General features: G+C 64.6%; 50 protein-coding genes and 1 tRNA gene (2 of these 51 only partly in view). 23 read left to right on the plus strand and 28 right to left on the minus strand.

Going from position 1 to position 57,671, the window contains the following annotated elements; translation table 11 throughout:
* From P4U43_RS05040 to P4U43_RS05050, 3 genes are all read right to left on the minus strand, one after another.
* Window positions 1-821: the 5' portion of a 3-deoxy-7-phosphoheptulonate synthase gene (locus P4U43_RS05040; protein WP_277357738.1), read on the minus strand. Its footprint begins 259 nt before the window's first position; the window shows 821 of its 1,080 coding nt (coding positions 1-821); it begins with the start codon at window positions 819-821; the stop codon falls past the left edge of the window.
* Window positions 822-1,107: 286 nt separating this feature from the next.
* Window positions 1,108-1,557 carry an ArsR/SmtB family transcription factor gene (locus P4U43_RS05045; RefSeq protein WP_277357739.1) on the minus strand — a complete coding sequence of 150 codons (450 nt, stop codon included), beginning with the start codon at window positions 1,555-1,557 and terminating at the stop codon, window positions 1,108-1,110.
* Between the two features lie 111 nt (window positions 1,558-1,668).
* On the minus strand, window positions 1,669-2,817 hold the full coding sequence (locus P4U43_RS05050) for an acetoin utilization protein AcuC (protein WP_277357787.1): 1,149 nt from the start codon (window positions 2,815-2,817) through the stop codon (window positions 1,669-1,671).
* Window positions 2,818-2,975: 158 nt separating this feature from the next.
* On the opposite strand from P4U43_RS05050, the gene P4U43_RS05055 reads away from it, so the two are divergent.
* Window positions 2,976-4,388, plus strand: a complete 1,413-nt coding sequence (locus P4U43_RS05055; RefSeq protein ID WP_277357740.1) for a TrkH family potassium uptake protein — start codon at window positions 2,976-2,978, stop codon at window positions 4,386-4,388.
* A complete protein-coding gene (locus tag P4U43_RS05060; RefSeq protein WP_056543507.1) occupies window positions 4,381-5,049 on the plus strand; it encodes a potassium channel family protein in 669 nt (222 codons plus the stop codon). The genes P4U43_RS05055 and P4U43_RS05060 overlap by 8 nt, the downstream gene beginning before the upstream one ends.
* Before the next feature lie 37 nt (window positions 5,050-5,086).
* Here P4U43_RS05060 and proC read toward each other — a convergent pair whose 3' ends face one another.
* From proC to P4U43_RS05080, 4 genes are all read right to left on the minus strand, one after another.
* Entirely contained in the window at window positions 5,087-5,920 is an 834-nt protein-coding gene (gene proC / locus P4U43_RS05065; protein ID WP_277357788.1) for a pyrroline-5-carboxylate reductase, read from the minus strand.
* Window positions 5,921-6,168: 248 nt separating this feature from the next.
* Complete coding sequence (locus tag P4U43_RS05070; protein ID WP_277357741.1) at window positions 6,169-7,155, minus strand: Ppx/GppA phosphatase family protein; 987 nt, start codon at window positions 7,153-7,155, stop codon at window positions 6,169-6,171.
* A 68-nt stretch (window positions 7,156-7,223) separates the two neighbouring features.
* Window positions 7,224-9,983: a type I DNA topoisomerase gene (gene topA, locus P4U43_RS05075; RefSeq protein WP_277357742.1), complete on the minus strand. Its 2,760-nt coding sequence runs from the start codon at window positions 9,981-9,983 to the stop codon at window positions 7,224-7,226.
* A 113-nt stretch (window positions 9,984-10,096) separates the two neighbouring features.
* Window positions 10,097-11,725, minus strand: a complete 1,629-nt coding sequence (locus tag P4U43_RS05080) for a DUF7059 domain-containing protein (RefSeq protein ID WP_277357743.1) — start codon at window positions 11,723-11,725, stop codon at window positions 10,097-10,099.
* Window positions 11,726-11,772: 47 nt separating this feature from the next.
* On the opposite strand from P4U43_RS05080, the gene P4U43_RS05085 reads away from it, so the two are divergent.
* Window positions 11,773-12,228: a hypothetical protein gene (locus tag P4U43_RS05085; RefSeq protein WP_277357744.1), complete on the plus strand. Its 456-nt coding sequence runs from the start codon at window positions 11,773-11,775 to the stop codon at window positions 12,226-12,228.
* Between the two features lie 187 nt (window positions 12,229-12,415).
* Window positions 12,416-13,531 carry a PheS-related mystery ligase SrmL gene (srmL, locus tag P4U43_RS05090; protein WP_277357745.1) on the plus strand — a complete coding sequence of 372 codons (1,116 nt, stop codon included), beginning with the start codon at window positions 12,416-12,418 and terminating at the stop codon, window positions 13,529-13,531.
* Window positions 13,532-13,554: 23 nt separating this feature from the next.
* On the opposite strand, the gene trhO is transcribed toward srmL, so the two are convergent.
* The gene (trhO, locus tag P4U43_RS05095; RefSeq protein WP_449658166.1) at window positions 13,555-14,472 is read right to left on the minus strand and encodes an oxygen-dependent tRNA uridine(34) hydroxylase TrhO; all 918 of its coding nucleotides are present in this window, start codon (window positions 14,470-14,472) and stop codon (window positions 13,555-13,557) included.
* A gap of 98 nt (window positions 14,473-14,570) precedes the next feature.
* Here trhO and P4U43_RS05100 point away from each other — a divergent pair, with 98 nt between their 5' ends.
* Both P4U43_RS05100 and P4U43_RS05105 read left to right on the plus strand, forming a co-directional pair.
* Complete coding sequence (locus P4U43_RS05100; RefSeq protein ID WP_277357746.1) at window positions 14,571-15,221, plus strand: GNAT family N-acetyltransferase; 651 nt, start codon at window positions 14,571-14,573, stop codon at window positions 15,219-15,221.
* Window positions 15,222-15,248: 27 nt separating this feature from the next.
* Window positions 15,249-17,618 carry a DEAD/DEAH box helicase gene (locus P4U43_RS05105; RefSeq protein ID WP_277357747.1) on the plus strand — a complete coding sequence of 790 codons (2,370 nt, stop codon included), beginning with the start codon at window positions 15,249-15,251 and terminating at the stop codon, window positions 17,616-17,618.
* Here the strand turns inward: P4U43_RS05105 and P4U43_RS05110 are convergent.
* From P4U43_RS05110 to ssd, 7 genes are all read right to left on the minus strand, one after another.
* On the minus strand, window positions 17,615-17,986 hold the full coding sequence (locus P4U43_RS05110) for an Rv3654c family TadE-like protein (RefSeq protein ID WP_277357748.1): 372 nt from the start codon (window positions 17,984-17,986) through the stop codon (window positions 17,615-17,617). The genes P4U43_RS05105 and P4U43_RS05110 overlap by 4 nt on opposite strands.
* Window positions 17,983-18,351 carry a TadE family type IV pilus minor pilin gene (locus tag P4U43_RS05115; RefSeq protein ID WP_277357749.1) on the minus strand — a complete coding sequence of 123 codons (369 nt, stop codon included), beginning with the start codon at window positions 18,349-18,351 and terminating at the stop codon, window positions 17,983-17,985. The genes P4U43_RS05110 and P4U43_RS05115 overlap by 4 nt, the downstream gene beginning before the upstream one ends.
* Window positions 18,352-18,356: 5 nt before the next feature.
* Window positions 18,357-18,719 carry a DUF4244 domain-containing protein gene (locus tag P4U43_RS05120; RefSeq protein ID WP_277357750.1) on the minus strand — a complete coding sequence of 121 codons (363 nt, stop codon included), beginning with the start codon at window positions 18,717-18,719 and terminating at the stop codon, window positions 18,357-18,359.
* Window positions 18,720-19,000: 281 nt separating this feature from the next.
* Window positions 19,001-19,564, minus strand: coding sequence for a type II secretion system F family protein (locus tag P4U43_RS05125; RefSeq protein WP_277357751.1), 564 nt, complete (start codon window positions 19,562-19,564; stop codon window positions 19,001-19,003).
* Window positions 19,561-20,286: a type II secretion system F family protein gene (locus P4U43_RS05130; protein ID WP_277357752.1), complete on the minus strand. Its 726-nt coding sequence runs from the start codon at window positions 20,284-20,286 to the stop codon at window positions 19,561-19,563. Before P4U43_RS05130 ends, P4U43_RS05125 begins: the two co-directional genes overlap by 4 nt.
* Before the next feature lie 2 nt (window positions 20,287-20,288).
* Complete coding sequence (locus tag P4U43_RS05135) at window positions 20,289-21,479, minus strand: TadA family conjugal transfer-associated ATPase (RefSeq protein ID WP_277357753.1); 1,191 nt, start codon at window positions 21,477-21,479, stop codon at window positions 20,289-20,291.
* Window positions 21,476-22,543 (minus strand): septum site-determining protein Ssd, encoded by a 1,068-nt coding sequence (gene ssd / locus P4U43_RS05140; RefSeq protein ID WP_277357754.1) that lies wholly within the window; start codon window positions 22,541-22,543, stop codon window positions 21,476-21,478. Before ssd ends, P4U43_RS05135 begins: the two co-directional genes overlap by 4 nt.
* A gap of 154 nt (window positions 22,544-22,697) precedes the next feature.
* Here ssd and P4U43_RS05145 point away from each other — a divergent pair, with 154 nt between their 5' ends.
* On the plus strand, window positions 22,698-24,404 hold the full coding sequence (locus P4U43_RS05145; RefSeq protein ID WP_277357755.1) for a bifunctional 3'-5' exonuclease/DNA polymerase: 1,707 nt from the start codon (window positions 22,698-22,700) through the stop codon (window positions 24,402-24,404).
* Window positions 24,405-24,446: 42 nt separating this feature from the next.
* On the opposite strand, the gene P4U43_RS05150 is transcribed toward P4U43_RS05145, so the two are convergent.
* Genes P4U43_RS05150 through P4U43_RS05160 form a run of 3 tightly spaced genes read right to left on the minus strand, consistent with a single transcriptional unit; the run spans window position 24,447 to window position 27,361 of the window.
* Entirely contained in the window at window positions 24,447-25,130 is a 684-nt protein-coding gene (locus P4U43_RS05150) for an NUDIX hydrolase (RefSeq protein ID WP_277357756.1), read from the minus strand.
* Window positions 25,127-25,906 carry an endonuclease III gene (gene nth / locus P4U43_RS05155; RefSeq protein ID WP_277357757.1) on the minus strand — a complete coding sequence of 260 codons (780 nt, stop codon included), beginning with the start codon at window positions 25,904-25,906 and terminating at the stop codon, window positions 25,127-25,129. The genes P4U43_RS05150 and nth overlap by 4 nt, the downstream gene beginning before the upstream one ends.
* Before the next feature lie 39 nt (window positions 25,907-25,945).
* Complete coding sequence (locus P4U43_RS05160; RefSeq protein WP_277357758.1) at window positions 25,946-27,361, minus strand: hypothetical protein; 1,416 nt, start codon at window positions 27,359-27,361, stop codon at window positions 25,946-25,948.
* Window positions 27,362-27,665: 304 nt separating this feature from the next.
* Here P4U43_RS05160 and acs point away from each other — a divergent pair, with 304 nt between their 5' ends.
* From acs to P4U43_RS05180, 4 genes are all read left to right on the plus strand, one after another.
* Window positions 27,666-29,648, plus strand: a complete 1,983-nt coding sequence (gene acs / locus P4U43_RS05165) for an acetate--CoA ligase (RefSeq protein ID WP_277357759.1) — start codon at window positions 27,666-27,668, stop codon at window positions 29,646-29,648.
* Window positions 29,649-29,809: 161 nt separating this feature from the next.
* Window positions 29,810-31,108, plus strand: coding sequence for an MFS transporter (locus tag P4U43_RS05170; protein ID WP_277357760.1), 1,299 nt, complete (start codon window positions 29,810-29,812; stop codon window positions 31,106-31,108).
* Between the two features lie 50 nt (window positions 31,109-31,158).
* A complete protein-coding gene (gene aroQ, locus P4U43_RS05175; protein ID WP_277357761.1) occupies window positions 31,159-31,635 on the plus strand; it encodes a type II 3-dehydroquinate dehydratase in 477 nt (158 codons plus the stop codon).
* A 4-nt stretch (window positions 31,636-31,639) separates the two neighbouring features.
* Window positions 31,640-33,373 (plus strand): ABC transporter ATP-binding protein, encoded by a 1,734-nt coding sequence (locus tag P4U43_RS05180; protein WP_277357762.1) that lies wholly within the window; start codon window positions 31,640-31,642, stop codon window positions 33,371-33,373.
* 164 nt (window positions 33,374-33,537) lie between these two features.
* Here the strand turns inward: P4U43_RS05180 and P4U43_RS05185 are convergent, their stop codons facing one another.
* The 4 genes from P4U43_RS05185 to P4U43_RS05200 all read right to left on the minus strand — a co-directional run bounded on the left by P4U43_RS05185 (window position 33,538) and on the right by P4U43_RS05200 (window position 38,610).
* On the minus strand, window positions 33,538-34,482 hold the full coding sequence (locus P4U43_RS05185) for an ABC transporter permease (protein WP_277357763.1): 945 nt from the start codon (window positions 34,480-34,482) through the stop codon (window positions 33,538-33,540).
* Entirely contained in the window at window positions 34,479-35,483 is a 1,005-nt protein-coding gene (locus P4U43_RS05190; protein ID WP_056543435.1) for an ABC transporter permease, read from the minus strand. Before P4U43_RS05190 ends, P4U43_RS05185 begins: the two co-directional genes overlap by 4 nt.
* A gap of 85 nt (window positions 35,484-35,568) precedes the next feature.
* Window positions 35,569-37,263, minus strand: a complete 1,695-nt coding sequence (locus tag P4U43_RS05195; protein ID WP_277357764.1) for an ABC transporter substrate-binding protein — start codon at window positions 37,261-37,263, stop codon at window positions 35,569-35,571.
* A 162-nt stretch (window positions 37,264-37,425) separates the two neighbouring features.
* Entirely contained in the window at window positions 37,426-38,610 is a 1,185-nt protein-coding gene (locus P4U43_RS05200) for a MarP family serine protease (protein WP_277357765.1), read from the minus strand.
* A gap of 207 nt (window positions 38,611-38,817) precedes the next feature.
* Between P4U43_RS05200 and P4U43_RS05205 the strand changes: the two genes are divergently transcribed.
* The gene (locus tag P4U43_RS05205) at window positions 38,818-39,495 is read left to right on the plus strand and encodes a Crp/Fnr family transcriptional regulator (RefSeq protein ID WP_026544229.1); all 678 of its coding nucleotides are present in this window, start codon (window positions 38,818-38,820) and stop codon (window positions 39,493-39,495) included.
* A 26-nt stretch (window positions 39,496-39,521) separates the two neighbouring features.
* On the opposite strand, the gene P4U43_RS05210 is transcribed toward P4U43_RS05205, so the two are convergent.
* From P4U43_RS05210 to P4U43_RS05225, 4 genes are all read right to left on the minus strand, one after another.
* The gene (locus P4U43_RS05210; protein ID WP_277357766.1) at window positions 39,522-40,505 is read right to left on the minus strand and encodes a hypothetical protein; all 984 of its coding nucleotides are present in this window, start codon (window positions 40,503-40,505) and stop codon (window positions 39,522-39,524) included.
* Between the two features lie 138 nt (window positions 40,506-40,643).
* Entirely contained in the window at window positions 40,644-41,555 is a 912-nt protein-coding gene (locus tag P4U43_RS05215) for an NUDIX hydrolase (protein ID WP_277357767.1), read from the minus strand.
* Between the two features lie 5 nt (window positions 41,556-41,560).
* Entirely contained in the window at window positions 41,561-42,043 is a 483-nt protein-coding gene (locus P4U43_RS05220) for a RidA family protein (RefSeq protein WP_277357768.1), read from the minus strand.
* Complete coding sequence (locus P4U43_RS05225) at window positions 42,040-42,201, minus strand: DUF4177 domain-containing protein (protein WP_157358939.1); 162 nt, start codon at window positions 42,199-42,201, stop codon at window positions 42,040-42,042. The genes P4U43_RS05220 and P4U43_RS05225 overlap by 4 nt, the downstream gene beginning before the upstream one ends.
* Before the next feature lie 37 nt (window positions 42,202-42,238).
* Here P4U43_RS05225 and P4U43_RS05230 point away from each other — a divergent pair, with 37 nt between their 5' ends.
* The 5 genes from P4U43_RS05230 (at window position 42,239) to P4U43_RS05250 (ending at window position 49,517) form a co-directional block, all read left to right on the plus strand.
* Entirely contained in the window at window positions 42,239-44,584 is a 2,346-nt protein-coding gene (locus P4U43_RS05230; protein WP_277357769.1) for a transglycosylase domain-containing protein, read from the plus strand.
* Between the two features lie 2 nt (window positions 44,585-44,586).
* Entirely contained in the window at window positions 44,587-45,522 is a 936-nt protein-coding gene (locus P4U43_RS05235) for a metallophosphoesterase (RefSeq protein WP_277357770.1), read from the plus strand.
* Between the two features lie 120 nt (window positions 45,523-45,642).
* Window positions 45,643-47,463: an ABC transporter ATP-binding protein gene (locus P4U43_RS05240; RefSeq protein ID WP_277357771.1), complete on the plus strand. Its 1,821-nt coding sequence runs from the start codon at window positions 45,643-45,645 to the stop codon at window positions 47,461-47,463.
* Between the two features lie 104 nt (window positions 47,464-47,567).
* Complete coding sequence (locus P4U43_RS05245) at window positions 47,568-49,337, plus strand: ABC transporter ATP-binding protein (protein ID WP_277357790.1); 1,770 nt, start codon at window positions 47,568-47,570, stop codon at window positions 49,335-49,337.
* Window positions 49,338-49,440: 103 nt separating this feature from the next.
* A tRNA-Pro gene (locus tag P4U43_RS05250) sits at window positions 49,441-49,517 on the plus strand.
* An 84-nt stretch (window positions 49,518-49,601) separates the two neighbouring features.
* On the opposite strand, the gene P4U43_RS05255 is transcribed toward P4U43_RS05250, so the two are convergent.
* Both P4U43_RS05255 and purD read right to left on the minus strand, forming a co-directional pair.
* The gene (locus P4U43_RS05255; protein WP_277357772.1) at window positions 49,602-50,468 is read right to left on the minus strand and encodes a phosphoribosylaminoimidazolesuccinocarboxamide synthase; all 867 of its coding nucleotides are present in this window, start codon (window positions 50,466-50,468) and stop codon (window positions 49,602-49,604) included.
* 2 nt (window positions 50,469-50,470) lie between these two features.
* Window positions 50,471-51,796, minus strand: coding sequence for a phosphoribosylamine--glycine ligase (purD, locus tag P4U43_RS05260; protein ID WP_277357773.1), 1,326 nt, complete (start codon window positions 51,794-51,796; stop codon window positions 50,471-50,473).
* 114 nt (window positions 51,797-51,910) lie between these two features.
* Between purD and P4U43_RS05265 the strand changes: the two genes are divergently transcribed.
* From P4U43_RS05265 to purF, 6 genes are all read left to right on the plus strand, one after another.
* Complete coding sequence (locus tag P4U43_RS05265; RefSeq protein ID WP_277357774.1) at window positions 51,911-53,524, plus strand: molybdopterin-dependent oxidoreductase; 1,614 nt, start codon at window positions 51,911-51,913, stop codon at window positions 53,522-53,524.
* Between the two features lie 91 nt (window positions 53,525-53,615).
* Window positions 53,616-54,620, plus strand: coding sequence for an asparaginase (locus P4U43_RS05270; protein ID WP_277357775.1), 1,005 nt, complete (start codon window positions 53,616-53,618; stop codon window positions 54,618-54,620).
* Window positions 54,621-54,622: 2 nt separating this feature from the next.
* Window positions 54,623-55,012 (plus strand): sterol carrier family protein, encoded by a 390-nt coding sequence (locus P4U43_RS05275; RefSeq protein WP_277357776.1) that lies wholly within the window; start codon window positions 54,623-54,625, stop codon window positions 55,010-55,012.
* Window positions 55,009-56,457, plus strand: coding sequence for a DUF2079 domain-containing protein (locus tag P4U43_RS05280; RefSeq protein ID WP_277357777.1), 1,449 nt, complete (start codon window positions 55,009-55,011; stop codon window positions 56,455-56,457). Before P4U43_RS05275 ends, P4U43_RS05280 begins: the two co-directional genes overlap by 4 nt.
* 18 nt (window positions 56,458-56,475) lie before the next feature.
* The gene (locus P4U43_RS05285; RefSeq protein WP_277357778.1) at window positions 56,476-56,763 is read left to right on the plus strand and encodes a hypothetical protein; all 288 of its coding nucleotides are present in this window, start codon (window positions 56,476-56,478) and stop codon (window positions 56,761-56,763) included.
* A 41-nt stretch (window positions 56,764-56,804) separates the two neighbouring features.
* Window positions 56,805-57,671: the 5' portion of an amidophosphoribosyltransferase gene (purF, locus tag P4U43_RS05290; protein ID WP_277357779.1), read on the plus strand. The gene runs 693 nt beyond the window's last position; 867 of the gene's 1,560 nt are visible here — the first part of the coding sequence; it begins with the start codon at window positions 56,805-56,807; its stop codon lies beyond the right edge, outside the window.

Below are 57,671 nucleotides of genomic sequence, written 5' to 3' on the forward strand. Positions count from 1 at the left end.
TTCGCATGGCTGGCATCCACGATGAGGCGCTGGTTCTGACCTGCCGCAGCAAGCGCGGCAGAGGCGTGCGCAATGTGGGCGGGGCTGTAGTTCGGGCCGTCGGATCCGCCGCGAAGGATCAAATGGGTGTCCGGGTTTCCGGTGGTCGAGACGAGGGCTGCGCGTCCGCCCTCATCGACCCCCAGGAAGGTCTGCGGTGCACCTGCGGCAGCGCAGGCGTCGAGTGCCACCCTGACGCCACCGTCGGTTCCGTTCTTGAACCCCACGGGCATGGACAGGCCGGAGGACAGCTGGCGGTGGATCTGGCTCTCGGTGGTCCGGGCGCCGATTGCACCCCAGCTGATCAGGTCCGCAATGTATTGCGGGCTGATCGGCTCGAGGAACTCGGTGCCAAGTGGAAGTCCCAGGGCGGCAACCTCTTGAAGGAACCTACGGGCCGTTCGCAGGCCGGCGGCAATATCATGGCTCCCATCCAGGTGCGGGTCATTGATCAACCCTTTCCAACCCACCGTGGTGCGGGGCTTTTCGAAGTATGCCCGCATAACCACCAGCAAATCTTCGCGGTGCATCTGCGCGGCGTCAGCCAGCATGCGCGCGTACTCGATACCGGCGTCGGGGTCATGGATTGAGCAGGGACCGACGATGACGAGCAGGCGATCATCCACGCCATTGAGGACTGCCCGGATTTCTTCGCGCGAGCGGCGGATTGATGCTGCAACCTCGGAACTGACAGGAAGTTCAGCGAGAACTGCGGCGGGCGTGGGCAGCGGATCAATGCTGCGGACGTTGAGATTGGAAGAGGCTGAAGTAAGGGTTTTCATGGTCCCGGCTTTCGAAGGTGGTTCTCCGGCGGGGCTGTCCTACAGAACCCGCCGTGGAAACGACGAAGGGCAGGAAACGTGTCCTGCCCTGTTGGCTCTGAAGGTGTTGGTCAGCGTGTCAGGCCGCAGGCTCCTCCAGAGCCAACGCAAAATACGCATACCAACGGGTTGTCATGAAACGAGGTTAGACGGCGCCATCTGAATTGTGAACTTTGGTGTCGGTATGTGACGGCGGTGGGCTAAGCGCTCTCCCACCCAGCCGGTGGGCACGGAGCGCCCACGTCAGCTAGTCCTTACGGCGGCGCAGCTTCGGAAACTGGGACAGAAGGTCGGCAGCGCGTTCGGCAGCTCTGCCGACGGTCCGCCCGAACGGTTGAGCGCCATCGATGGGAGTAACGCCCGGCCCTACTGAGACCAGCGCATCGAGTTCCGGTTCCAGGACGGCTGGCGGGAGCGAGGAGTTGACCTTTTGAGCGGGCAACTGGAACTCGGCAAGCCAGGAGGCAACGGTGAGCAATGGCTCCGGCTCGAGTGAATAAAAGCGCTTCTGGCCCTGCGCCCGCATGGTGACAAGCCCTGCTTCCCGCAGAACTTTGAGGTGCTTCGAAACTGTGGGCTGGCTCACTTCAAGCTCTAGCACCAACTCACCCACCGCTTTGTCCCCGTCCCGCAATGAGCCCAGAATCTGGCGGCGGGTGGCTTCGGCGATGACCCCGAACACATCATCCATGACCATCCCATTACCATATCCGTATATGTCGAAAGCGGCATCCCTCGGTTTCCCACAGGGGTTGCTGGCAGCAGCCGTGCGTCAGCCAACACCATCCAGAGGGTCAATCGAACCAGGTCAATCGAACCAGGGATCCAGCCCGTGAAGCGGAAATACGGCTTTGCGTGTTGCCATGATCGACCGGTCCAAATTCTCGTTTGGGTCAAACCCGGCTTCCCACGACTGCCACCAGGTGTCAGAGCCATCACCCATTAAGGAAGGTGCTTCGCGACCAAAGCGCTCGGCGACATACGTCCGCCACGGGGCGGGTACCGGCGTCGTCAGTGTGATGTCGGCACCGGCTGCCACCGCCGTAAGGAGGGTCCACGAGCGCGGCACAACCGAAGTGATGTTGTACCCGCCGCCACCGGTCGCGATCCAACGGCCGTCACAGTGCTGCCAGGCGAGATCGCGAACCGCTACCGCTGCGGCATGCTGGGCATCGACGGTGATGCGCAGGTTGGTGAGGGGATCGTCCACGTGACCGTCGCAACCGTGCTGACTGACGATCACCTCAGGCGCGAATGCGGCGGCCAGCTGCGGCACAACGGCATGGAACGCCCGCAGGAATCCGGAATCCCCGGTGGTAGTGGGCAGCGCGACATTGACCGCGTACCCGGAAGCCGACGCACCGCCGATCTCGTTTGGGAATCCCGTTCCCGGAAAAAGGCTCATGCCGGTCTCGTGAAGCGAGATGGTCATGACGCGTTTGTCATCCCAGAAAATCTCCTGGGTCCCATCTCCATGATGAGCATCGACGTCGATATAGAGCACGCGTTTCACACCGGCATCCAGCAGCCGTTGGACCGCTGCAGCGGCATCGTTGTAAATGCAGAACCCGCTTGCCCGGGCCCGGCCGGCATGATGCATTCCCCCGCCGAAATTCACGGCATGCTGAACGGTGCCGGACAGGACTGCATCAGCTGCAGCAAGAGAACCGCCAACCAATCGGGCACTGGCGGAATGCATTCCGGCGAAGGCAGGAGTGTCGTCAGTTCCAAACCCCGATGTGCCATCGCAGGCCTCGGGATCCTCGTCCGCCGCCTTGACGGCTTGCACATACGAGGCGTCATGGACCGTCCGTAGACTGGCTTCATCGGCCACATCCGGAACCTCCACGGAAACCTGCGGAAGGTCGAACAAACCCAGCTCGCGAATGAGTCGGGCAGTCAGCTCAAGCCGCTGCGGATTCATGGGGTGATGGGCACCGAAGTTGTACGCGAGCATGGATTCGTCCCACACCACTCTCGTTGCAACGGCGGGAACGGAGCTACTGGCCACTCAAGCAGGCTACGCGATCCGGACCCGTCCTGCCCACGGCGCAGGAGTGGAAGTGATTTACTACTCGAAGGACTCAGCAGGAGAAACGGAGCGGATCAGCAAGCATGGCACGAACACACCCCTCCTGGTTAGGAGGGGAAGACCAGGTTCATCTGCAGCTGCTTGGCCGGGCACGCGACTTCATCGACAGCGTAGTAAACAGTTCACCGGCACGCGTTGCGCTGTTGGTCTTTGCCCTGGTTGTCCTCATTTTCACCGGATTACTCAGCCTCCCGTTCGCCAGCAGCACCGGCGAAGTCACTCCCCTGCACGACGCCATGTTTACAGCGGTCTCCGCAGTGTGCGTAGTGGGACTGACTGTGGTGTCCACGGCAGCCCACTGGTCGTTCTTCGGTCAGTTGATCATCCTCATCGGCATCTTCGTCGGCGGGCTCGGAACCCTCACCCTCGCCTCGCTCCTGGCACTGGTGGTCAGCAAGCGGCTCGGCGTCCGCGGCAAGTTACTCGCGCAATCCGCATTGAACAACGCCAGCCGCCTCGGTGAAGTGGGCACACTGCTGCGAATCGTCATCACCACCTCCGTCGTGGTGGAACTGGTGCTTGCGCTGGCCCTGATCCCGCGCTTCATAATCCTCGGCGAACCGTTCTGGCTAGCAGTCTGGCACGGATTCTTCTACGCCATCTCGGCTTTCAACAACGCCGGATTCACTCCGCACTCGGACGGCCTGGTGCCCTACGAAACCGATCTCTGGATCCTCATTCCGCTGATGATCGGTGTGTTCGTCGGAAGCCTCGGATTCCCGGTCATCCTCATCCTCGTCCAGTTCCGCCACCACGTCCGGAAGTGGAGCCTGCACACCAAGCTCACCATCAACGTGTCCCTCATCCTCGTGTTCGCCGGGATGGTGCTGTGGGGGCTGATGGAATGGTCCAATAGCCGAACCATCGGCGACCTGAGCGGCAGCGACAAGGTGATCAACGCGCTCTTTGCCTCGATTATGACCCGCTCCGGCGGCTTCAACCTGGTCGATCAGGGACAGATGGAGCCGACAACGATGCTCCTGACTGACGCCCTCATGTTTGCCGGAGGCGGGTCGGCCTCCACGGCTGGCGGCATCAAGGTCACAACCATCGCCGTCATGTTCCTCGCGATCCTCGCCGAAGCCCGCGGCGACTCGGACGTCAGCGCTTACGGACGGAAGATTCCGCAGGGCGCCATGAGGGTGGCCATCTCTGTCATCTTCACCGGCGCAACGATCGTGCTCATCGGCACGGGCCTGATCCTGTGGATCTCCGGAGAGGAGCTGAACCGGGTCCTCTTCGAGGTCATTTCTGCTTTCGCAACCTGCGGGCTCAGCACCAACCTCAGCGCCGAACTTCCACCGGAAGGAAAGTACGTGCTCTCGGCCCTCATGTTCGCCGGACGCCTCGGAACGATTACCGTTGCTTCTGCGCTTGCCCTGCGGCAGCGCAGCACGCTCTACCACTACCCCGAAGAGAGGCCGATCATTGGCTGACAGACCAGCACACAATGCGCCCGTACTCGTGATCGGGCTGGGACGATTCGGCTCAGCCACGGCGGAACAGTTGGTGAAGCAGGGCCGTGAGGTCCTTGCGATCGAGAAGGACCAGCAACTGGTTCAGAAGTGGTCGGGCACACTAACCCACGTGGTGGAGGCCGACGCCACCAATATCGACGCGCTTCGCCAGCTCGGCGCACAGGAGTTTCCCGCCGCCGTCGTCGGTGTGGGAACCTCCATTGAGGCAAGCGTCCTCATCACCGCCAATCTGGTGGACCTCAATATTGACAACCTATGGGTCAAGGCCATCACACCCTCACACGGCAAGATACTGAAGCGCATCGGCGCCAATCACGTGATCTACCCCGAAGCCGACGCCGGGCAGCGGGCCGCTCACCTCGTGGGCGGGCGGATGCTCGACTTCATCGAGTTCGACGACGGCTTTGCCATCGTGAAGATGTACCCGCCGAAAGAAACGCAGGGCTTCACCCTTGGCGAATCGGCGGTGCGCTCAAAGTACGGGATCACTGTGGTCGGTGTGAAGTCACCCGGTGAGGACTTCACCTACGCCCGGCCGGAAACTAAAGTGACCAGCCGCGACATGCTGATCGTCTCGGGACACGTGGACCTCCTCGAGCGCTTCGCCGCCCGCCCCTGAGTGCCTGCCTACCGCCCGTCCGGCTACCGCTGAACGATCAACCGCCGAGTTCACGGGTGATGGCAGCGGCACGCTCAGCTGCCGCCCGGGCGCCCGCAGCCACGATATCCGGCAGGCCCTGCTCATCGAAGGTGGCAATCGCGCGCTCCGTTGTTCCGTTCGGGCTGGTCACTGCCGTGCGTAGTGCCGTTGCGTCAGCACCCTCCTCCGCAAGCATGAATCCGGCACCGGCCACGGTCTCGGTAGCGAGCAGCTTCGCGAGTTCCTCATCGAGGCCGAGCTTGACCCCGGCGGCCGCCATTGCCTCGGCAAGGTAGAACGCGTACGCCGGCCCGGAGCCGCTCACCGCAGAAAGGGCATCGACCTGCTCTTCCGGGATCTCGACGACGGTGCCCGCGGCTCCCAGGACGGTGCGCGCCTGCTCCATGAGCTCGGGCGTCGCGCTGGTGCCGGCGGAAATGGACAGCACGCCGCGACCAAGACTCGACGGCGTGTTGGGCATGCTCCTGATGACCGGCTGGCCCTCCGGCAAAGCCGCCTCAAGCATGGCGAGGGAGATAGCAGCGGCAACACTGATCACCACCGTGCCCGGCTTCAGTGCCGGTGAGATTTCCCGTGCCAGGTCAAGGATGCCAACTGGCTTCACCCCCAGCAGTACGACGTCGGCCTTGGCCGCCGCTGTGCGGTTGGCATCCGGGTCCTTCACTGATGACAGAACGGACACGCCGTTCCTTCGGGAGAGATCGGCCGCCTTCTCAGGATTTCGTACAGTGGCGGTCACCTGCGCCGGAGAAAGCCCGGCGGCAAGCAAGCCCGCCAGAATTGCGCCATTCATGGAGCCGCAGCCTAGAAAGGAAATGTGCTGTGGGATGTTGATAGCCATCGGCCCATCGTGTCATGAGGAAGTGATTCCCAGCATCCTCACAGCCTGCATGGGGCTGAATATCCAGAAATAGCAGTACAGTCGTTATTACCTCATAAAGGTGCGAGTGATGAGACCGGGCTCTCCCTGGCTCGGTCTGTGCCGGTGAGCCGCAGCAGTGTTTCCCCCAATCACGCTGCGGCTCACCGGCACACTTTTTTGCTCACTCGACCGGCCCCGCGTTAATGTACTTGCGCTCAATGGGTCCCCAAACGCACATGGCCAACCCCAACAGAGGGCATGGGTTCATCCGCTTCAAACATGAGAGTGTCGAAGCGGCGGAGGATCAGGCCTTCCCTCAGCGCCCAGGGGCAGATATCCATCTCGGACACATTGAAGATTTCAAACGCTGCCTCAGCCACAAGCGCACCGGCAAGAACCTGTCGGGCCCGCAGCTCGGACACCCCGTCCAGGTTTGTCCGGTCCGCCGCTGACATTGCTTCCAGACGCTTCGCCCACAGTGCAAGATCCTGCAGACGCAGGGTACGGCGAACAAAGGGTCCGGCCGCCGACGGCGCAGCCCCGGCGATGCGGGCCAGGGATCGAAAGGTTTTCGACGTCCCGGCAACCAGATGCGGTGTACCGAGACGGGCGAAGCTGGCCGCCGGTTCCTTGAGGGTCTGCCGGATGTGCCTGCGCAGATTTTTGACGTCGAGGGGCGCAGGCGGGTCACCGGGCAGCCACTCACGTGTAAGGCGCCCCGCACCAAGTGGGACCGAGCGGGCAACTTCAGGAAGTTCGTCGCGGCCCATCGCCATTTCAAATGAACCCCCGCCGATGTCCAGGTTGAGGAGCGACCCAGTACTCCAGCCATACCAGCGCCGCACCGCCTGGAAGGTCATGGCCGCTTCCTGGTCACCGGAAAGCTCCTGCAGGACCACGGAGGTCTCCGCCTCAACGCGACGAAGCACGTCCTCGCCGTTCCCCGACTCGCGGATGGCCGAGGTGCAGAACGCGAGAAAATCCTCTGCGCGATGATCGGTTGCAAACGCACGAGCCTCGCGAATGAAACCGACCAGTTCCGCTTGCCCTTCGTCGCTGATCAGTCCCTCTGCGTCGAGGTAGCTCACCAACTGGAGCGGACGTTTGTGGGATGCATAGGGCACGGGCCGCGCCCCCGGATGAGCATCCACGAGAAGTAGATGCACTGTATTGGACCCGATATCGAGGACGCCTAGCCGCATACCCCCATTATGTCGCGCGCCGGTTCCGCCGGCTCAACCGTCAGCCGAGCCGGCGTCGGAGATTGGAACTACTTGCGTGCGGTGGCCTTGCGCTTCGCGGGTGCGCGGCCGCCGGACTTGCGCGGCGCCGGTCCCTTTGCCCGCTTCTCTGCCAGCAACGCCACAGCAGTTTCCCGGGTCAGCTCCTCGATGGCAGTGGACCTCGGCACGGTGATGTTCGTGACGCCGTCCGTAATGTACGGGCCGAACCGGCCTTCCTTGACGACAATGGGCTTCTCCGACACGGGATCATCGCCGAATTCGGCCAGCGGCGGCGTCGCAGTGCGCCCGCCGCGCTGCTTCGGCTGGGAGTAGATTTCAAGCGCCTGCTCCAGCGTGATCGTGAAGATTTCCTCTTCCGAACCGATCGACCGGGAGTCCGAACCCTTTTTCAGATAGGGCCCGAAGCGTCCGTTCTGGACTGTGACCTCATGACCTTCAGCATCCTTACCGAGGACGCGGGGAAGATTCATCAGCTTCAGCGCTTCCTCAAGAGTGACCGTCTCAACGGTCATCGACTTGAAGAGCGATCCGGTGCGCGGCTTCACCTTGACGGGCTTCTTGGGTGGCTTGGGCTTGCCGTTCTTGTAGTATTCCACCGGCTGGTTGGCCAGGTCCTCGGCAGTGGGCTCGGGAATGAGCTCGATTACGTAGGGGCCGTAGCGACCGTCACGCGCCACGATGGTGCGCCCGGTTTCGGGGTCCGTGCCAAGGACGCGTTCCTCGGACGCTGGAGTGTTCATCAGCTCAACGGCCTTCTCCGCCGTCAGCTCATCCGGAGCGAGGTCCTCGGGCACGTTGGCCCGCTGCGGCTCGGTGCCCTCGGGCGCATCAGCGGGCAGTGGCTTCTCCAGGTACGGGCCGAACTTGCCCACGCGCAGGATGATGCCCTCGGCAATTTCGACCGAGTTGATGCGGCGTGCATCGATTTCCCCGAGGTCGTTCACGATCGTGCTTAGCCCGGTGTCCTTGCGGTCCCCGTAGTAAAAGGAGTTGAGCCACTGGACGCGGCTCTCCTCGCCACGCGCGATGCGGTCGAGGTCTTCCTCCAGTGCAGCAGTGAAGTCATAATCCACATAGTCGTGGAAGTGCTCCTCGAGCAGGCGGACCACGGAGAACGCGATCCAGCTCGGCACCAACGCCTGTCCGCGCGTTCGGACGTATCCGCGGTCCATGATGGTGGAAATTGTTGCCGCATAGGTGGAGGGTCTGCCAATACCGCGTTCCTCCATCAATTTCACCAGCGACGCTTCTGTGTAGCGCGGCGGCGGGGAGGTTTCGTGACCGATGGGCTGGATAGCTTCGGCGCCGAGGGCATCGCCCGTGGTGAGGTTCGGCAACCGGCCGCCCTGTCCGGACTGATCGGTCCCGCCTGTTGCGTCATCCTCGTCCCGAGAAGCGTCCCTGCCCTCCTCATAGGCGGCCATGAAGCCGCGGAAGGTGATGACGGTACCGGAGGCCGAGAATTCCGCGTCCTTGCCATCGGGCGTATGGGCCCCCAGGCGTACCGACGCCGTCGAACCCTTTGCATCCGCCATCTGGGAAGCGACGGTGCGCTTCCAGATCAGCTCATAGAGTTTGAACTCGTCACCGTGCAGTTCCTTGGCCACCTGGGCGGGTGTGCGGAAGGAGTCACCGGCCGGACGGATGGCCTCGTGGGCTTCCTGCGCACTCTTGGACTTTCCCTTGTAGACGCGGCGAGCATCAGGCACGAACTCGGGACCGTAAAGCTCCGAGGCCTGCCGTCGCGCGGCGTTGATCGCCTGATCGCTCAGCGCCGCAGAGTCCGTACGCATATAGGTGATGTAACCGTTCTCGTACAGGCGCTGGGCAACCTGCATGGTGACCCGTGATGAGTAGCGAAGCTTGCGTGCGGCTTCCTGCTGCAGCGTCGAGGTGGTGAAGGGCGCGGCGGGGCGGCGCGTGTACGGCTTGGTGTCAACCGAGCGAACCTCGAATGCGGCCTGCTCAAGCCCTTCGGCAAGGGCGGTAGCGGCTGCCTCGTTCAACACAGTGACGTTCTGCGACTTCAGTTGACCGAGGTCACTGAAGTCCTTGCCTGTGGCAACCCGGGTGCCGTCCACGGAGATGAGTTTCGCGCTGAAGGACTCGCCCTTCGAAGTGTCTTCCGGCGAGAACGTACCCGTGAGATCCCAGTACGACGCCGCACGGAATGCCATACGCTCACGTTCACGCTCGACCACCAGACGGGTGACTACCGATTGAACGCGCCCAGCAGACAAGCCGCGCGCAACCTTGCGCCACAGCACCGGGGAGATTTCATAGCCATAGAGCCGGTCAAGAATTCGACGCGTTTCCTGGGCATCAACCATTGGAATGTCGAGATCGCGCAGCTCCTCCATGGCACGCTGGATGGCCTCACGCGTGATTTCCGGAAAGGTGAGCCGGTACACGGGGACCTTCGGCTTCAGTACCTCGAGCAGGTGCCAGGCGATAGCCTCGCCTTCCCTGTCACCGTCAGTTGCGAGGTACAGCTCGGTGGCGTCCTTCAGAGCCGCCTTCAACTCGGCGACGCGCTTCTTCTTGTCTGCCGATACTACGTAGTACGGCTCGAAGTCCTTCTCGAGGTCCACCGCAAACTTGCCGAGCGAGCTCTTCTTCAGCTCCGCGGGCAGGTCCGATGGTTGGGGCAGATCCCGGATGTGTCCCATCGATGCGGCGACTTCGAAGCCCTCGCCGAGGTAGCCGGCGATCGTCTTGACCTTGGTTGGAGACTCGACGATGACGAGCTTCTTGCCGGGCTTTTTGTCCGTTGCCTTAGCTGGCACTTCACTCCTCGATACAGGTGCTTCTTAAACAGCAGAACAGCCGCTCATTCTGAGCTCAATATTCGAATTGGTGGGCGTCCTGCCCTTCTCAGTATGCGGTACGCCTACCTGCACTAGGGTAACGGCTTGGCTGGAGACACCGGTTCGGGGACGAGGAAGCCGTCCGCAACCAGGTTGCGCACCTCGTCCAGCAGTGCAGCAGCGAAGGCGTCGTCGTCGCGGTCCAACAGCGACGCAAGGGCGCCGATGATCTGGCCGGCGGTGAGGTCGCCGTCGCACGCTGACACGAAACCGGCCAGCTCCGTGCTGAGCAGCGTGGTGCGTCTGAAGCCCGCGCCCTGCCGCAGCAGGATCACCCCGGGATGCTCAGCGCCCGGACGCTGGTGCCGCTCTTCCGTGACGTCCCCGGCGACGAGCAGGTGCTCGTCGACAAGGTCGCGGCAGTTTCCGAGCCAGTCATGCCGTTCTACCGCTGCGACGAGATGCGGTCCGATGGGCTGTTCGAGCTCGTGAGTGATTTCCTCGAACCGGCGGAGCGTCGCCGGTCCTCCGGCGTTCCGCAGCCATACCATGCCAAAACCGATGTGCTCGACGGAACGGGAGGCGAAGTCGGCAAGGTAGTCGCTGAAGCGGTCGGCGAAGCGGGTCGGGTTCCGGTTCTCGGCAGCATCGCGCAGCCACGTCTCGGCGTAATGGGTGGGCGTGAGCTGTTCCCGCTGGACAATCCAGGCGTCTGCGGTTTCCGGCAGCCATCCCGCTAACCGACTCTGCCAGGTGAAACCGTCCGGGATCTCCCAGTTTCCCAGGAGCTGCGCCGATCCGCCCGGGATCAGAACGGATGGAAGGTCGCGGATCAGGGAGGAGACGATGTCGTCGCCAGCGAGGCCGCCGTCCCGGTAAGTGAATTGCTCATCCCTGGTTTCGCCGGAGTGGCGCGGTGTAATGACAAACGGCGGGTTGGACACCACCTGGTCGAACGTCTCGCCGCTCACCGGCTCCAGCAGACTGCCCCGCCGAAGCGAAACCCGGGCCTCCAGGTTTTCCGGATCGATCCCCAGTGCCGCAGCGTTGAGCAGCAAGTTGAATCGCGTGACTGCGAGCGCGCGTTCCGAGACGTCAGTCGCTGTGACGTGCTCCGCGTGCGCCAGGAGATGGAAGGTCTGAATTCCACAGCCGGTGCCGAGGTCCAGCGCGCGTTCGACCGGCGCGCGTGTTGCGAACTGGGCGAGCGTCAGCGACGCCCGGCCGATCCCGAGCACATGGTCGGTCCGCAGGACCCCGGGCCGGACGTGGGAGCCGAGGTCCGAGGCTACCCAGATTCCGCCTCCGGTGTCTGACGAGTAGGGGCGCAGGTCGATCAGGGCGCGGAGACCGCCGTCGTACTCTTCAACCAGTCCCAGCGAGCGCAACCCGCCCGCACCAATTGACGGAAGTGCGCCGTCCAGGACGGCCGTGGGCAGCGCCTCGCCGAGCAGGAAAACCAGTACGACGGCGGCAAGCCGGCTTTCTGTGCTGTCCGGTCTTCCGGCGCTGTCCTCCCCTTCGCTGCGCTGGGCGGCGCGTGCGGCCAGGAGAGCGGGAACCGTTTGGTCCCGCTCCAGCGAGGCGTAGGCATCAGTGCCCACGAGGTCTGCCACGCCGTCGACCGTGTAGTTCGCCGCGGTCAGGTCCGCTGCAAGACGGTCGAGCAGACTCTGGTCATCGCTGCGCGGGGCGTGGGGTACTGCGGCAATGATCGACACGGAGCAAGCCTATTGGGCCGGAGCCTTCCATGCTGTTTACTGAGCGCATGGGAACTCAACCGCGGCGGGTAGCGCTCGCAGTCTCCGGCCTTTTCGTTGCCCTGATGACCAGCGCCTGCACGGCGGCCGAACCGGAGGTTGATCCGTCCTCGGTGGACCTGGAGTCCTGGTCGCAGTCAATGTTGGGGACGGAACGCGGAATGTCTTTCGCCGGCGGACATCAGGGGGACGCGGCGAGCGGCGGATCCTTCTATGACGTCGAACCAGGGTGGTACGAGTTGACCATGGCGTGTGCGGGCGGGGACGCGATGGCCCTGGAACTACTTGCAGACGGAACGACTATCAGCAATGGCACCACGAGCTGCGACAGTCCGGCAGTGACAGCGCATCTTGAGCTTCGTGCGGCGGCGGACGAGCTCACCCTCCGCGTGACCAACTCCGGTGCGGAAATGGTGTGGACCGCGGGGCTGGTCCCCGGCGGGAAGCCGGCAGAAGCGCCGTAGCGTTCCGCAACATCTGTCCGTCGCGTACCATTGCTCCATGCTTACCAGCCAGCGATTTACCAGCCCCCGGCCGCCTGTCGGCCGTGAGGGCTATCCGCTGTACGTCTTCTAGCAGCCAGGTCCGCACGGTGTCCGCGGCCGGGGGTTTCCTCCACCCCCTCCTTAGACACTTCCCGAAGGACCGACCATGTACCTTTCCATCCCCCAGCTCACCGCCGCCCTGTCCATCCGTGACCTCACCGATCCGGAACAGGGACCTCACGCGCTGCAGGACCTGCTCGACGACGTCATCACTTCGTTGACGCGGGCCTGGAGCATTCCCGCCGAGCTGCAGCGAACCACTGGCCTCGTTGCCACGACGGACAACTACGACCGGTTGGGCTACGCCCCCGACGACGTCACGCGGGACGCCCGGTACTCACGCCATGCCAGCCCAACGGTGATGCTCCGAAGCCATACGTCCGCCGGGATCCCCGCCGTTCTTGACTCCCTCGCGGACATCGAGCAGCCGTACGATCGGCTCCATGTCCTTCCGGGCCTGGTTTACCGCCGCGACGCCGTCGACCGCACGCACGTAGGCACACCGCACCAGGTTGACCTATGGCGCTTGAACGCGCGTGGGCTGCTGGGTGAGGCTGACCTGCGTAGTATGGCCGCCGCCGTTGTCGAGGCAGTCCTGCCCGGGGCTCGCTGGCGAACCGTTCCCGCCAACCATTCCTATACGTCGCACGGCCTGCAGATCGACGTAGAGACGCCCGCCGGCTGGCTCGAACTGGCTGAGTGCGGCCTCGTGCGTGCGGGAATTCTTCGCACCTCGGGACTGGATCCTCGTCGCTGGAGCGGCCTCGCGCTCGGAATGGGACTGGACCGGGCACTCATGCTGCGAAAGGGCGTGGATGACATCCGGCTGCTGCGCTCACCCGACCCCCGTATCGCCGCTCAGATGCTGGATCTTCAACCATGGCGCCCCGTCTCCCTCATGCCGGCTGTCCGCCGCGATCTTTCGATTCTCTGCAATCCCGACGCAGACGAGGAAACGCTGGGAGATGCGGCCCGGGAAGCGCTCGGTCCGGAGGCGGAGATCCTGGAGTCGCTGGTGATCCGCGCCCGCACGCCGGTGGAGCAGCTTCCGGCTGCCGCCGTCGTCCGTCTTGACGCCCAGCCGGGGCAGGTGAACCTGCTGATTCGCCTGACGCTGCAGGCACTGGACCGGACACTCACCGATACCGAAGCTAACGCCCTGCGGGATCGCGTGTACCTCGCGCTCCACGAGGGACACGTGCTTGAGCTGGCGGCCGGGTGAGAGCTGGGGAAAGCCGGCTCAGCTCAGGCGGCGCCCACTGCGGTGGCTTCCGCCTCGTCCGTTTCGCACCCCTGCGGGCAGCGAAGCGTGGCGGGGTCGGAGGCACACTGGGAGCAGTACAGGGTCAGGTTCCGGCAGCTCAGGTTGGAACAGTTCTCGAACTTGTTGGTGGGCGCGGAGCAGCGAACGCACTTGCCGATCGTCTTGGCATCCTTGCTGAACTCTACGTGCATGCGCTTGTCGAAGACGTACAGCGAGCCTTCCCAGAGACCCGCGTCCCCGTACGTCTCTCCGTAGCGCACAATGCCGCCCTGAAGCTGGTAGACCTCGTTGAATCCGCGGTTGACCATCAGGCTGGAAAGCACCTCACAGCGGATGCCCCCGGTGCAGTATGTGACCACCGGTTTGTCCTTGAGGTGGTCGTACTTCCCGGAATCGAGTTCGCGCACGAAGTCATGGGTGGTGTTCACTTCCGGGACAATCGCGTTCCGGAACTTGCCGATCTGCGCTTCGAGGGCATTGCGGCCGTCAAAGAAGACGACGTCGTCGCCGCGTTCGCTGACCAGCTGATGCACCTGCTCCGGCCTGAGATGGGTGCCGCCGCCCACCACGCCGTTTTCATCCACCTTCAACTCCCCCGGCGCGCCGAAGGACACGATCTCCTCGCGGACCTTGATGCTGAGCCGGGGGAAGTCTTCCGCCCCGCCCTCGGACCATTTGATGTCCATCTTTTTGAACGCCGGGTACTCGCGGGTTGCCTTCACGTACTGCTTGACGGCGTTCAGTTCCCCGCCGACGGTGCCGTTGATGCCGTCCTTGGAGATGAGGACGCGGCCGCGGAGTCCCAATTTTTCACACAGGGCGCGCTGCCAGAGCCGCACCGCTTCGGGATCGGACAGCGGAGTGAACGCGTAATACAGGACAATCCGGTTCATTGACACGCATTCAAGGGTACCGGCAGGCCGCCCGCGAGGTCTCAAATCGGCAACCTCTTTCCCGGGCTATGTCTTTACGGTCTGGTCCCCACTATCGTTCAGGCATGGGAGCCGCTCTTTCCGATCAACTTGTCCGCACCTGGGTTTTCGGCTGGGCAAAATGCCGAGGCTACACGCCGCAGGAGAACGGGAGCAGCCTGTCCGTTCTGCTCACGGACCAACAGAACCACCTCGAAACCATCGTCTATGAGCCCACGATCGGAGAATTGCTCGAGCTCGCCGGAGAGACCCGCGAAGATCCGCTTCGTGTGCTGACCGTCGTCACCAACCGCGCGCAGGAACTCCTCGAAGCCGCGGCTCCGCTCGGTCTTCGGGTCACGGACCGCCAGCAGGCTCTGATGTGCGCAGAGATGGACGGCCAGGATGTCGAAGCCCCCCGGCCACCGGACGACGAGTTCAAACTCGAGCACATTCGCGAGGATGACTGCAGGCGTGTTTCGGTGACCGTGAACGGTGAGGAGGCTGCCCGGGGTTCGGTGGCCAAGCAGGATGAACACGCAGTCTACGACCGCATCATCACGTCTCCGCAGCACCGGCGGCGGGGCCTTGGCAGCTTTGTCATGCGCGCGCTGACCGCCGACATCCTGGAAGACGATGTTGAAACCGGCCTGCTGATGGCATCCGAGGAGGGACGCCAGCTGTACCAGTATTTGGGGTGGACGCACCTGGCTGATGCTTTTGTGATCCGCCGCTGATTTGTGCCGGGGTGACAAACTGGGCAAGTGGCTGCCCATGATTCCCTGATTCCGCTGCTCGGCGGAGTTGATCCTGAGCAGCTCGTTTCTGTCAGGGAACTCCCTGCCCGCGACGCAGTGCACAGCCCGTGGCCGGCATGGGTGCACCCTGAGGTGGTGGAGGCCTACCAGGCCCGAGGAATAGTAGAGCCCTGGAAGCATCAGAGTGCTGCGGCGGATGCCGCCCATGCGGGGTCCCACGTCGTCATTGCCACGGGTACTGCCTCGGGCAAGTCTCTGAGCTATCAACTGCCGGTCCTTGACGCCATCCACCGTTCGGCACTTGAGGAGAGAGTGTCGCTTGAGCCGACCGGCGCCGTCGCGCTGTATCTTTCGCCGACAAAAGCGCTGGCCGCTGACCAACTCTCAGCCATCTCCTCTCTGGGGCTGGCTACGGTCCGCGCAGATACGTACGACGGCGACACCGACTCCGGTGCGCGTCGCTGGATCCGCGACCACGCCAACCTGGTTCTGGCGAACCCGGACATGCTTCACTACGGCATCCTGCCGAATCACACCTGGTGGGCAAGGTTTTTCCGGCGCCTTACCTACGTGATCGTGGATGAAGCGCATAGCTACCGCGGTGTTTTCGGTTCCCACGTCGCCAACCTGTTGCGCAGGTTGCGACGCGTCTGTGCCTACTACGGCGCTGACCCCGTGTTCATCGGGGCCTCGGCGACATCGGCTGCTCCCGCGGAGTCCTTCGGCAAGCTGATCGGCGCTCCAGCTCAGGCGTTCACCGAGGACACGTCGCCACACGGGTCGACGACGGTGGCTTTCTGGGAACCGCAGCTGACCGATCTTCGCGGCGAGAACGGCGCCCGGCAGCGCAGGACCGTCATTGCGGAAACCTCCGATCTACTGGCCAATCTGGTCTCTGCGCAGGTTCGGACCATCGCCTTCATCAAGTCCCGCCGAGGTGCCGAGAGTATCGCGGCACATACCAAACGGCTGCTGAGCGAAGTGGATCCCACGCTGCCGGCGCGCGTCGCGGCCTATCGGTCAGGGTATCTGCCCGAGGAGCGCCGTCAGTTGGAGGGTGCGCTGCGGTCCGGCCGGTTGCTCGGTGTGGCGAGCACGTCCGCGCTGGAGCTGGGGATCGACATAACAGGTCTGGATGCCGTCCTCGTGGCGGGCTGGCCGGGGACCCGTGCGTCCCTGCTGCAGCAGATCGGGCGGGCCGGGCGGTCAGGTCAGGACGCGCTCGCCGCCTTCGTGGCCAGCGACGATCCGCTGGACACCTATCTGGTGCACCATCCCGAAGCGGTGTTCGACGTTGGTGTGGAGGCAACGGTCTTCGACCCCGCCAACCCCTATGTGCTGGGACCGCACCTCTGTGCAGCAGCGGCGGAACTGCCGCTGACGGTTGAGGACCTTCCCCTCTTCGGGGAAACGGCTCCTGCCCTGCTGGCTCAGTTGGTGGATCAGGGGCTGCTGCGCAACCGTCCGGCAGGGTGGTTCTGGACGCACCCGCAGAGTGCTGCCGGCATGGTGAACCTGCGGGCGGACGGCGGCGGCCCGATCAATATCATCGAGAGCGAAACCGGCACCGTTCTTGGAACCATGGATTCACCGCAGAGCCACTATCAGGCTCACACGGGCGCCGTCTATGTTCATCAGGGCCAGAGCTACGTGGTGGAGGAACTGAACGAACAGGATCACTGCGCCATAGTGACCCGTTCCAATCCCGACTACTACACACAGGCCCGGGACGTCACGCAGATTGAGGTGATTTCCGAGCTGCGCAACACCTCGTGGGGCCCCATCCGGGTGTGCTTCGGGGAGGTCAAGGTAACCACCCAGGTGATCTCCTTCCAGCGCAAGGCCTTTGTTTCGAACGAGATCCTCGGGGAGGAACCGCTGGAGCTCGGTGCGCGGGATCTCTTCACGAAGAGCGTCTGGTTCGAGTGCGATAACCGCCTGCTTGAGAGCAGTGGGATCAGCGCGGCTGACCTGCCGGGCGCTCTTCATGCCGCTGAGCATGCCGCGATCGGTCTGCTGCCGCTGGTCGCCTCGAGTGACCGATGGGACATCGGCGGAGTGTCCACTGCGCTCCATGCTGATACCGGGCTCCCCACCATTTTTGTGTACGACGGCCATCCGGGCGGCGCGGGCTTTGCTGAACGGGGTTTTGAGGCGGCGAAGACCTGGCTCGGTGCTACCGCTGAGGCCATCCGCTCGTGTGAGTGCCACACCGGTTGCCCCTCGTGTGTTCAGTCTCCCAAGTGCGGCAACCGCAACAACCCGCTGAGTAAGCACGGTGCACTCACCCTGCTCAGCATGCTGCTGGCGCAGGCCCCGGACGGGGAGCCTGCGCCAGGCAAGGACATGTCGGGCGGGCAATCCTCCTTCCACTAGGGATCTGATGACGGTGGACCGGCTCGGGCACGCCCCGATGCCGGGGGAAGCGCGGGAATGGAATCGACCTCGGTGGAAATCCGCACGATGTGTCCTGATTCTCCCTCGATCACGCATCCCGTCAGCCGGGCGTCCTGGAGGGAAGCTACTTCGGCGGCTACCGCGCACGGGTTCCCGTCTCGGAGCCCGCGCGCAGCATCAGCCCCCGCAAGCGCTGACAGGTCCGCGGCCGTAGCTGCCCTCGAGCCCGCCACTGACGCCTGCGCAAACAGGACTACAACTGAGAGCAGCAGCAGGGCAGCCAAGGCGACGCCGGTCATCAGGACGGTGCCGGATCCAGCTTCCTTGCCTGCACGAAGACCCATCATTCCTGCTCCGGCAGTGCAACTGCGCGGGCTGAGAGACTAACGTCGAGCAACTCCAGTACAGGCACATCCACCGCGGTGTTGACGGTGACGGTGCTGGTGGAGCCGTTGGACTGGACCGCGATATCCGCCTGCTCACCGGCAATCCGCCGGACTGTTCCCTCGACGACGTCCGAAGACTCGCCGCGCATGATCTCGCGGGCCCCGGCCCTCGCCGCTTCCTCAATCCGCAACTGGGACAAGCCGAGTGCCGCAGCACCGAGCACGACGGCCAGCAGAACCACCACAGCCGGAAGTGCTACTGCCACTTCCGCCGTAACGGCCCCTGCTTCTTTGGGCTGCGCTACCCGCGGTCCAGTCCGTTCCACGCCGGTCAGCCGAAGCTGAGGGCGTTGGTGATCAGCGACATGAGCATGCCGCGGATTTCCCCACTGGAAAGGACTGCGACCAGGAGCGCCGCGAACCCCACGGCGGCGAGGGTGGCGATCGCGTACTCGGCGGTTGCCAGCCCTGCCTCGGACCGCATCAGCGCACGCCGTGTACGGCGGTTGGCCGTGACGGGCTCGGGCCGCAGTGACGTCACTGTGGCAAGTGGCCTCGCTCCGCCGGGGAATTTCTGCGGGCCGCTGGTCCGGGTTGTTGCTGCGCTGTGGGCTGTTGCTGCGCTGTGGGCTGTTGCTGCGGTGGGGGCTGTTGCTGCGGTGGGAGCTGTTGCTGCGGTGGTGGAACGTGTCATGACGACTCCTTGGTTGACGGATTCCGGTTTGATCCTGGCTGGCGGTTCAGCGGCTGCTGAACCGTCCGGACCGCTTCAGCGGCTGATTCGAGTCTTTCGCGCTGCCCGTCGGCAGGCCCACCGAGATACCGGTAAGTGGAAAAGTGCAGCACTTCCCTTCGGTTGTGGAGCACGACACCAGCGGCACGGCAGCGGTAGCTGCGGCGATGGTGGTGGGCACTGCGGCGGGAGGGCAACGGTGGTAAGCGATGCTCGTGGCCGCGGCGATGTGGCGACCGCCGCTACGTGAAGGCCGGAAAGAGGCCGACCAGGATGGGAATGACGCCGAGGCAGACGAACGCGGGCAGGGAGCAGAGACCCAGGGGCACAACGAGCCGCACGCCGAGAGCAGCAGCGCGCTGCTCTGCTTCCCGGTTCCTTCTCCGTCTGAACTGTGTTGCGTGGGCGGTGACCACCGCAGCCGACGGCGCCCCCGTGGTTCCGGCGAACCGCAGGGCATTTCCCAGTTCTTGGGCCGCCCTGACGTCCTTTGTGTGCGGAACCGCCGCCCACGCGACGTCCCAGGAGGCTCCGAGGTCCAGTGCCGTCTTGACGGAGGTCAGGGCAGCGCCTGCCGGTGCTGATGCTGACCGGGCGAGGACGTCGAGACCGCGCTCCAGGGATGAGCCGACCGCAAGCATGGACGCCATCAGGTCCATCATCAGCGCTGGATCATCCAGCCCATCATCCCGAAGCCTCCCCGCACCACCCGGTAGCGGACTTGCCGGATGGGCGCTGAGGGGCGGGGATCGATGCAGGACCCAACAGGCAACGAAGAGCGCAGCGGCGATGAGTGCACCGGTCATATGGGATCGCCTTCGGCTGTCCGCACCAGCCTGCTCGACCAGAGCCGGCCCATGATGGTGAGCACGCATCCTGCACTGAGTGCTGCGACGCCCGGCACCGAACCGAGAAGGACAGCGAGGGGATCCACTCCAATGAGGTAGCCCACCGCGAACCCGAACAGCGGAAGCCAGGAAAGTAAGCGGACCGTGGCTCTGGGTCCGGCGAGCGCCGTATCGCGGGCAGCATCAGAGTCCAGCTGCGATTCGCGTTGCACTGCGTAGCGGGCAAGTACGGCCGCGAGGGGCGCTCCACTGCGCTCGGCCACCTCGAGACAGGCAGCCAGGTCCTTCCACAGTGTCCGCAGCGCCGTGTCCCTGCTGCGGGTGGCTGCCTCCCGCAAAACCTCCGGAACACTGAGTCCGAGCTGGGCAGCCTGATGGGCTGACCACAGCGCGGGTTTCACCGCGGACGAGAAGGCCGTTCCGGTACTGCCGCCATGGACGCTGAGTGCATCTCCCCACAACTGGGAAGGCGTCCGTCCAGCCTGAAGCAGGCCGGTCAACTGATGGATGAACAAGGGGATTTCGTGTGGATCAGTCTTCAGCGGACGCCCCCGAGAGAGAGGCCGCAGAAGCGCACCCACCTTCCTGCGCCCCCGGCCCTCGTTGCGCGGGGAGCGGCGGGGAAACGCCAGGACCCCGCACGCTGCGAAGAGCAGGCAGGCAATCAGTACTCCGCTCATTGTCAGCGGCCCCGCTCGAGCTTCAGAGCCAGCGCCTCCCACGCCGGCCCACGCTCCGATACCGCTCCCCGTCGCGCGAGCGCAGTTCTGACCACCAGATCACCGCCGGCGGTCCTCTCGAGGACGCCGACCTCCGAGACGGTGCGGCCGCTGCCTGCCCGGACGACGTGGACGATGACGTCGAGGGCGTTAGCCGCCTGCTGCGCCAGGGGCTGCGCTTCCATCCCGGCCAGGGCTGCGAGCGCGGAAAGCCGGGCAGGAACGCTCGCCGCAGAATTTGCATGAATTGTTCCACCGGCGCCGTCGTGCCCCGTGTTCATGGCTGCCAGAAGTTCGCGGACCTCGGCGCCGCGGCACTCGCCGACAATCAGTCTGTCCGGCCGCATCCGCAGCGCCTGACGTACCAGTTCAGCCAGATCCACGGATCCGCTGCCCTCAAGGTTCCCGTGCCTGCTTTGGAGTCCGATGGCATGGGGATGTGCAGGACTGAGTTCAGCGGAATCCTCGACCGTGACCAGGCGTTCATTGGACCCGCTGAGCGACAGCAGGGCAGCGAGCAGGGTTGTCTTCCCCGTACCCGTAGCGCCGCTGATCAGGAAGTTCAAACGCTTGCTCACGATCCCTCGCAGTACCGAGGCCATCTGAGCATCCAACGCCCCGGAGGACACGAGCTCGTCGAAGGAATAGTGCCTCTGCCGTTGGATACGGATGGAGAGTAGTGTCCCCGTTGTGGAAAGCGGCGGGAGGACGGCGTGCACCCGGAACCGGTCCAGCCGCACATCAACGCAGGGGTTGCCGTCATCAAGCCTGCGACCGCCCGCTGCAACCAGGCGTGTGGCAAGTGCGCGCACATCAGCATCGCTGGAGAAGGTGAGATCCCTGCGCTGCAAACCGCCGCCGCTGTCAACCCAGACTGCGCCTGGACCGTTGACCAGGATGTCCGTGACTTCCGGGTCCTCCGCGAGCCGCTGTAGTGGTCCCAGCCCCTGCAACTCAGCGCGGACGCGGTCGAGGGTCCGGAATGCGCCCTCGGACCCCAGTAGGCGCCCGGTCGACTGGACTGCGGCAGCGAGCCGGGCTCCGGTGACGGGCTCTGCTTCATTGAGCACGGCGTCCCGTACCTGCGCAACCATGGCGGCGTCTGCCGGCAGGGCATCAGGGCGGACACGGCGGGCTCTGACCTGCTGATTCATGCGATGGCCTTGTTCGCCCCGGGAAGCACCGTGTCGAGGACTGAGCGGGCGCAAGCCCGCACGGCGCGATGCCTTGCCAGATCCAGTACCCTCCCCTGGTTTTCGCTGCCGACGGCGGCACGAAGGTAAGGCAGATACCCGGCGTTCGGCACACCGATGGCATCTGCCACCCGATCCGGGTCGAGGTCCGGGCCCAGCGGACCGCGGACGAGGGCCCGGACGGGCAACGGCTGCAGCTGCGCGACGAGCGCGCGGGCAGCCGAAATAGCGCGGACACGGCCGGGTACAACGATGAGGACGCTGTCACAGTACGGAAGCAGTGATCCGTCAGCCGACCATCCTCGCGCAACGTCTACCACCGTCAGATTGAACGCTCCCCGCGCCGCCTCCATAATGGGAGGTACTGCTGCTGATGCGAGAATTCCCGGAGCGGGCGGCTCGGTGCCCATGGACAGCAGCGAGAAGCCGCCGAGCGACGGCAGCGCATGAATCAGCTGTTCCGGGTTCAACGTTCCGCGGACTTCGCCAAGATCCGGCCACCGTACGCCCGGCACGGATTCATCGCCGAGAGAGAGCTCGAGCCCACCACCGAAGGGATCACCGTCCACAAGGAGCGGGTGCAGTTCCCGTGAGACCGCGGACGCAGCCAACCAAACACTGATTGTGCTGGCACCTACCCCGCCGACGGCCCCCAACACACCGACGACCGTTCCCTCATCACGGACGCGCTGCAGCATGCCCAGATGCTCAGCCAGCCAGCCGGCAGCCTGCGGAAGGATAGCCACGCGATCGGCATTGCACCGCGAGGCAGCCGTCCACGCTGCCGCCTCATCACTGTCAAGACCAACGACGATCACCGCGCAGCCCGAGACAGCATGCCGCGCACTGTTGCAGTCCAACAGCACGACGGCGGGACGTAGCGCCAGCGCCTCGCCCACCGTTGAAACACTTGTGAGGGCAAGCCCCGCAGCAACCGCCACGCGCGCCACCTCATCGCGGACGCGTTGTGAGGAGGTGACCAGCACGACGGCGGCCGATTCAGCTGCTGGGATCCACGAAGACATACGGCCAGCCTGCCCTCCAGAGTGCACCGGGTCATGCCCGTGGCGGCGTATGTGGATATCTTCAGCAGAAGTGGAGGAACTGTGGGCAACGGCCGGAGCCTCCTGGTGGCCGCCAACGAAACCGCGGGCGAAAAGGTGGGCAACAATAGGAGGCGTGTATATCGTCCTTGCACCGCCGTCTGGCGGGCAGCGCCTGAGCGGAGTGGACGATGCCCAGGCAGCGTTTGTACCGGTGGACTCAGCGGGAGCGCCCACGGCAGACGCCGTCGTTGTTCCTGCAGTGCACATCGGTGAGACCGTCCGGGAACTGGAGCGGCCGGGAATCCGCTGGGTGTGGGACAACACACGCACCTGGTACCCGCGCATGCTCGCCGCAGGCGTCACCGTTGAGCGTTGCCACGACGTCGCACTCAGCAGGGAGATACTGCGCCACTCCCCCTCCTGCGCAGGAACGGAGTACGGCAACCGCCTGCAGTCCCGCCCCGATGAAGCCGAGGACGCGAACCCCGTCCGGGTGCTGCCGCCCGTGGCAGCGTCGCCTCTCCAGGGCAGCCTGTTCGAGGCGGCACAGCCTGCCGGCGGCGCAGACGCACTTCAGGTAGCGGCGGAATTCGCTGAGCAACAGCAAGCGCTCAAAAACAGCGACCGACCAGCACAGCTGGCCCTGCTGGTCGCAGCTGAGTCCGCCGGCGCACTCATCGCCGCCGAGATGGAGTTTCACGGCATTCCGTGGCGCGCAGACCTCCACGACGAGCTGCTCACCTCCCAGCTCGGGCCCCGCCCGCGGGAAGGCCATCGACCTGCAGAGCTTGAGCGCCTGGCGGCTGAACTGCGCGGGGCTCTCAACAATCCCCGGTTCAACCCGGATTCTCCGCAGGAACTACTGCGCGCGCTGCACCGGGCGGGCATCGAAGTGTCCTCGACAAGGTCCTGGGAACTCCAACGCCACACACATCCCGCCATTGCGCCGCTGCTGCAGTACAAGAAACTTTCCCGCCTCCTCACCGCCAATGGCTGGACCTGGCTGGACACCTGGGTACATGGCGGCAGGTTCCGTCCCGAGTACATTGTCGGCGGCAGCATGTCGGGCCGCTGGGCGTCCAATGGCGGCGGCGCCCTGCAAATTCCGCGCCAGGTACGTGATGCCGTCCGCCCGGACCCGGGCCATGTGCTGATTGTCGCTGACGCCGCACAACTTGAACCACGCGTACTTGCTGCGCTCGGCAAGGATTCCGCGCTGGCGACGGCCGGCCGCGGGCTGGACCTGTACCAGGGCATTGCAGACCAGGGCTTCGGCGGCGACCGCGCCAAGGCCAAACTTGCGATGCTCGGAGCTATGTATGGCGCCACCACCGGTGAATCCGGCCGTCTGATGCCCCAGTTGACCCGCACCTACCCTCAAGCAATCTCCGTGGTTGAGGCAGCAGCACGAACCGGCGAGGCGGGCGGCGTCGTCGCAAGTTTCCTCGGCAGGGGCTGCCCTCCGCCGTCGGAACGGTGGCTCGCCGCTCAGCGCACCAGCAGCGCCGCCGAGCAGCAACGCGCTGATTCCCTCGCTCGATCGCGCGGCCGCTTCACACGCAACTTCGTGGTCCAGGCCACTGCCGCGGAGTGGGCACTGTGCTGGCTGGCGGAATTACGACGACGGCTACGGGCCGGAGCTGCCGACTTCAGCAGTGCGCACATCGTCTTCTTCCTGCATGACGAGGTGATGCTGCATGTCCCGGCCGAGCTGGCCGACCGGGTATCGGCGATGGTCACCGAGGCTGCTCGGTCCGCCGCGCACCTGATGTTCGGCCACATCCCGGTGGAGTTCCCGGTGAACGTTGAGGTGGTGAACTCCTACGCCGATGCGAAGTAGCTGGACGGCAAAGTAGCGGCGAAATAACTGGATGACCGCCAGCTAGAGAGGCGCGTCCCGCTCCCGGTTCTCGTCCCAGGGCTGGGCCCAGCCCAGTCCGTCAAAGAGCCGTGACAGCAGGAGCCCGGTGAAGCCCCAGATGGTGATGCCGTCGATGGTGAAAGCAGGCGTGCTGTGCTTGCGCCCGTTACGCCTGACCACCGCCGTGAAGCGCACCTCGTCCGACAGCAGGTCCGCTACCGGCGCGCGGAACACATGTGATGATTCCGCGTGGTCCACCACGCGCACCGGGGTGGGAGACGCCCACCATCCGAGCACCGGCGTCACTAGATAGTTGCTGACGGGCAGGCCGACTACCGGCAGCGCGCCCAGGATTTCCACACCTGCGGGATCCAACCCGGTCTCTTCCTCAGCCTCACGCAGGGCTGCGGCGGCGGGACTGGCGTCGTCGTCGTCGATTTTCCCGCCGGGGAACGCCACCTGGCCGGGATGGCTGCGCAAGGTTCCCGCGCGCGTCACGAACAGGACATCAAGATCGTCGGGGACGGCAGCGGAATGGGTCCTGGCGGGTCTGTCGTCGAGGTGTCCAAAGAGGATAAGGACCGCGGCAGGCCGCGCGGTTCCCAGGTCGATCCCGCGGAGCTGCCAGGACTCGGTGGTTTCCGCGCCCGGGCCGATGGGGGCTGCCCGTTCGGCGAAAGCTTTCAACTCAGCGTAAGCGCTCATGCGCTCAACGTGTGCCCGGCAGCCAGCAGCTCGGCGCGGGACGCGCCCTCCAGCATGCGGCGGTGAAGCTCCTCGCGACCGGGGGCCAGCTCATACTTGAGCAACTTCCGTGCCTTCTCCGGATCCACCTCGCCTTCTCCGTAGGAGGGGCAGAGCGATGCCACCGGGCACGCACCGCACGCCGGCTTCTTGGCGTGACAGATGCGGCGGCCGTGGAAAATCACCCGATGGGAGAGCATGGTCCAGTCCTTCCGATCGAAGAGCGCGGCGACCTCGGACTCCACTTTCACCGGGTCATCCTCCGTGGTCCAGCCGAATCGCCGGGACAGCCGGCCAAAATGGGTATCGACCGAGATCCCCGGAATCCCGAAGGCGTTCGCGAGGACCACATTGGCGGTCTTGCGGCCCACACCCGGAAGCGTGACGAGGTCTTCGAGACGGCCGGGCACGTCTCCGTCGAATTCATCAACGATTCTGGTGGCGAGAGCGAGAAGGCTCCTCGACTTGGCCCGGAAGAACCCTGTGGGACGGATCATGTCCTGGAGCTCATCTTCCGCGGCTTCAGCGAGGCTGCGTGCGTCGGGGTAGCGGGCAAACAGCGCCGGGGTGGTCAGATTGACACGGACATCCGTGGTCTGGGCGGACAGGACCGTTGCAACCAGCAGCTCGAACGGGTTGCGGAAGTCCAGTTCCGCAACGGCGTAAGGGTAGGTTTCGGCCAGAATCCGATGAATCTTTCGTGCGCGGCGCTTCAGTGCAATTGGAGATACGTCCACGCCGACCCGTCCTTCCTCGTAGTTCCTACCGGCCCGTTGCTATCCCTCGGTGGGGGCCCGCTCGATGTTCCGCAGATCCCTCATGACGCCAACACGGCCGGTGCGCTTGTCCTGAACGAGGAACTCGTGTCCGCGGTCCTCGATGCCGACTTCCCAGTCGCCGGGCTGAAGTACGAACAGCGGCGCGCCCGTCTGCTCGTCAACCACTGAACGGGGTGTCCCAACGGCGAACCAGAAAGCCTCAAGCATGGGCTCGTCCTCATCAGCGTCACGGGTAGCCGAGATGGATTCCGTACGGGGATGAGAGGAGTGCTCATCCCCAGTGTCGTTAGAGCGCTGCGCAACGGGGTGAGCCGCCGTTCTGTCCGGCGTGGTTCCCTCGACCCTGGGTTGCGCGGCGGTAGCTGCCGGCGCGGCCGACTCCGTTGGCGCGACAGAGGCAGCGGGTGCAGAAGACGCAGCGGATCCAGCGGTACCCGCGGACTCCGCGTGCGTCCCGGAAGGAGCGGTCGCTGCGGACGTCGCCGAATCCTCAGCGCCGGAATCTGCCGGCACGGCCGGGGCGGGAGCGGCGCCGGACTGCGCTGCTGGTTCCGTGGCTTCAGGAGACGCCGCTGCAGACGTCTCAGCGTGCGCTGCAGAGCCCGCGGTCTGACGTGCTGAATCTTGCACCGGATCCTGCTGCGCGGAAGGTTCCTGCCTGGAAGGTTCCTGCACCGAGGGACTTTGGGCGGCACCCGATCCCTGGCCAGCCGCATATCCCGCGACGGCGTAACCGGCACTGTATCCGGCGCTGCTCGGGCCACTCGCAGATGATTCCCCTGAGGAGGACGGGCTGTGCCAGCCGCTGACCTTCTCCGCCGGGACCGGCTTGGGCGGGCGCTGCTTCGCGGGCAGCGCTTCCCTGGCAATGGGATGAGCGGACGACGACGGACGGCCGGCGAAATCGGGCCTGAACAGGCCAATATGCGGGCCGCCGACGGTGGCCACAAGGAATCCGACCGATCCGAGCAGAGCAATCAGCGCACCGATCTCGAACGTCGTGACCGTCTGAAGGAAGAAAAACGCTGCGGCAAAGGCCGCCGCAACCGAAGCGAACTGGTCAACGGAGAGAGAACCGACGCGCAGCCGCTTGCTGCCCTGGCGGCGGGCCACCAGCAGCGCCAGGGCAGCGACGGGCAGGAGAATGCCGATACCCAGGAAGAAGAGGGAGAACGTGCGCCACAGGTTGACGCCGTCAACGAACGGCAGGATGGTTCCGACAAACATCACCAGCACGGAGACACCGATGACGGTTTCACGCAGGGTGAAGGGGCCGGCTACCGCCTCGGGTCCGTGTTCGGTAGGTCCGGCGGACGGCGAAACATCAGCAGGGGCTTCGGACCGGCCGGATTGCTGCACCGGCGAGCTGTGCGCGGTGTCTGCGCCGCCGTCGTACTGGCGCTGTTCGGTCATGTCTGGATTCTCCGTTTCAATAACGGCGGTGGGTGCCGCAGTCGAAGGTGCCGAAGGCGTTGAGCCGGATTCGGATTTCTTTGACAACCCTAGTCAACGCCCACTTCCTTTCCTACCAATGATGGGACATGTCGGGTCCGCGCGCCCACCGCTCACCGCAGAATCCGTGCCTTTCGCATCTGCTGTGTGACCGGTGGCACACGGTTTGGGGGAGGTCGCCACTACTGTGGAACACAGCACATTCGCGGGCCGACTGAGTCTGTTCAAGCCCGCCTGAAGTACCGATTGGCCGAAGGGGCTCACAATGTCTGAAGACACCCGGATTTCCACTGGTGACGCGTTTGAAAATCTGCTTCACGAGGAACGACGCTTCCCGCCGAGCGAGGATTTCGCTGCCCATGCCATTGCCACGGCCGAACTGTATGAGCAGGGCAAGGAAGGCCCTGGATTCTGGGCACGCCAGGCTCGGGAACTACTGACCTGGCATGAGGATTTCTCGCAGGCCCTGGACTGGTCTGAGGCTCCCTTCGCCAAATGGTTCGTCGGCGGGAAGGTCAACGCCGCCTACAACGCGCTTGACCGCCATGTTGAGCAGGGCCGCGGGGACCGCGTTGCCATCCACTTCGAAGGTGAGCCGGGTGACACCCGCACGTACACCTACGCTGAGCTCACCACCGCAGTGAAAAAGGCTGCCAACGCCTTCGAATCGCTCGGGGTGGCGAAGGGCGACCGCGTGGCGGTTTACCTGCCGATGATTCCCGAGGCAGTCATTACCATGCTGGCCTGCGCCCGTATCGGCGCCGTCCACTCGGTGGTCTTCGGCGGATTTTCGGCCGACGCCCTCCGCAGCCGGATTGACGATGCCGAAGCCAAACTGGTGGTCACATCCGACGGCACCTACCGCCGCGGCAAGCCCAGCGCCCTCAAGCCCGCCGTCGATGGCGCTCTTGAACGTCCCGGACACACCGTCGAGAACGTGGTGGTGGTTAAACGGAACGGGGAGCCGGTCGAATGGACCGAGGGGCGGGACACCTGGTGGGATGACGTCGTGGGGCCGGCCTCGGATGAGCACACCGCTGAAGGGCACGATTCAGAGCATCCGCTTTTCATCCTCTACACCTCCGGCACCACCGGAAAGCCAAAGGGCATCCTGCACACCACGGGCGGCTTCCTCACGCAGACAGCGTTCACGCAGAAGTACACCTTCGACCTGCACCCCGAGACCGATGTCTTCTGGTGCACCGCGGACATCGGCTGGGTTACCGGCCACAGTTACGTTGCGTACTCACCGCTGGTGAACGGCGCTACCCAGCTGATGTATGAAGGCACGCCTGACACCCCGCACCAGGGCCGTTGGTGGGAGCTGATCGAGAAGTACAAGGTCTCCATCCTCTACACCGCTCCCACAGCCATCCGCACCTTCATGAAGTGGGGACGGGACATCCCGGCCAAATTTGATCTCTCCTCCATCCGGGTCCTCGGCTCGGTCGGTGAACCCATCAACCCCGAAGCGTGGATGTGGTACCGGGAGATTATCGGCGGCAACGGCGGACGCTCGGATACCCGCGCTCCGATTGTGGACACATGGTGGCAGACCGAAACCGGGGCGCACATGGTGTCCCCGCTGCCCGGGGTCACGGCGTGCAAGCCCGGGTCTGCGCAGGTGGCAATGCCCGGCATCGCCGTGGACGTGGTGGACGAGATGGGCCAGTCGGTGCCCAACGGTTCCGGCGGCTACCTGGTGATCCGTGAACCGTGGCCCGCGATGCTGCGCGGAATCTGGGGAGACCCGGAGCGGTTCAAGGAGACCTACTGGTCCCGCTTCGACAACATGTACTTCGCCGGAGACGGCGCCAAACGCGATGAAGACGGCGACATCTGGCTGCTCGGCCGCGTGGATGACGTCATGAATGTCTCCGGGCACCGGTTGTCCACAACGGAAATCGAGTCCGCGCTGGTGAGCCACCCATCGGTGGCGGAGGCTGCCGTCGTCGGTGCCTCTGATGAGACCACCGGTGAGGCTGTGGTTGCGTTCGTGATTCTGCGCGGCTCCGCAGCTCAGGACGACGACGTCGTTACCACCCTGCGCAATCACGTTGCCAAGGAGATCGGGCCGATTGCCAAACCCCGCAATATTCTGGTGGTGCCCGAACTGCCCAAGACCCGCTCCGGGAAGATCATGCGCCGCCTGCTCAAGGACGTGGCGGAAGGCCGCGAGGTCGGCGATGCGACCACGCTGTCGGATCCAACGATCATGCAGCAGATCGCCGCGTCGCTGCGGAAGTAGCGCTTGCGCCTGACGATTACGCCAAAGGCGGGCTGAGCGCCGGATTGCCACCCTCAGGGGAGGCGGTCCGGCGCCCGCAGTGTGAGGTGCGTCAACCGGCACTGTGACCTTGCCCGGGAAAGCTGGCCGCGCCAGGGTCGCGGCGAGGACAATTCTGAAGCGTGTCCACCTCTACCGCACCCCGCCCGACGCCGGCCACCCGCCCAGGAATGGCCCGGAAGACCGCCGCTGCGTCCTTCGTCGGAACCGCCCTTGAGTCCTATGACTTCTACGTTTTCGGCACTGCAGCCGCGCTCGTGTTCAATGAGGTCTTCTTCGCCGCCCAGGACCCCCTCGCGGGCACTCTCTCGGCGTTCCTGATCTTCGCGATGGGCTTCGTGGCCCGCCCGCTGGGAGCCATCCTCTTCGGTCACCTCGGCGACCGGATCGGCCGGAAGAAAACCCTCATCTGGACCATCCTGCTGATGGGCCTGGCTACGGGTTCTGTGGGGCTCCTCCCTGATTACAGCGTCATCGGCGTGTGGGCGCCCATCATCCTCACCGTGCTGCGCCTGCTCCAGGGTTTGTCGCTGGGCGGCGAGTGGGGCGGATCCATCCTGATCGCCACGGAGCATGCCAGCCCTCGGAAGCGCGCCCTGTACGCGGCCATTCCCCAGCTCGGCTCGCCCGTGGGCACCATGCTGATCTCGCTGATCTTCCTCATCCTCGCGGTGACCGTACCGGACGTCATGACCACGTGGGGCTGGCGCATCCCGTTCCTCCTTGCGTTCCCGTTCCTCGCCGTCGCGCTCTACCTGCGCCTGGCAATCGATGAGACGCCGGTCTTCCGGACCACCAAAAAGGTGCGCGTACCGCTGGTGAGCGTGCTGCGCTCCCAACCGGTCGCCGTCGTCGTTGCCACGGCGTCCGCCGTCCTCGGGATCGGCTCCTACTTCCTCATGGTTTCCTACACGCAGGCCTACGGAACCGAGCGGCTGGGACTATCGCAGGAAACAGTGCTGAACGCGGCGCTCATCGGTTCACTACTGCAGCTTGCAACCATCCCGGCCTTCGGCTGGCTGGCCATGAAAATCGGGTCGGCGAAGGTCGTGGCCGGCGGGGCGATCGGCACCGCGCTGATCGCTTTCCCGCTGTACTGGGTCATCAGCATTGCGGACGCTCCGCTCTACGTTGCCGCGATCCTGCTCGGCGGAATCCTGCCCACCGCAAGCTGGGCAGCGCTTGGCGGCCTGATGGCGGACCTCTTCGAACCGAGCACCAGCTTCACCGCGCTGTCCTTCTCCTACAGCATTGCCGCGATCGTGGCCGGTTTTGCGCCGTCGATCACGCAGGCATTCGGTGCGGCGACAGACGGCGCATGGTGGCATCCCGGCGTCGTGCTGGCTCTCATGAGCCTCGTGACCGTTGCCGGCGCGACGGCGGCAGCACGCCTCCGCCGGCCTGTGCCCGCCCTCGACTGACGCCCGCCAAACGGCGGGTCCACCGCTGACGAATCAGGCATAGTTAAGCCATGGCGACCACTACCCTGCTGATCCTCAACGGCCCCAACCTGAACCTGCTTGGCACCCGTGAACCGGGTGTCTACGGCTCCCACACGCTCGACGACGTTGAGAACCTCTGCGCCTCCGCCGCCGGTGCTCACGGGTGGGCCGTCAACTGCAGGCAGTCGAACCATGAGGGTGATCTTGTCGACGCTATCCAGGGCGCTGCCGGAACTGCTGACGGAATTGTTCTCAATGCCGGTGCCTACACCCACACCTCAGTTGCCCTGAGGGATGCAGTCAGCGCCGTGGGCCTGCCGATCGTCGAGGTGCACATCAGCAACGTGCACCGCCGGGAGGAATTCCGGCACCAGTCCTACCTCTCCCCCGTGGTCGATGCGGTGATTGTGGGCGCCGGCGTGGACGGCTACCGGATGGCCATTGACCACCTCGTGCGCAAACTGACGCGCCATGACCTGATGCAGGGCGGTTATGAGGGACGATAGAGCTATGACGGAAATCACCTCTATCGACGACGTTGTCGATGACGCCAAGAACGCCCCCATGCTTCAGGTGAAGAACCTGGCAGTCAGCTTCCGCACCACCTACGGCGAGGTACACGCCGTCGAGGATGCGAGCTTCACCCTCCACCGCGGACAGACGCTGGCCATCGTGGGCGAGTCGGGTTCGGGCAAATCGACGACGGCGATGGCCTGCATCGGCCTGCTGCCCGGCAACGGGCGGGTCACCAGCGGAAGCATCCTCTTCGAGGGCAGGGACCTCGTTCCCCTTCCGGAGTCCGCGATGCGCACCATCCGCGGCCGGGCTATCGGCCTGGTGCCTCAGGACCCCATGTCCAACCTCAACCCGGTTGCGAAGATCGGCACCCAGGTGGCGGAAACCCTTCTGGTGCACGGGCTCGCAGACAAGAAGAACGTGAAGGAACGCGTGGTCGAGGTGCTGTCGGCTGCCGGCCTGCCCGACGCCGCGGACCGCGCCAAGCAGTACCCGCACGAGTTCTCCGGCGGCATGCGCCAACGCGCGCTGATCGCCATCGGGCTCGCGTGCCGTCCGCGCCTGCTGATCGCCGATGAGCCGACCAGCGCCCTCGACGTCACCGTGCAGCGCACTATCCTCGACCAGATCGACACGATGACTGAGCAGCTCGGAACCTCGGTGCTGCTCATCACCCATGACCTCGGTCTGGCCGCGGAGCGCGCGTCGGAGCTCGTGGTGATGCACCGCGGCCGTGTAGTTGAAACCGGTCCCGCTGCCCAGCTCCTCAACGATCCCAAACACCCCTACACGCAGTCACTGGTCCGGGCCGCACCGAGCGTGGCGGCGGTCCGCCTCCGTCCGGGCGCCTACCACGAGGACGCCGCGAAGCGCACCGCTGTGGCGCAGGCAGCCTTCGAGGAGCACCAGGCGGACGCCGACTCCGTAGACGAGGCCGCACCGACGAACAACATCGTCGAAATTCGTGACTTGACCAAGATCTACAAACGCCGCGGCAGCTCCGAAGACTTCTATGCCGCAAAAAACGTCACCCTGGACATTCCACGCGGGCAGACGGTCGCCATCGTGGGCGAGTCCGGCTCAGGCAAGACGACGACGGCGCGTATGCTCCTGAAGCTCATCGAACCCACCTCGGGCACCATGAAGTTCGACGGCATGGACGTGGCAACCCTGGACAAGGCGCAGCTCGCCGATTTCCGCCAGCGCGTGCAACCTGTCTTTCAGGATCCGTACTCCTCACTGAACCCCATGTTCACCATCGAGCGGATCGTTGAGGAACCCCTCAACGCCTATAAACGCGGCTCGAAGAAGGAGCGCGCTGCCCGCGTACGCGAGCTCATGGACCAGGTGTCCCTGCCGCACAACGCGCTGCGGCGTTACCCTTCGGAGTTGTCCGGCGGCCAGCGGCAGCGCGTCGCCATCGCCCGGGCCCTCGCGCTGAAGCCGGAACTGATCGTCTGCGACGAGCCCGTCTCCGCCCTCGACGTGCTGGTGCAGGCACAGATCCTCAAGCTTCTGGGTGACCTCCAGTCCGAGCTGGGCCTGAGCTACCTGTTCATCTCCCACGACCTCGCTGTTGTGCGGCTCATCTCCGACTACGTCTGCGTCATGAAGGACGGCGAGCTGGTTGAAGCGGCGAGCTCCGAGGAAGTCTTCCAGAACCCGCGCCACCCCTACACCCGGAAGCTCCTGGCTTCCATCCCGGGCAACGAACTCAATATCGCCTGACCCCTCCTCCGAGGGCCCTTCTGTGGGAACTTTTGCGCACCTCCGGCGACTTCTGACGCCCAGAAGCCGCCGGAGCTGCACAAAAGTTCCTTAACGTACGACGGCGGCCGGCCACCTTCGCTTCGAAAGGTGACCGGCCGTCGTCGTACTTTTTCCTGAAAGATCTACTTCTGGCGGGTCTTCGGGTCCAGCGCTTCGCGCAGCGATTCGCCCAGCAGGGTGAATCCGAGCGCAGTGATGGCGATACACGCACCGGGCAGGAACGCCAGGTATGGATCCGAGGCCAGCTCCCGCTGTGCGTAGGTCAGCATGCGGCCCCATTCGGCTGTCTGCGGAACCCCGCCGCCGAGCCCCAGGAAGGACAGGGCAGCGGCGTCGATCACGGCTGTCGCAAGGGACAGTGTCGCCTGCACGATCACCGGCCCCACGCTGTTGGGCAGCAGGTGGCTCATGGTGATGGTGCGCTTGCTCAGGCCGAGCGTCTGCGCTGCCAGGATGTAGTCCGAACCACGCTGCGAGAGCATGGATGAACGCAGCAGGCGCGCGAAGATCGGCAGCTGCGAGGCACCGATTGCGATCATCACCGCGTAGGGCCCCTGTCCCAGAATGGCCGCGATACTGACGGCGAGGAGCAGGTTCGGGACGGACAGCAGAATGTCCACGAAGCGCATGATGACGCTGTCCACCCAGCCGCCCAATCCACCGGCAAGCAGCCCGAGCAGCATTCCGCCGGCCAGGCCGATCGCCGTCGAGATGACGCCGATCAGCAGCGACGCCTGCGCCCCCCAGATCAGTTTGCTGAGCACATCACCACCGAAGCGGTCGAGGCCCAACGGGTACTCCGCGAGTTCGCCGGGTCCGGGGATGTTGGTCGGGGTGATTTCCGTGCGCCCGGGCAGTGCTTCCCCGCCGTAGGGTGCAAGGATCGGCGCCAGCGCGGCGACCAGGAGGAACAGCCCGATGATGATCGCGCCGGCAATCGCCTGCGGGTTTCGGCGCAGCCGTCGGAACGCGTCTTTCCAGAGGCCGGTGCCGCCGCCCTCGGCGAGGCTCGGATCAGTGGTCGGAGAAGTTGGCCCGCCCGCGGCGGGAGGCAATATTGTGCTCATTGCACACGCACCCTTGGATCGATGACGGAGTACGAAACGTCAACCAGGAGGTTGATCAGGGCGTACAGGATCGCGATGAAGATGACGAAGCCCTGCAGCACCGGATAGTCCAGTTCAAAGATGGCGTCGCGGAGGAAACTTCCGATGCCGGGGAAGGCGAACACCGTTTCGGTGAGGACCGCACCTGAAATGAGCAGGCCGGTCTGCAGGCCAATGGTCGTCACGACCGGGAGCATCGCGTTACGCAGGATGAACCGGCTTCGGATTGTTCTTTCCATGAGGCCCTTTGCGCGGGCCGTCCGAACGTAATCGGCGTTCTGCACTTCCAGCACCGAAGCGCGCGTGATGCGCACAATGATGGCCAGCGGGATGGTTCCCAGTGCGAGCCCCGGAAGGATCAGGTGCTGGAAGGCGTCCCACGCGGCGTCGTACTCGCCCGTCAGGATGCCGTCCAGCACATAGAAATCCGTGACGTGCGTCGCGTTGATGCGCGGATTCTGGCGTCCATCCGGCGGCAGGATGGGCCACTGGATGGCGAACAGGTACTTGAAGATGAAGGCCAGGAAGAAGACCGGAACAGTGATGCCGATCAGGCTGAGGACTACCGAACCATGATCGACAAGCTTGCCGTAATGGCGGGCGGCCATATAGCCCAGCGGGATACCGACGCCGATCGCGAAGATCAGCGCCACCACGCTCAGTTCAAGCGTGGCCGGGAAGCGTGTTGCGAACTCTTCCAGTACGGGACGGCCCGTGATGATCGAGGTGCCGAAATCGCCCTGCAGCAGTTTACCCATGTAGGTGAAGTACTGGAGGAGGATCGGTTCGTCGAAACCGTACAGTTCGTTGACGCGGGCGACCGCTTCCGGGGTTGCCCGCTCGCCCAGCAGGGCTGTTGCAGGCCCGCCCGGCAGGCCTCGAACCCAGAGAAAAAGCAGGACCGAAAGTCCAAACAGGGTCGGAACGAGCAGGGCGAGGCGTTTACCAATGACGCGAAGCACGAGGTCCTTTCAACAGTGTGGCATCGAGTGGACGAGAGCAAACAAAAGCGGAGGGACCGATGGGCCGGTCCCTCCGCCAGAGTTGTTACTCGTTCAGTTCGATCATGTTGAAGACTTCGTCATTGACGGGGCTCGCCGGGTAGGAATCTACCCGCGGAGCGAACGCCAGGGACGGCGCCGGGTGCGCCAGCGGAATCGCCGGGTTGAACTGGGCGATCTGCTCGTTGATCTCCTCGTACGTGGCGGTCTGCTCCTCGCGGTCAGTCATGCCGCGAGCCTCGCTGAGTGCGTTGAACAGTTCCGGATTGTCGAAGCCGAACTCGGGCTTCTCCTGGCCGAAGAAGACGCCGATGAAGTTGTCGGTGTCGTTGTAGTCGCCGGTCCAGCCGAGCAGGTGGATGCCGTGGTTCTCGGTGCCCTGGATGCGGTCGAGGTAGTCAGGCGTCCAGACATCCGGCGCCGGGGTGACCGTGATACCGACGTCCTTCAGCTGGTCGCTGAGGTTCGTGAACACCTGCTCCGGAGTAGGCATGTACGGGCGGGAGACGTCAGTCGGGTAGTTGAACTGGACCTCGAAGCCGTCCGGGTAGCCGGCCTCGGCCAGCAGTTCCTTGGCGCGCTCAGGATCATACTCGTACGTGGTGATGTCCTCGTTGTAGCCGTCCACAACATCGGGGATGAACTGGGTGGCCAGCTGGGTTCCCTCGGGCAGCGTCTGGTCGATCAACGCCTGCTTGTCGATTGCGTGGTGGATGGCCTCGCGGACCAGCGGATCACTCAGCTCTTCGACGGCGTGGTTGATGCCGAGGTAGAGGATGGTGAACGGATCGCGCGGAACGATCATGAACCCTTCCTCCTCAAGAACGGGAATGTCCGCCGGGGAGACGAGGTCGAAACCGTCGACGGTTCCGGCCTGCAGCGCCTGGGTGCGTGCCTGCGGGTCATCGATGATGCGGAAGATGACCGTCTGGACGTCGCCCTGCTCGCCCCAGTACTCCTCGTTGGCGGTGACGGTGAGGTCTGCGCCGACGTTCCAGGAGTCAAACTTGAACGGACCGGTTCCCACCGGGTGGCCTTCCGCGTACTCGCTCAGCTGGGGAGCTTCGGAGGAACCTCCGATGTCATCGGCGTTGAACTCCTGCAGCGCGGTGGGGCTCTGCATGGCGAATGCCGGCAGGGACAGAGCGGGGATGAACCCGGCAAACGGCTTGGCAAGCGTGACGGTGGCCTCGAGGTCCCCGTTCACTTCGCAGGACTCATACACCGCAGCGTCCGGCGAATCAGCGAAGCCGCGGAACAGGTTGTTGTAGTAGTAGGACACCGACGGCGCCTGGGCCAGACCGGTGAAGTTGTACCAGCGGTCAAAGTTGAAGCAGACGGCTTCGGCGTTGAACTCGGTGCCGTCGTGGAAGGTCACGCCTTCCTTCAGCGCGAACGTGGTGGACAGTCCGTCCTCGGATGTTTCCCATGATTCCGCCAGCAACGGTGCCGGGTCTGCCGTGCCCGGCTCGACGCCTACAAGGCCCTCGAAAATCTGCCGGCTGACGCGGAAGGACTCGCCGTCGCTCGCGAAGGCGGGGTCAAGCGATGCTGGGTCGGACGAGGCCGCGAAGACGAAAGTCGAGTCGACCTCGCCCTCCGCCGCTGCGCCGCCGTCCTCTTCACGCTGGCTCTGGACGCAGCCGCTGAGCAGCAGAGCGCTGATTGCGGCGCCGGCAGTAATGGCGGCAGCGCGCTTCTTTGTGGGATGCGTCCCCCGCGCCGATGTGCTTGTGAACATTAAGTGCTCCTGATGATCTGTTACCTGGCGGACACGTCACTGTGCCCGGGCGGCGCACGGGCAGGCCGTGTTGCCTAATGTGACGAGCCTAACTCCCAGCGCGGGCGCATGCAGTATTTCCCGCCAGCAAGCGATCACGATTTGGTTAAGCGCCGGCACTTCCTAGCGTTCGGTGCACTGCCCGGCGGACACGGTTTCACTGAGCGCTGCCGCCTGTTCGACGACCGGACGGAGCTCCTCCAACGTCAGCGCGTACCCCACTGGCACATCAGCCGTGGATTTCGCAAAGATGACTCCGGCGACGCGGCCCTCCATGTCCAGAAGCGGCCCGCCGGAATTCCCCTGCTGAACGTTTGCGGCGAGCGTGTAGACGTCGATCGCCGTCGGGTCAGCACCGTAGATATTCTCGACAAGGACGTCGGACCGGTTCTGGATGCTTGCCGGCTGAACCTGGAACGGCCCGCCCGCTGGGTATCCGGCGAACGCCGCGGTGTCCCCGGTTTCGAGGTCCTCCCCGAGTGCAAGCGGCGCGCGGTCCAGGCCGTCCACAGCGATCACGGCGATGTCCCTCACCGGATCGAAATAGACAACGCTTCCCGGCACTGCGCCTGCACCGGGAACCTCGACGACCGGCTGGTTTACCCCTGCTACCACATGGGCGTTGGTCACTACCCGACCCGGCGCGACGATGAATCCGGACCCGGTTTGGTTCTGGCCGCACTGGTAGGCGGTTCCGGCGATGCGCAGGACCGATTGGGATGCGGTGGCGAGCGCCGGTGTGTCCACTGATGCATCCGGTACCGGAGCCGGGCTGGCCGGCGCCACACCCTCAAGAAGCGTGGGTATGCCGTCAGCAACGGCAATGGAGCGGATCTGCGCCATCCAGGCACGAACGGGCGACGGCGTCAGGGTGTCAATACTGCCGAGCACCTTCGACGATGCGATTGACTGGGAAAGGAAGGGCACGCCCATGGTGCTGATGCTGAAAGCCAGCATGGCAAGTACCAGCGCGGCCACGACGACATTGGTGGCCCCTCCCAGAAGGCGGTCGATGACGCGCACGGGAGCTGACCCGGCCCTGCTGCTGAGCGCGCGTCCCAGTCCCGCGCCGAGTGCCTGCCCGATGATGACCAGGAGCAGGGCAGTGGCGATCACCGCGGCGAGCCGCCAGGAGTCCTCGGATACCGACGCACTGACCAGCGGTATGGCGAAGAAGGCGGCCACTGCGCCGGCCGCGAACCCGATGATGCCGCCGAGGGTGACCAGGAAGCCGTTCTTCAGCCCGGCAATGAGGTAGCCAATCAGCATCAGCACCAGGATGATGTCCAGGAGGGTAAAACCGAACACGCCACTCCCTTTCCAGGAAGCGCTGCACTTCCCCTGCTGAGCTTTGATTCTACGGTCCCGCGCTGACAGTCCGCCGGGAAGGATTGGAGTGATTTCCCCTACCCCGTGGGCGAACATGCGTGTAGCAGGTGTCACAACGTCCTTGCGTACGGCAAGATGGGAAAAGACGGGAAACTGGCTGGTTCTGCATCATACAGAGGAGATTTCATGGATATCGAGGTACTGCGCAGGGCGCCCCTGTTCGCTTCACTGGGCGACGAGGTGTTTGCGGCGCTCACTGACGAGCTGACCGAAGTGGACTTGTCGCGCGGCGCATCGGTCTTCCGGGAAGGCGATCAGGGCGACCAGCTCTACTTCATCGTCTCCGGCAAAATCAAGCTTGGCCGTACCGCACAGGACGGCCGCGAGAACCTGCTGGCAATCCTCGGCCCCGGTGAGCTCTTCGGCGAAATGGCCCTGTTCGATCCCAGCCCCCGCACCGCCACGGCCACGGCTGTGTCCGAGACCCGCCTCGCCGGCCTCAAGAACGAGAATCTTCGTGCCCTGCTGGAAACCCGCCCCGAGGTGTCCGCCCAGCTGCTGCAGGCCCTGGCCCGCCGGCTGCGCCGCACCAACGAATCCCTGGCGGACCTGGTCTTCTCCGACGTACCGGGCCGCGTGGCCAAGGCACTGCTGGACCTCGCGGACCGCTTCGGCCGCCCTGCCACTGACGGCATCCTCGTAGCTCACGAACTGACCCAGGAAGAACTCGCGCAGCTTGTCGGCGCCTCGCGTGAAACCGTGAACAAAGCCCTGGCCGAGTTCGTCCAGCGCGGCTGGCTGCGCCTGGAGGCGCGCGCAGTCGTCATTCTGGACATCCAGCGATTGCGTCAGCGGAGCCGCTAGCCCCCCTTTGGGAACTTTTGCGCAGGTCAGGCGGGTCTACGGTTTGGGAACTCACTAGAGGTGCCTAAAAGTTCCTGGGATCCCGGGCGCCATCCCTGCCGGAGGAGTGCCTTCTTGACCTTCGCGACGACCCGCCAGCTGCCCTCCGGCAGGTCAAGGCTGTTCAGTTTCACCTGCGCCCACTCAACCTCTGCAACTTTGGCATCTCTGGCCATATCCTTGGCCTGCTGTTCGGGCGTCAGGTGATGCTCGCCGTCGTATTCGATGCAGACCCGGAACGCCTCGCAGCCGAGGTCCGTCCAGGCAACGATCACCCCGTTTGCGTCCCGTAGCGGACAGTTCACCGAGAATTCCGGCAACCCTGCGTCCTCCAGGATCAGGCGCACCAGACTCTCCGGTGGCGAGTCGACGCCGACGCGAAGCCGATCAAAAGCTGACCGCGCCTTCTGTATGCCCCAGCTCCGTCCGTGTGTTGCGATGAACCGCTCCAGGTCCCGTTTCGGGACCATTGGGATCCTCGGCGGGCCGAAGGAGCGGGTGTGTTCGCTGATGATCTGGTCGCCGGCAACCACCAGGTCCTCGAGCGGTAGCACCGTTGCCAAATCCAGCCAGGTTCGGGCGAGCGACGTCACAGGCAACCCGTCGATCTCAACAACGTCTCCTTCGGAGATATCGAGGCGATGGCCCTTGACTCCCTTCCTGCGCGGTCCGGCTGTCTGTCTACCACGGGACAAGTGCACCTGCTCGTGGGAAATCCAGTGCGGTAGGTGTATCCCGTGAATCTCTGCGGCGGTCGTATGCGAAACGAAACTCCCCGGCAGCAACTCCACGTAGGGTCGGCAGCGCGATAAAACGGGTTGGATAGCGCCGACGGGCACGCGCACTTCCCGGCTGGGGGTGGTCAGATCCTTCGCGCGCGTTCGGCTGATCGACAGGTCAGCGCTGAGCGCTGACCGCAAGGTGAAGGACCGTCCAACCAGTTCGTCGGGCAAGGGAGCGCGTTTGGGCATGTTCTATCTCAACGCATTCCCGAATCCTGTGCGCCGACTATCCACAGACGGTAACTTCTGCGCAGATCACGTGGATTCCGACGCCGGGAAGTCACCGTAGGTGCGCAAAAGTTCCGGATTGAAGCTGGACGACGGCGGCTACCGGCCGCGCTGCTCCGAGCCTTCCGTGGCGGTTGAGCACTCGACCTCGATCTTCGTTTCACCCTCGGCCTCAACGAGCCGGGGGGAGAAGACCTTCATCGGCCGCTTGTGGGAAAGATAGGCGATGCAGCCGCGCGAGGAGCCGATCTTCTCGAGGATGAGTTCAACCGCGGGCACAGTCAGTTCACTCAGCCCCCGGCCGACGGTGTTCGGCTGGTTGACTTCATCGCCGAGGGAGGTGGTATTGCGCTGCATGATCTCCTCGGCAGACCACCGCCACTGGCCCCACACGCCCTTGCTCGCCAACAGGGTGGGCTCCTGATTTACCGGCTGCGCCGCAGCAAAGTACCGCGTGTCAAAACGGCGATGGGCAAAATCCGGACTCAGCCAGGCGGACAGCGGCTTGATGAGGTCGGTGCGCAGACCGAGCCCCCGCTTCGCGAGGATCTCCGCAAACGTCCTGTCACCGGCGGCGATTGCTTCACGGGCTTCCATCCACTGCGGGTGGCGGGTGCCCTCGACAAGGCTCGATGCGTCCGGGCCGGCGAGCAGCACGCCGGTCTCCTCGAAAAGTTCGCGGATCGCGGCAATCACAAATCGCCGCGCAACATGATGATCGTCGGTTGCGAGTGCCGTTGCCCAGTGGGCAGGTGAGGGGCCATACCAGGTGACGGGTTCGTCGTCGTTCTCCTCCACGCTGCCGCCGGGGAAGGCCACCACGCCAAGCGGTGACTCCCCCCGACGGTAGGAGAGGTACACCTCGGTACCGACCGGAGCGTCACGGATCAACACGACCGACGACGCCGGACGCGGCTTCATTGGGGTGCGCTCGCCGTGATCAATCCAGCTGCGGGCGGCACCCTGCTGCTCTTCCGGGACTGGGAAGAGCCTGGTGCTTGAACGGTTCACGGTGACTAGATGAACTCCGCGATAATCTCGACTTCTACCGACGCATTCAATGGTAGTACCGCAACCCCGACGGCGGAACGCGCGTGGGCGCCGGCCTCGCCGAAGACCTGCCCCAGCAGCTCGGACGCTCCATTGATGACCCCGGGCTGGCCCGTGAACGTGGGATCCGACGCGACGAAGCCCACCACCTTGACGATCCGGCTGATGCGGTCGAGGTCTCCGATCTGGGACTTCACAGCCGCGAGTGCATTGACTGCGCAGACGGCCGCAAACTCCTTGGCCTGCTCGGCTTCTATATCACTGCCGACCTTGCCTGTAGCTGGGAGTTCACCATTAATAAACGGAAGCTGCCCGGAGGTGTAGACGTAGTTGCCGGAGACTACTGCGGGAATGTAGGCGGCCACCGGAGCGGCCACCTCGGGGAGGGTGATCCCGAGATCCTTCAGCCTGCTCTCTACCGCTGACACTGCTTCATTGGCGCTGGTCACGACGCGTTTTTCTCCCGTTTGAGGTATGCAACCAGACCGTTGCCGTCAGGCCCCGGAACCACCTGCACGAGCTCCCAGCCGTCCTCACCCCACTGGTCGAGAATCTGTTTGGTCGCGTGGATGATGAGCGGAATTGTGGAGTACTCCCATTTGGTCATGACTCACAGGGTAGCGCGTGCTTGTAAACTGGAGTACATGGCTGCTCGTAAATCTCCTTTCTTTGACACGGCAACCACCCTGGGGAAAATCATTGCATTTCTTGGAATCAGTGGATTGAGTGGGGTGCTTGCTGCCGGTCTCCTCGTGCCCGTGGCTGCTGCTGCCGGCACCGGCGCCTCCGCGTCCATCCAGTTCTTCGAGAACCTCCCGGCTGAGCTTGAGCGCGGTGCGCTCGCCCAACCCTCCAAGATCGTTGCCTCCGACGGCTCGCTGATCGCCACCCTGTATGAGGAGAATCGCCAGCCCGTGACGCTGGATCAGGTCTCCGAGAACATGACGGATGCGCTGATCGCCATTGAAGATGATCAGTTCTACAACCACGGCGGTGTTGACCTGCAGGGCATCATCAGCGCCGCCATCAGCAACATCAGCAGCGACACCACCCGCGGCGCTTCCACCATCACGCAGCAGTACGTCAACAACGTACTCATAGACGCCAGCATGCAGAGCGGCGGCGACATCACCTTCAGCGGTCAGAAAACCCTGGGCGACAAGCTCCGCGAAGCCAAGCTGGCTATCGCCGTGGAGAAGGAGCTGAGCAAGGACGAAATCCTTGCCGGCTACCTGAACATCGTGCCGTTCACCGGCAACACCTACGGCGTCCAGGCCGCCTCCAAGTACTTCTTCAACGTCGAGGCAAAAGACCTCAACATCCAGCAGGCTGCGCTGCTTGCCGGCGTGGTCAACGGCCCCACCTTCTACAGCCCCGAGCTCTACCCGGAGCGCTCGCTCGAACGCCGCAATCTGGTGATCGGCCGCATGCTGGAGACCGGAAAAATCACTCAGGAAGAGTATGACGCCGCCGTTGCCTCGGATCTCGGACTGAACATCACGCCGGTCTTGAATGGCTGCGTAGGCGCCGAGCAGGCACCCTACTTCTGTGACTATGTGACGCACCTGGTCCTCAATGATCCTGCCTACGGCGAAACCCGTGAGGACCGGGAGAACCTGTTGTACCGCGGCGGTTTGACCATCAAGACCACCCTTGATCCGCGCGCACAGGCAGCTGCGCAGACGGCCATCAATGAGACCGCCAACCGCGAGACCACCGATCCCGCCGTGGGCCACTCCATGGTGAGCCTTGAGCCGGGCACCGGAGACATCCTGGTCATGGCTCAGAACACGCGCTTCATGCCGGGTGAAACACCGGGCGACTCCGTTCAGAACTTCAATGTAGACGCGTATTACAAGGGTGATCCGAACAAGCCCATTGGCGGTCTCGGCGGATTCCAGCCGGGCTCGACCTTCAAGCCGTTTGTCGTGGCCGCCTGGCTGGAAGACGGCCGGTCGCTCAATACAGTGGTGGACGGCAGCAAGAAGGCTTACCCTGCCGGCGATCGCTGGGAGGCCAGCTGCCTGCCGCGAGGGTTCTACGAGATCCTCAGCGACGACCCGAATTACGAGTACGAGCCGCAGAACTATGGCGACACCAATTACGGTAATTACACCGTCCTTGAAGGCCTTGCGCAGTCCTACAACACGGTGACCTTCGAGACCGCCGAACAGCTCGATCTCTGCAAGATCCGTGACATGGCCTTCGAGATGGGCGTGCACAACGGGAAGAGCTCGGAGGGTGAGCCACTTCCGGTCGATGTCAACGTCCCGATGCTCATCGGTGGTTCGAGCGACGTCTCCCCGATGTCAATGGCAACCGCCTATGCCACCCTTGCCGCCGAAGGCCTCAAATGCGAGCCTCGGGCACTTGTTGAAGTGACTGCGGTCAACGGAGACACTTATCCGGTTCCGCCGGAATCATGTGAGCAGGTAATCCCGAAGGAAATCGCGCGCGGAGTGAACTACGCCACCCAGGCAGTGATAGAGCGCGGTTCGGGCCAGTTGCTTGAGTTCGGCGACATCCCCATGGCCGGCAAGACCGGCACCAATGACGCCCGCTCGCAGACCTGGTTCATGGGTTACAACTCCGCCATGGCAACGGCCTCGTGGATCGGTAACTGGAAAGAAGGCAACACGAGCCTTAGCGGAATGCAGATTGGCGGACGGACTTACCCGGAGATCGACGGTTCGCTGATCGCTGCGCCGTCCTGGGCCCGCTACATGCAGCAGATCCAAGGTTCCTACCAGCCCGAGCCGTTTGCTGACCCGCCGTCGAACATGATCAATACCAGCCGCCAGGAACAGCAGGACCAGTTATCACAGCAGCCGAATTCCAACGGGACAACCAACGGCACAACCAACAACGGTCAGCTGATTCTCCCCCCGGCACCCGGCGGTAACACCCTGCCCGTTACGCCCCCAGACAATTCAGGGAACAATGGGAACGGCAACGGTAATGGAAACGGCAACGGCGGAGGTAACGGCTGATCGTGGGGACAACCACAGAGGGTTCGCGTAACGGCGCAGCGGTAGCGCTGGGCATAACAGCAGCGGCCGGCGTCGCCACCTTCGGCTACGCAGCGTTCGTCGAGCGCAACCTCTTCGGACTTCGCAAGGAGAACCTCGCGATTCTTCCCCAGGGCAGCAGGCCGCTGCAGGTCCTGCACCTCTCGGATATCCACATGGTGCCCCGTCAGGCCGCCAAGACCAAGTGGTTGCAGGGCCTTGCAGAGCTGAAGCCGGACCTCGTGGTCAATACCGGCGACAACCTCAGCCACCCCAAGGCGCTTGCGCCCCTACTGGATGCGCTCGAACCGCTCCTCGAGTTCCCGGGTGTCTTTGTTCCCGGTTCCAACGATTACTACGCACCGCGGCTGCAGAATCCGTTCAAGTACTTCACCGGTCCCTCCTCAAGCAAGGCAGACAAGCCGCTGAAGGAACTTCCCTGGCAGCAGATGTTCGCGCGGTTCGGCTCCGCTGGCTGGGTTGATCTGACCAACCGGTCGCAGTCGGTTGCTGTTCGCGGCGTCCGGCTGGATCTGAGCGGCGTTGATGATCCCCATTTGGGACGGGACAAGTTCGCCGGCTTCCCGGCGGGAAGCAGTACCGCAGGCGAGGCACCCCACCTTCGTGTCGGCGTCGCCCATGCCCCGTACCAGCGTGTCCTCGACACCTTCACCGACGGCGGAGCAGACCTGATATTCGCCGGCCACACACATGGCGGACAGGTATGCGTTCCCGGGTACGGCGCCCTCGTCAGCAATTGTGATCTGCCCACCTGGCGTGCCCGTGGTCTGACCCAGTGGGAGCACAACGGCCGGGCAGTCCCGCTGAACGTGTCAGCGGGAATCGGAACCTCGCGGTTTGCGCCAGTCCGTTTCGCCTGCCGCCCCGAAGCAGTATTACTGACGCTCACGTCACGCTGAGCAACGGGTCCGCGGTGACGGTTCCCTGACGAGCGCGTCGCGCACGGTCTGACATAGGATTGTTGCTGGGGGACACGAAAATTTCGGCTCCCTCGAATCTTCAACTTTCGAGAGAAGTACATGCCGACGCAAACAACGCTGTGGGAGTCTCTCAGGCGCCTGTACCCGCACCTCAAGCCGATCATTCCGCGACTGGTTCTCGGCCTTTTTGCCGCGCTCGGTGCCAGCGTCATGGTGCTTGCCATCCCGCAGGTCTTCCGGGTCCTCGTCAATGACGCCCTGGCGGAAGGTCAGGCGAGTTCCACCGTGTGGATCGCATCCGGGATTGTCCTGGTGCTCGGAGTGCTCGAGGCTGTCTTCGTTGCCCTGCGGCGGTTCTTCGTCATCAATCCTGCAACCACGGTAGAAACCAACCTGCGCACGTCGTTCTACCGTCATCTGCAGAACCTCGCGGTAGCCTTCCACGACCGTTGGGGCAGCGGCCAACTGCTGTCGCGTGCCATGTCAGACCTCAACCTCATGCGGCGGTGGATGGCATTCGGCGCCATCATGCTCGTGGTGGACGCAATCACGCTGACCGCGGGCGTGGCCATCATGTTCTTCATGAGCTGGCCCCTGGCCCTGATCTTCCTTACAGCGGCGGTACCCGTGATGATCTACGGATTCCGCTTCCGGACCTCCTACAGCAGGGTCTCGCGCAAGAGCCAGGACCAGGCGGGTGACCTCGCCACCACCGTCGAGGAGTCCGTCCACGGTATCCGCGTCCTGAAGGCCTTCGGGCGGAGCCGGGAAGCCCTGGACGCCTTCAGTGACCAGGCCGAGGAACTGCGTGAAACGGAAATCCACAAAGCCAAGAGCCTGGCCACGTTCTCACTGATCGTGACGCTGCTCCCCGAACTCGCCCTGGGCGCTTCGCTGGTCACCGGCATCCTCCTCGCTGTCAACGGTGACGTCACCATCGGCGGACTGGTCGCGTTCTTCGCAACCGCCGGCGTGGTGGCGGGGCGCGTCGAGTTTATCGGCCCGCTGCTCGCCATGACGTTCACAGCCAAAACGGCAATCGACCGCCACTACGAGGTCATGGAGTCTGAGAACACCATCACCGGACCGCCTGATCCCCGCACCCTCACCGATCCGCACGGCGAAGTAACGTTCGACGACGTCTCCTTCCGTTATCCCGATGCGAAGGACACATCCACTTCGGTCATAGACGGAGTCAACCTCACGCTGAGGGCCGGCGAAACCATGGCTCTGGTGGGAGTGACCGGCTGCGGCAAGAGCACCCTGCTCCAACTGGTACCCCGCCTCTACGATGTCACCGGTGGAGCTATCCGCATCGACGGGATCGATCTCCGCGAGTTCTCTCTGGAGGAACTGCGCCGCCACGTAGCGGTGGCATTCGAAGACACCACACTGTTTTCCAACTCGGTCCGCGAAAACGTACTGATGGGTGTGGACGCCCAGGACGACGACGACGCCATCCTCACCGAGGCGCTGGACGTTGCGCAGGCGCACTTCGTGTATTCGCTTCCCGAGGGCGTGGATACGCTCATCGGTGAAGAGGGACTCAGCCTCTCCGGCGGGCAGCGCCAGCGGCTGGCGCTCGCCCGGGCCATCGCGGCCAAGCCGCGGGTGCTGGTCCTCGACGACCCGCTGTCCGCGCTCGATGTGCGCACGGAGGAACTTGTGGAGGAGCGCCTGCGCGAGGTCCTCGCGGATACCACCACACTGATTGTGGCCCACCGCCCCTCCACAGTGGCGCTCGCCGACCGCGTCGCACTCATGGAGAACGGACGCATCTCCGAGGTCGGTACCCACACCGAACTGCTGGTCCGCAGCGACCACTACCGCTACGTCATTGCGAGCCTGACCGAGGAACCCGTGGATCTGGACAGCGAGCTGGAAGAGCTGGAGCACAACGACCAGGAGGCCCGCGCATGAGTGCAGCACCGAAACAGGAGAAGCAGGAAAAGCCGAACAGGCGCACCCGCGCGGGCCAGCCGCCGTCGGTCATATCTTCAGGAGTCTCCAACGAGGACGACGTGATGCTGGACCGGGCACAGAACAAATCGGTGCGGACACGGTCCTTCAAACTGCTCGGCTCCCTGATCCGCCCCAACCGCCGGCAATTCATCTGGACCGCGTTCCTCGTGGTCTTCTCCCAGATCGCACGGGTGGCCGGGCCGGCGATCATCGCCTTCGGTATCGACCACGCTCTCCCCTCGCTGCTGCAGGGCGAGTCCGCGCTGCTCTGGGCTGCGGGCATCACCTACCTCATCGCGGCCGTACTGGCAGCGACCCTCACAGCCGGCTACGTCCTCGCAGCAGCCCGGCTGAGCCAGGAAATGCTGCTGGATCTCCGCCTGCGCGTCTTCCGGCACACCCAGCGGCTCAGCCTCGAGTTCCACGAGAAGTACACCTCCGGGCGCATCATCTCCCGCCAGACCTCGGACCTGGAAGCGCTACGCGAGCTGCTCGACTCCGGCGTCAGTTCCCTGGCGTCCGGCCTGATGTACATGATTTTCACCGCTGTCACCATCTTCGTGCTCGACTGGCCCACCGGATTGCTCCTTCTGGTCGCGGCTATCCCCATGACGTTCCTGGCGCGCTGGTACCAGAAGCACTCGCAGATCGCCTACCGGTCATCGCGGGTGGTGTCGGCGAAGCTGATCGTCCACTTCATCGAGACCATGACCGGCATCCGTGCGGTCAAGGCGTTCCGCCGCGAGAAGGTCAACGCAGACCGCTACGACGAGCTCGCCGAGGACTACCGCAAGGTGACGGTGCGCTCGATCAACCTCAACGGCGTCTTCCAGCCGGGCCTGGTCCTGATCGGCAACGTGACGGTGGCCGCGGTGCTCCTGTTCGGAGGCTTCCGGGTGCTTGGCGGATCGCTCGAGGTCGGCGCGCTGCTGGCACTGCTGCTGTACAGCAAGCGGTTCTTCCAACCGGTTGACCAGATGGCCATGTTCTACAACTCGTTCCAGTCAGCAGCGGCGGCTCTCGAGAAGGTGTCCGGGCTCCTGCAGGAAGTACCGACGGTGCGCCCGCCGAAGAACCCCGTGCCGTTGAAGGACGCGCAGGGCCGGATAGAGTTCGACGGCGTTGAGTTCCGTTACGGGGATGGTCCCGTCATCCTGCCGCGCATGGACCTCACGATCCCGGCCGGGCAGACGATTGCCCTCGTCGGCCAGACGGGCGCCGGTAAGTCCACTCTCGCCAAGGTCATCGCCCGGTTCTACGACGTCTCCGAAGGCAGCATCACCCTCGACGGTGTGGACCTGAGGCAACTGTCCCCGCAGGACCTGCGCCGCGCCGTCGTCATGGTGACGCAGGAGGCGTTCCTGTTCAGTGGGAGCGTGGCTGACAACATCGCCCTGGGCAAGCCGGAGGCGAGCCGCGAAGAGATCGAGCAGGCCGCCAGGGCTGTAGGAGCACATGAGTTCATCACGTCGCTGCCCAAGGGCTACGACACCGATGTGAACAAGCGCGGCGGCCGGGTCTCCTCGGGGCAACGGCAGCTCATCAGCTTTGCCAGGGCGTTCCTCGCGGACCCGGCGGTCCTGATCCTGGACGAGGCAACGTCCTCGCTGGACATCCCCAGCGAACGGCTGGTCCAGCAGGGCCTGCAGAAGCTGCTCGGTAACCGGACCGCGCTGATTATTGCGCACCGGCTCTCCACGGTGGAGATCGCGGACCGCGTGCTGGTGGTGCATGATGGCGCGATTGTCGAGGACGGCACACCCGCTGACCTGATCAGCGGCAACGGCCGTTTCGCCACCCTGCACGCAGCCTGGCAGGACTCGCTCGTCTAGCGCTGGTCAGCGAGCTGCTGCCCACGGACCGCTAGTTCGTCAGGGACGCCGTTGTCCGTTATCCTTGAGAGGTTGCTTTCGGGGCTTCTCGGAACAGCTCAATCGGGGTGTGGCGCAGCTTGGTAGCGCGCGTCGTTCGGGACGACGAGGCCGCAGGTTCAAATCCTGTCACCCCGACCACAGAAGAAAAGGTGCCCGCAGTTCACACTGCGGGCACCTTTTCGTTTCTGCGTCAGACGCGGTGAAGCGTCACACGAAGCGAGGTCAGACGAACGTCCGGCCGGTCAGCCGCTCGTAGGCTTCGATGTACCGGGCGCGTGTCTTCGCGATAACCTCGGCGGGCAGTGCAGGCGGCTCTGACACACGGTCCCAACCGGCGTCGTCGGACGTGAGCCAGTCGCGGACAAACTGCTTGTCGAAGGAGGGCTGTGACTTCCCCGGCGAGTACAGGGCCGCGTCCCAAAACCGCGACGAATCCGGCGTCAGCACCTCGTCGCCGAGGGTCACTTCACCGGAGCGGGACATTCCGAACTCCACTTTGGTGTCCGCAAGGATGATGCCGCGATCCAGTGCAATCGACTCCGCACGGGAGTAGATATCGAGCGTCAGCGAGCGCAGCTTCGCGGCGAGATCATCCCCCAGCATCATGACGACGGCGTCATAGGTGATGTTCTCGTCGTGCTCGCCCACCTCAGCCTTGGCGGACGGGGTGAACAGCGGCTCGTCCAAACGGGAGCCGTCCACCAGGCCTTCCGGCAGCGGCAGCTCACACACGGTCCGCGACTCGTTGTACTCGAGGAGCCCGGAACCGGTCAGGTATCCACGCGCTATGCACTCCACGGGGTACATGTCCAACCGCTGACAGATCATGGCCCGGCCGTCAACCTCGGCGGGAACGTCGGTGGAGAGGACATGGTTGGGGATGCCGGCCAGCTGCTCGAACCACCACAGGCTCAGCTGGGTCAGCACGCGTCCCTTGTCCGGGATCTCGGAAGACAACACAAAGTCGTAGGCGCTGATCCGGTCACTGGCGACCACCAGCACGCGGTCATCCTCGCCCGTCACGGGTTCATACAGGTCCCGGACCTTCCCGGAGTAGATGTGCCGCCAACCCGTAAGTTCCTGTGCCATGCCTATACCCCGCCCGTCTGTGAACCCGCCGCTGAACCAGTCACTGAAGCCGGCTGTGACACCACAACCTCGCCCCGCGCGGCCTTCGCAGCAATATCAGTGCGGTACTGGCCGCCTTCGAGGTCAAGGCGGCTCACGCCGTCGTACGCTTTGTTGCGCGCTTCCTCAAGATCCTTGCCCAGTCCGACGACGGCAAGCACCCGCCCACCGGCTGACACCACCGAGCCATTCGCGTCCAGCGCGGTGCCAGCGTGCAGCACGGAAACGCCATCCAGGGCAGCCGCGTCCGCGAGACCACGGATTTCATCGCCGGTGCGCGGTGAATCGGGGTAGTTTGCTGACGCGAGGACCACGGCGACCGCGGCCTGCGAAGACCAGTTCAGGTTGTCGACCGTGTCCAGTTCCCCCTTTGCGGCAGCGAGCAGGACGCCGCCCAGAGGGGTCTTGAGCCGAGCCAGCACGGCCTGCGTCTCGGGATCACCGAACCGCGCATTGAATTCGATCACGCGGAGCCCGCGCGACGTGAGCGCGAGCCCGCAGTACAGGACCCCCGTGAACGGTGTGCCGCGGCGTGCCATCTCCTCGATGGTGGGCAGCGCAACGCGCTCAATCACCTCATCCACCAGACCGGACGGCACCCATTCCAGCGGCGAGTAGGCACCCATGCCGCCGGTATTCGGTCCTTCGTCATTGTCGAAGATGCGCTTGAAGTCCTGTGCCGGGGCAAGGGGCACCACGCTGGTGCCGTCCGAGAGGACAAACAGGGACACCTCGGGGCCGTCAAGGTATTCCTCGATCACCACCGAGCCGCCGGCGCCAAAGCACACCTCGGCGTGCTCAAGGGCGGCTGCCCGGTCCGACGTGACCACCACGCCCTTGCCCGCGGCGAGGCCGTCATCCTTGACCACATACGGGGCACCGAAGGAATCCAGCGCGGCTTCGGCTTCGGCTGCAGTTGACGCGACCTTCGCCATCGCGGTAGGAACACCGGCAGCCGCCATGACCTGCTTGGCGAAGGCCTTCGAGGCCTCGAGCTGCGCCGCAGCCTTCGTGGGTCCGAAAACGGGGATGCCTGCTTCAATCAGCGCGTCGGACACACCGGCAGCCAACGGAGCCTCGGGGCCCACAACCACCAGGTCCGACCCCAGGCGCGAGGCAAGTCCCGTCACGGCAACCGGGTCATTGGCATCGATGTTGTGCACGGGGACATCCTGGGCCATTCCGGCGTTACCGGGAGCGGCATGCACCTCGCCCACGAATGGATCGGCGAGGAGCGCTCGGACAAGGGCGTGTTCGCGGCCTCCAGGGCCAATAACGAGAACCTTCACAGTAGTTCAGGGTACTGGGTCCTCCCCCACCCAACTACTGGCCGCAGAAACTGTGAAGTCAGCCGGCACGTCCGGAATACCAATACACCGGGCCTGTCTCTCCGAACACCCAGTATGAAAGCCGTTCGCACGTCCAGCCGCTCCGCCTCGACCCTAGCCATGCTCGCGGGCATACTCGCGGCCGGGCTGGTCCTCGGTGTGGCCGAGCTGATCGGCGCGTTCTTCTCCACGCGGTCGGCACCGCTGATTGCACTGGGCTCCACGTTCATCGACTTCACGCCGGCCTGGCTGAAGGACTTCGCGATCGACACCTTCGGTACCAACGACAAGCTCGCGCTCTTCGTCGGCATGGCCGTCACCATCATCATCCTCGCCGCGATCCTCGGCTACCTGGCCTGGCGGCGCTGGATCCTGGGTGTGGCGGGTGTCCTCTTCATGGGCGCCGTCATGGTTGCCGCCGTCGTCTCCCGTGCCGGTGCATCCGTAAGTGACGCGATCCCTTCGGTGATCGGCACCCTGGCCGGGCTGGCAGCGCTGCGCTTGATGATCCGGAAGCTGCATTCGGCGCAGCCACAGACCGAGACCACAACCAACGACGACGACGGCGCCTTCAACGCCGGCGGTTCCCGCCCGGTGGGTGCCAGTACAAACGCCAGGACTTCCGTCAGCAGGCGCGGGTTCTTCGCGGCAGCGGGCGTTACCGCCGTCGTCGCCGCCGCTACTGCAGCGGGAGGCGCCGTCGTCAGTGGAATCCGCAACACCGTCAATGTTGCCCGTGAACGCCTGAGCTTCCCGGCACCCGCCAGCCCCGCGATGCCGGTCCCAGCCGGTGTTGATGTAGACGTTGACGGAGTTGAGCCGTGGCTGACGCCCAATCCGGAGTTCTACCGGATTGACACAGCCCTGCAGGTTCCCACCATCGACGTGGACACCTGGGAGTTGCGCGTCCACGGCATGGTGGAGGAGGAGATCCGCATCAACTTCCAGGACCTGCTGGATTCGGAGCTGATCGAACGGCACATCACGCTGACCTGCGTCTCCAACCCGGTGGGCGGGGAGCTGATCGGCAACGCCAAGTGGCTCGGCTACCCGATCCGCGAGCTCCTTGCACGCGCCCGTCCCACCGAAGACGCTGACATGGTCCTGTCCACCAGCACCGACGGCTTCAGCGCCTCCACTCCCCTGCCCATCCTGCAGGATGAGCGGGACGCCATCCTCGCAGTAGCCATGAATGACGAGCCGCTGCCCCTCGAGCACGGCTATCCGGTGCGCATGGTGGTCCCCGGGTTGTACGGGTACGTTTCCGCCACCAAATGGGTGATTGACCTTGAAGTGACCCGTTTCGCGGACGCCACGGCTTACTGGACGGACCGCGGCTGGGCTGAGAAGGGCCCCATCAAGACGCAGTCGCGTATTGAGGTTCCGCGGCCGTTCGGCAACGTGGCTGCCGGCACCTTCCGGGTGGGCGGCACTGCCTGGGCGCAGAACCGCGGGATCGACACGGTGGAGGTCCAGATTGACGACGGCCCCTGGGAGGAAGCGACCCTCGCCGCCGAATACACCGTGGACACCTGGCGGCAGTGGACCCACGAAGTGCAGCTCGAGCCCGGTTCCCACCGCATCCGCTCACGAGCTTACGATCCCGACGGCGTCCAGACCGAAGAGCGCGCCGATACCGTTCCGGACGGCGCATCGGGCTGGCACACGGTCCAGTTCTCAGCGGAGTAGGACAGCCCCCTATCCTTGTGCCCATCGGATGACCCGTTCCCTCCGGTGGGCACAAGCTACATCCGCCTCGACGATGCGTAATACTGGAACCATGCCCTCCACCTTTACCTCCTCCAGCGCGGTTGACCTCGCGGTCCTGGAGCGCAACGGCTTCATTGAGTCCCGCCACATCGGCTCAGCCGTGGTCCTCGCAGCGGACGGCTCCACCGTCACGGAACTCGGTGACGTCAACGCGCCGATCTTCCCCCGCTCCACCCTGAAGCCGTTCCAGGCACTGGCTGCCATGCAGGCCGGCGTCCCGCTCCGCGGAGCCCAGGTTGCGTTGGCAGCTGCCAGCCATGTCGGCAGTTTCGAGCACATGGACGTCGTGAAATCCATGCTGAGCGCCGCCGGAGTCACCGAGGAGGACCTGCAGTGCCCGGCTGACTGGCCGCAGGACGAGGAAGCCCGACACTCGCTCATCCGCAGCGACAAGGGCCGCCAGCGGGTAGCCTTCAACTGCTCCGGCAAGCACGCCGCCTTTCTCTGGGCCTGCACCGAAAACTCGTGGGACCACAAGACCTACCTGGACCGCAGCCACCCGCTACAGCAGCGCATCGCCGCCATCATCGAGGAATACACCGAAGAGAAAGTGGAGCACTGGGCAGTGGACGGCTGCGGCGCTCCGCTCGGCGCCGTTTCACTCACCGGTCTCGCGCGGGGAATCGGCAAGATCGCCAAGGCCCCCAGTGACAAGAACGCCGATGCCCGCGCGGCCACCATCGCAACCGCCATGCTGGATTATCCATGGGCGGTCCACGGCCACGGACGCGAGAACTCGGTAGTGATGGAAGACCTCGGGATCCTGGCGAAGAACGGAGCCGAGGGCGTCCTCGTCATGGCTACGCCCACCGGCGTGTCCATGGCGCTCAAGATCCTGGACGGCAATATCCGGGCGACCACACTGGTAGGGCTCACTCTTCTGGCCGCCTCAGGTGCCCTCGAGGCGGAGGCTGTAGCACCGGTACTGGAGAAGGTTGTGCAGCCCGTGCTGGGCGGCGGCGAGCCCGTCGGCCAACTGCGCCTCGCCGCTCCGGTCATGGCGCTGCTGGACTAACCATGGCGAGACGGCGTATCCCACCCGCGGACGGCAACGCTGCAGTCCGCGCGGTGGCCGCCGGCAGCACCGACCGCACAGAACGTACGACGGCGGTTCGCTACTCCCTGGAGGAGCTCGCCTTCCGCGCACCCGGCAACAGCGTGGAAGTGCGCGTCCCGCCACTGGGCGTGACGCAGTGCGTCGAAGGTCCCCGCCATACCCGCGGAACCCCGCCCAACGTCATTGAGACCGACGCTGACATCTGGCTCGCCCTCGTCCTGGGGACCCTGACCTGGGCCGAAGCCCTCACCTCCGGCGCAGTCGCGGCATCCGGTCAGCGGGCGGACCTCTCCGCGCTTCTGCCACTGTTTCCGCAGGAACCGCCCGGGCCTGCGACAGGCCCGGCATGATCCTCGAGCGCCACCATGCCACGCAACCGAACCTCGTGGTCCGGGGATGGCGTGGCGCGCTCGCTGCCCTTCGCCGGCAACCGGCGGAAGCCTGGGTGGTTGCCGGTGTTGTCACCGCCCTGTACACGATCTTCTCGGTCACTCAGTGGAACCGGTTCGACACCCCGTCCTGGGACCTCGGCATCTTCACCCAGCTGGCCAAGGCCTATGCGGGGTTCGACGCGCCCATCGTGCCGATCAAAGGTCACGGGTTCAATCTCCTCGGCGACCATTTCCACCCCCTGCTCGTCATCCTGGGACCCGTGTATGCGCTCTTCCCGTCCGGATTGACCCTGCTGGTCTTCCAGAACCTGCTGGTGGGCTGGTCGGTCCTGATTCTCACCCGCCTGGCCGTGCATCATGTTGGGCGCGTCCCGGGGCTCTTCCTTGGAGCCGCCTACGGCCTGTCCTGGGGCATCCAGGCCGCCGTCGCTGTGCAGTTTCATGAGGTGGCGCTGGCGCTGCCCCTGCTGGCGCTGGCGTTGGAGGCGTATATCGAGGGCCGGCTGCGCACGGCCGTCGTCGCGGGCGCACTGCTGGTCTTCGTGAAGGAGGACATGGGGCTGACCGTCTTCGCGTTCGGCCTGGTGCTGGCCTGGCGCTTCCGACGCCGCTACCAGGCCGGCCTGGGGCTGGCAGTCTGGGGGCTCGCGTGGGTGGTCCTGTCAGTGAAGGTCATTCTGCCGGCACTGAACACCGGCGGCACGTACGACTACTCCGATCGCATCGACGTAGACGCGCTCCTGGCCAACCCCGTGGGCACCGTAATCACCATGATGACGGTCGTGGAGAAATACGAGACCCTGTGGCTGCTGTGCCTCGCCGGCGGGTTCCTGTTCCTCCTCTCGCCGTTGGCCGCAGTGCTGCTTCCCACCCTGATATGGCGCTTTGCTGCGGGGAATGAGTCCTACTGGGGGCCGGACTGGCACTACAACGCCGTTCTCATGCCCATCCTGTTCGCCGCGCTCATTCATGCGATTCTTCGCGCCCGCGAGAGCAGGCGCGGCTGGCTGCGCTCCTATAGCGCCGCCGTCGTGCCGGTGGTCAGTGTGGTGGCGCTCATGCTGTTGCCCGGGCAGCCGCTGGCTGCGCTTGCGAAGCCGGAGACGTTTCAGCAGTCGCCGCGCTGGGATGCGGCGCACCGGATGATGGACGAGATTCCATCCGGCGCAGCGGTTGAGTCCGGCGTGTTGCTGATGCCGTACCTGGTGCCGGAGACCGAGGTGTATTGGATCGGCAATGAGAACCCGGCGCCTGACTACCTGGTGGTCGACGCCGAGGACTGGAGCTGGGGGCCCACCCGCCCGGCCAGCGCGGAACAGCACGCTGAGGAGACCTATCCGGGCGAAAATTACACCTTGGTCTTCGATGAGGCCGGGTACCAGCTGGTCAAGCGGGAGACCTGATCCCGGTAGCCTTGAACCATGAGTTCGCAGCAGCCTCCAGAGCGCCGGCAGGTCACCATTCGACGGGCGCCGAAATTCGGTCCGTTCATGGGCCTCGGTGCGTTGATCGGATTCATCGCCGCGCTGATCGTGGCCTACACCGGCCCGGCTGACCCCACGCTGACCCGCGAGTCCGTCCTGGGCTTCTTCACTGTGGTTTTCGCGATTCCCGGAGTGCTGATCGGTGGTCTCCTGGCGCTGCTGCTCGACCGGATCAGCGTACGCCGCATGAAGCAGGCGACGGCGGAGCGCACCGACGACGAATAGCCCGGCAATCCAGCCTCATTACGCCGTGAGAGAATGGCGTAATGGTGCGCGGTGACGGACAGCTTTCCCATGATCTACTTCCCGGCGAAAAAGGCCCCCAGGATGCCTGCGGCGTCTTCGGAGTCTGGGCCCCCGGCGAGGAAGTCGCCAAATTGACCTACTACGGGTTGTATGCGCTGCAGCACCGCGGCCAGGAGTCAGCGGGCATCGCCACCAGTGACGGCACCCGGATCAACGTCTACAAAGACATGGGCCTGGTGTCCCAGGTCTTCGACGAGGCCACGCTGAACACCCTCACCGGCCACATTGCGGTGGGCCACTGCCGCTACTCCACCACCGGGTCCTCCAACTGGGCCAACGCGCAGCCCACCCTCGGCGCCACCGCCGTAGGCACCGTTGCCCTGGCTCATAACGGCAACCTCACCAACTCGGCCGATCTCTACCAGACCGTCCTCAACCGCCATGGGAAGCCGCGCTCCGGAGAGATGGCGCAGGGCAACACCTCGGATACAGCCCTGGTCACCACCCTGCTGGCCGGGGATGACGGCCGCTCCCTCGAAGACACCGCCATGGACCTCCTGCCCACCATTGAGGGCGCGTTCTGCTTCGTGTTCATGGATGAGGGCACCCTGTACGCCGCACGCGATCCCCACGGTGTCCGTCCGCTGGTGCTTGGCCGGCTGGAACGCGGCTGGGTTGTTGCCTCGGAGCAGGCTGCGCTCGCCACCGTGGGCGCCAGCATCATCCGTGAGATTGAGCCCGGCGAGTTCATCGCGATCGACGAGGGGGGCGTCCGTTCCCGCCGCTTTGCACCGACCACGCCGGCCGGTTGCGTTTTCGAGTACGTCTACCTTGCCCGGCCCGACGCCTCGATTGCCGGCCGCTCGGTCTATGATTCGCGCGTCGAA

Origin of the sequence: Arthrobacter vasquezii (genome assembly GCF_029455255.1) — a bacterium.
In the GTDB taxonomy this organism is placed as follows: Bacteria; Actinomycetota; Actinomycetes; order Actinomycetales; family Micrococcaceae; genus Arthrobacter_D; species Arthrobacter_D parietis.

What these genes read in the sequence shown, in the direction of transcription:
- P4U43_RS05130 (WP_277357752.1), bottom strand. Translation starts at nt 20,286, where the DNA reads ATGAGCGGAGTACTGATTGCCTGCCTGCTCTTCGCAGCGTGCGGGGTC.
- P4U43_RS05045 (WP_277357739.1), bottom strand. Translation starts at nt 1,557, where the DNA reads ATGGTCATGGATGATGTGTTCGGGGTCATCGCCGAAGCCACCCGCCGC.
- ssd (WP_277357754.1), bottom strand. Translation starts at nt 22,543, where the DNA reads ATGTCTTCGTGGATCCCAGCAGCTGAATCGGCCGCCGTCGTGCTGGTC.
- P4U43_RS05100 (WP_277357746.1), top strand. Translation starts at nt 14,571, where the DNA reads ATGGGAGCCGCTCTTTCCGATCAACTTGTCCGCACCTGGGTTTTCGGC.
- acs (WP_277357759.1), top strand. Translation starts at nt 27,666, where the DNA reads ATGTCTGAAGACACCCGGATTTCCACTGGTGACGCGTTTGAAAATCTG.
- P4U43_RS05160 (WP_277357758.1), bottom strand. Translation starts at nt 27,361, where the DNA reads ATGACCGAACAGCGCCAGTACGACGGCGGCGCAGACACCGCGCACAGC.
- P4U43_RS05180 (WP_277357762.1), top strand. Translation starts at nt 31,640, where the DNA reads ATGACGGAAATCACCTCTATCGACGACGTTGTCGATGACGCCAAGAAC.
- P4U43_RS05240 (WP_277357771.1), top strand. Translation starts at nt 45,643, where the DNA reads ATGCCGACGCAAACAACGCTGTGGGAGTCTCTCAGGCGCCTGTACCCG.
- P4U43_RS05265 (WP_277357774.1), top strand. Translation starts at nt 51,911, where the DNA reads ATGAAAGCCGTTCGCACGTCCAGCCGCTCCGCCTCGACCCTAGCCATG.
- P4U43_RS05110 (WP_277357748.1), bottom strand. Translation starts at nt 17,986, where the DNA reads ATGATGGGTCTTCGTGCAGGCAAGGAAGCTGGATCCGGCACCGTCCTG.
- P4U43_RS05280 (WP_277357777.1), top strand. Translation starts at nt 55,009, where the DNA reads ATGATCCTCGAGCGCCACCATGCCACGCAACCGAACCTCGTGGTCCGG.
- P4U43_RS05185 (WP_277357763.1), bottom strand. Translation starts at nt 34,482, where the DNA reads ATGAGCACAATATTGCCTCCCGCCGCGGGCGGGCCAACTTCTCCGACC.
- P4U43_RS05245 (WP_277357790.1), top strand. Translation starts at nt 47,568, where the DNA reads ATGCTGGACCGGGCACAGAACAAATCGGTGCGGACACGGTCCTTCAAA.
- P4U43_RS05195 (WP_277357764.1), bottom strand. Translation starts at nt 37,263, where the DNA reads ATGTTCACAAGCACATCGGCGCGGGGGACGCATCCCACAAAGAAGCGC.
- P4U43_RS05055 (WP_277357740.1), top strand. Translation starts at nt 2,976, where the DNA reads ATGGCACGAACACACCCCTCCTGGTTAGGAGGGGAAGACCAGGTTCAT.
- P4U43_RS05285 (WP_277357778.1), top strand. Translation starts at nt 56,476, where the DNA reads ATGAGTTCGCAGCAGCCTCCAGAGCGCCGGCAGGTCACCATTCGACGG.
- P4U43_RS05120 (WP_277357750.1), bottom strand. Translation starts at nt 18,719, where the DNA reads ATGACACGTTCCACCACCGCAGCAACAGCTCCCACCGCAGCAACAGCC.
- P4U43_RS05225 (WP_157358939.1), bottom strand. Translation starts at nt 42,201, where the DNA reads ATGACCAAATGGGAGTACTCCACAATTCCGCTCATCATCCACGCGACC.
- P4U43_RS05255 (WP_277357772.1), bottom strand. Translation starts at nt 50,468, where the DNA reads ATGGCACAGGAACTTACGGGTTGGCGGCACATCTACTCCGGGAAGGTC.
- P4U43_RS05275 (WP_277357776.1), top strand. Translation starts at nt 54,623, where the DNA reads ATGGCGAGACGGCGTATCCCACCCGCGGACGGCAACGCTGCAGTCCGC.
- P4U43_RS05050 (WP_277357787.1), bottom strand. Translation starts at nt 2,817, where the DNA reads ATGCTCGCGTACAACTTCGGTGCCCATCACCCCATGAATCCGCAGCGG.
- P4U43_RS05125 (WP_277357751.1), bottom strand. Translation starts at nt 19,564, where the DNA reads ATGACCGGTGCACTCATCGCCGCTGCGCTCTTCGTTGCCTGTTGGGTC.
- P4U43_RS05270 (WP_277357775.1), top strand. Translation starts at nt 53,616, where the DNA reads ATGCCCTCCACCTTTACCTCCTCCAGCGCGGTTGACCTCGCGGTCCTG.
- P4U43_RS05205 (WP_026544229.1), top strand. Translation starts at nt 38,818, where the DNA reads ATGGATATCGAGGTACTGCGCAGGGCGCCCCTGTTCGCTTCACTGGGC.
- aroQ (WP_277357761.1), top strand. Translation starts at nt 31,159, where the DNA reads ATGGCGACCACTACCCTGCTGATCCTCAACGGCCCCAACCTGAACCTG.
- P4U43_RS05135 (WP_277357753.1), bottom strand. Translation starts at nt 21,479, where the DNA reads ATGAATCAGCAGGTCAGAGCCCGCCGTGTCCGCCCTGATGCCCTGCCG.
- P4U43_RS05085 (WP_277357744.1), top strand. Translation starts at nt 11,773, where the DNA reads ATGGGAACTCAACCGCGGCGGGTAGCGCTCGCAGTCTCCGGCCTTTTC.
- P4U43_RS05230 (WP_277357769.1), top strand. Translation starts at nt 42,239, where the DNA reads ATGGCTGCTCGTAAATCTCCTTTCTTTGACACGGCAACCACCCTGGGG.
- P4U43_RS05210 (WP_277357766.1), bottom strand. Translation starts at nt 40,505, where the DNA reads ATGCCCAAACGCGCTCCCTTGCCCGACGAACTGGTTGGACGGTCCTTC.
- P4U43_RS05150 (WP_277357756.1), bottom strand. Translation starts at nt 25,130, where the DNA reads ATGAGCGCTTACGCTGAGTTGAAAGCTTTCGCCGAACGGGCAGCCCCC.
- P4U43_RS05070 (WP_277357741.1), bottom strand. Translation starts at nt 7,155, where the DNA reads ATGCGGCTAGGCGTCCTCGATATCGGGTCCAATACAGTGCATCTACTT.
- srmL (WP_277357745.1), top strand. Translation starts at nt 12,416, where the DNA reads ATGTACCTTTCCATCCCCCAGCTCACCGCCGCCCTGTCCATCCGTGAC.